Here is a 57,041-nt window from a genome sequence, read left to right as displayed (position 1 = left end):
GCTCACGGTGCGGGAGAACATCGCGTTCGGCCTGCGCGAGCGCGGAATTTCTCAGGCCGACCGCCGCAAAGTCGCGGATGGATTCATCCAGCGCGTCGGGTTATCGGGCTTTGAAAATCATTGGCCGAAGCAGCTCTCCGGCGGGATGCAACAGCGCACAGCGATTGCACGTGCGCTTGCCAACGATCCGAAGATCCTGTTGCTGGATGAGCCATTCGGCGCGCTTGATAACCAGACCCGCGCACTGATGCAGGAGATGCTGCTTGGGATTTGGGAACGCGATCAGAAGACCGTGCTGTTTGTCACCCACGATATCGAAGAGGCGATCTTTCTCGGCAGCCGCGTCATCGTGATGAGCGCCCGCCCCGGCCGCATCAAGGCCGAGATTGCGATCGATCTGCCCCATCCGCGTTCCTACAAGATCAAGACCACGCCCGAATTCATCAGACTGAAGGAACGGCTCGTGGAAGAGATCCGCACCGAGGCTCTGAAGGTCGCTGCTGACGCCTGACGGACGTTCGGCGCAGCGGTCGGACGAGCACGCTCAACGTCCAGGTTGCTGAATGATACCGGATGGCCCGGCAGTGACGCCGGGCCACCTAACTCCTTTGGCACTGAACTATTCGACTTAGAAGTCCATGCCGCCCATGCCGCCGCCCGGAGGCATGCCGGCAGCCGGAGCTTGCTTCTTCGGCAGCTCGGCGACCATGGCTTCGGTGGTGATCAGGAGAGCCGCCACCGACGCCGCATTCTGGATCGCGGTACGCACGACCTTGGTCGGGTCGATGATGCCCTTGGTGACCAGGTTGCCGTATTCGCCGGTCTGGCCGTCGAAGCCGAACGAGTACTGATCCTTCTCAAGGATCTTGCCGACGATCACCGAGCCGTCCTCGCCCGCATTGATCGCGATCTGGCGGGCGGGAGCCGACAGCGCCTTGCGCACGATCTCGACGCCGGTCTTCTGGTCGTCGTTCTTGGTGCGCAGGCCCTTGAGCTGCTCGGAGGCACGGAGCAGGGCAACACCGCCACCCGGCAGGATGCCCTCCTCGACCGCCGCGCGGGTCGCGTGCATCGCGTCGTCAACGCGATCCTTGCGCTCCTTGACCTCGACCTCGGTCGCGCCGCCGACGCGGATCACCGCGACGCCGCCAGCGAGCTTGGCCAGACGCTCCTGCAGCTTCTCACGATCGTAGTCCGAGGTGGTCTCCTCGATCTGCGCCTTGATCTGCGCCACCCGCGCCTCGATGTCAGCCTTTTTGCCGGCGCTACTCACGATCGTGGTGTTCTCCTTGTCGATCATGATCCTCTTGGCGCGACCGAGCATCTGCAGCGTGACGTTCTCGAGCTTGATGCCGAGGTCTTCCGAGATCGCCTGGCCGCCGGTCAGGATCGCGATGTCCTGCAGCATGGCCTTGCGGCGATCGCCGAAGCCCGGCGCCTTGACGGCCGCGACCTTCAGGCCGCCACGCAGACGGTTGACGACCAGCGTTGCCAGCGCCTCGCCTTCGACGTCCTCGGCGACGATCAGCAGCGGCTTGCCGGTCTGCACCACGGCTTCGAGCAGCGGCAGCAGCTCGTTCAGCGAGGAGAGCTTCTTCTCGTTGATCAGGATATAGGCGTCATCCATCTCGACGCGCATCTTGTCGGCGTTGGTGACGAAGTAGGGCGAGATGTAGCCGCGGTCGAACTGCATGCCCTCGACGACGTCGAGCTCGGTCTCCAGCGACTTGGCTTCCTCGACCGTGATCACGCCCTCGTTGCCGACCTTCTTCATGGCGTCGGCAAGGAACTTGCCGATCTCGGCGTCGCCGTTGGCGGAGATGGTGCCAACCTGGGCGATTTCCTCGTTCGAGGTAACCTTCTTGGAGTTCTTCTGCAGGTCCGCGACCACGGCATCCACCGCCATGTCGATGCCGCGCTTGAGGTCCATCGGGTTCATGCCGGCGGCCACCGACTTGGCGCCTTCCTTGACGATTGCGGCCGCCAGCACGGTGGCGGTCGTGGTGCCGTCGCCGGCCGCGTCAGCGGACTTGGAGGCGACTTCGCGCACCATCTGCGCGCCCATATTCTCGAACTTGTCCTCGAGCTCGATCTCCTTGGCAACGGCGACGCCATCCTTGGTGATGCGGGGAGCGCCGAACGACTTGTCGAGCACGACATTGCGCCCCTTCGGGCCGAGCGTCACCTTGACTGCGTTGTTCAGAATGTCGACACCTCGCAGCATACGGTCGCGGGCATCGACGCCGAATTTGAGTTCCTTGGCTGACATGTCTGTCTCCCTGATCTGTTCTCTGCTCCTCGTCCCGAGCACGTGGCCTTGAAGCGGCGCCTCGAAGAACGTGATAAATTGGGTCGTGCCCCCATCTTAGAGACGCCAGCCGCGCCGGCTCTTCAGGATGAGGGAACGTACGACCTAAGCAGCTTTCTTGACAGACGTGTCGATGAGAACGCCCATGATGTCGCTCTCCTTCATGATCGGCAACGGATGGAATTTCATGCGATCCTCCTTGGCGTTTGTGAATATTTCTGGGCTGGCAGTCGCAATGAGGGAGTGCCAGCCATCCTTCACTTATGCCTGTGACACCAGGGCGCAAGAGTTCCGACCCATGATGTTTGCCGCAACCTGGGTGTTTGAACGAGGACCGCTCGCGGCGATCGCTGCCGGTCGAAGCAACATGCTGCCGGCGGGGACCACCGGCAACCGATGAGCGCGCCGTCAAGCGCTCGTATCCTCGCCTATTCGCTTGGCAGTCGAAATCGAGCGATGCTGAAAGACCGCCCGATTTCTCAGGACTGCCTCATCCCACGCCCAGGACCTTCGTCTGCGTTTCCATGTCGTCGCGCAACGCGCGGCTGTCGCCGGCATAGGCCATCTGTCCATTGACCATGATGTAGGCGCGGTCAGCCAAATCGAGAACAAGGTCGACCTTATGCTCGACCAGCAGGATGCTGGCCTTGTGGGAAAGGCATGGACTCGACGCCCGTTTCGCTCGGCTATGACGGCGTGCGCTTCCTCAAGCCGGTGTTCTTCGGCGACACCATCACGGTGAGCTACGTGATCAGCGAGATCGACGAGCCGCGGCGGCGAACTGGTCGCCGTCGCCAAGCACATCACGAAGTGGACCGAGAACGTGACCGCTCGCCCGGCGGCTTAGATTTCCGGCGGAGCCAGTCGAATCTGGCACGAAGATCGCATCAGCCTCATTGCAGCTTCGAGATATCCTCTTTCTTGGCATCAGAGATGATACTGGCGCGATCGTAGGCGTTAACGTCCTCGATGAACTTGCCCGTGATGACCCGATCGACGGGAACGGCGGCAGGCAGCACCTTCTGATCGACAAAAAATTGAATCAGGCGATTCCAGTCGGCATCGATCAATAGTCCATGCTTGTCGCCGATCTTCGGCGTGTTCCAGATGCCGAGCCGGGCCTGATTGACGACCACGCCTTCCTTGAGCGCGGCAGTTGCGTCGGGGTTCTTCGATTTGGCTTCAGGATAGGCCTTCCAGGTGATCAATACCGCGGCTTCGGGATTGGCCATCGAATAATCATATCCCTTGGCGACCGCCCGCGCGATACCCGTGAGCATTTTTGGATTCTTGCCGATCGTATCGTTGCGGGCAAGCAATGCAACGTCCGGCAGCGAGCGCAGATTCTCTGGCACCGGAACCTGGCGAAGATCGAGCCCGGAGAACTTGAATTTCGCCAGCGCCGCATCCCAGTAGATCACACCATCCACCAGCTTCTGGCGAACCGACGTCACCGCCTGCGCCCCGACACCGATCGGCAGGAAGGAGATATCCTTCTCGGGATCCAGGCCCGCGGCTTGCGCGAACGCACGTCCAAACGTCGTGCCGGCGCTGCCCATCGACTGGACACCAAGCCTCTTGCCCTTCAGCTCAGCAAGCGTCTTGATCGGGCTGTCCGGCAGCACGGCGATCGACCAGATGTTGGAATAATAGAGACCGTAGAAATAGCGGATGTCGAGCTTTCCGGACTGAATGCCAACCAGTGCTTCGCCTGGCGATGCGGCACCGACTTCAGCATTGCCGGCCGAGACCTGGATCGCCGATTCGTTCGAGCCGCCGACTGCGATCAACGTGACATCGTAGCCCTCGGCCGCGAAATACCCCTTCTCCCTGGCAACGACGAATGGCGAAAACGCCTCGTCGATATTGCGAACCGGAATCAGCAGTCTCACCTTCTCAAGCGCATTCGCGCTCTCCGCACAGCCGACAGCCGCTATCACCACCGCGGCAGCCAACAACAGCCGGCGTCCCCAAGCTACGCTAGACATTCTCATCTCCGACAGGTTCAATGCATCATTGGCGCATCGCTGCGCCGGATCCAGAAAATGGAGCGACGCGCCGCGTACCGCATCAGGCCGTGCATCGCCAGGCCAATGGCCGACAGTACGATCAGGACCGCGAACACGCCTGCGACATCCATTCCGAAATTAAGGGTCACCACGAGATAGCCGAGACCGACCTGAGCGCCGACGAATTCACCGACGATTGCACCAATGACCGCGAGCACGGCGGCAATCTCGAGCCCCGCGAAAATCAGGACCAGCGCGGACGGAATGCGCAGGCGCATCAAGGTCTGCCATTTGGTGGCGCCAAACGCCCTCATCATATCGAGCTGATCCTTGTCCGTTGAGTGGAAGCCGGCGATCACGCTCACCAGTACCGGAAAGAAGCAGACCAGCGCCGTGATCACGATCTTGGAGGTCAGACCGTAACCGAACCAGATGATGAAGAGCGGCGCGATGGCGACCTTCGGCAAGGTCTGCAATGCCACGAGATACGGATACACCAGCCGTTCGAACACCGGGACCAGCGAGATGGTTGCCCCGATGACCAGGCCGGCGATTCCGCCGAGCACGAAGCCGCTCAACACCTCGGCCAGCGTCGCCCACAGATGCGGCCAGATCACCCCGCTCGACACCAGGGCGTAAAGCCGAACCACGATCGAGCTCGGGGTCGGCAGCACGATCGACGATACGTCGAACCCTCTGCAGGTGCCCTCCCACACCGCAATCATGACCGCGGCCACCGCGATCGACTGCAGCAAATGCGATCCCGCCGGCTTTGAAACGTCACTCATAGCGATGTCGCCGTGACCGATTGCGCGCCGAAGATGGTGCGGATGTGGTCGCAGAGTTCGCCGAACCGCGGCGTCGCCATGGTCTGCAGCGAACGCGGACGGCCGACATCGACATCGATGATTTCGGAGATGCGACCCGGCCGCGGCGACATGACCACCACGCGATCTCCCAGCAGGACGGCTTCCGGAATGCTGTGGGTAATGAAGATCACGGTCTTCCGCTCCTCGGACCACACCCGCATGAGCTCCATGTTCATGGCCTCGCGCGTCATCGCATCGAGCGCCCCGAACGGCTCATCCATCAACAGGATGCGCGGCTCGCGCATCAGTGCGCGGCAGATCGCAACGCGCTGCTGCATGCCGCCGGACAACTCGAACGGGTATTTCTGGGCGAAGTCCTTCAGCCCCATGAACGCAAGCAGTCCTTCGGCGCGCTTCACCGTCGCCTCGGACTTGTCATTCCTCAAATGGGCCGGCAGCAGCACATTGGCCAGCACCGTGTTCCACGGCAACAAGGTCGCCTGCTGAAAGACGACGCCCACATCCGGACGCGGACCAGTAATCTCAGCACCATCGCATTGGATGGCTCCCGACGACCTGCTTTCGAGACCGGCGAGGATTCGGAGCAGCGTTGTTTTGCCGCAGCCGCTCGGTCCCACAACCGAGATGAACTCGTTTTCGTGAATGTCGAGATTTACGTTCGTCAGCGCGTTGACGGTCTCGCCGGAGCGGGTCTTGAACCGCTTCTCCAGGCCTGCGATGCGAATCATCGCCGATTTCGTCGAGTCCGAAGCGGAAATCGGAGCGCCATAAGCGCCGCCCGCTGGCTGAACCTTCAAAGCGACCATTGTTCTCTCAATCAAGTGGCTGACAACGTCCCGCGAGAGCAAGAATTGCGCCACGGCGCCATATGCGCCGTCCTCCCTTGTTGACTATCTAGTTAACTGAGCTTCTTAGAGCTTGTCTAGCGACAATTTCATTGCCTTCCGCTGACGGCCCGACCGAGACGCGGAACAGTCTGCTTCGCTGCCTCGCTGCTACGCAATATTGAGGGCCTTTCCTGCGGCTCGGGAGAGGAAGCTTGCGTCCAAAGAGCGCCAACTGCGCATCGATCGAGACTCGGCGCTCGAATTGCCTACTTATTAGGACGATGGCGCCCTTTTGCACCGCAGCCGTCAAGCTGCGGGGACAAGCGCAAGATAACCACCACGTTGACTATTCGGTTAACTGATACTTAGTTTACTCGAAACGCGGGCCGAGGGGTCGACGATGCGCGAGATTGTCATCCGATCGAAGGACGATGGCGCGGATTTCGTCGGGAGTCAGCCGATGACCCGGTCCGGACTCGGCGTGGTTCTGATCGCGCTAGGCGGCGTGTTCGTCGACGCCTATGATTTTGCCAGCCTCGGGATCGGTGTTCCCGGGCTGCGTGCCGAATTCGATTTCGCACCATCCCAGCTTGGAACGCACCATTATCGGCTCGTTCTTCTTCCCACCGTTGCTCGCGAAAAACGGTCTGTCCAACCTGATGCTCGCGCTCGCGCTGGTGCCGATCGCCGGCCTGCTATCGCTGTGGATGGTCACATGGGAACCGGTCGGAAGCCGATCCGAAGACGACGTGATCGGGGAGCCCATGATCGCCCGAAACCAACCCGCGATTTAGAGTCCCGTTAGCTCAATTCGCGGCTGCCGCCAGGTTTTTCGCATTTGACTTCCGATCCAGCACCTTGGCGGGATCGGATACGCAATATTGCAGCACAAGGTCGGTGACATGCTGAAGCCACTGCTTGCGCGCGATCGCTGAACTCAGTTCCTTGTTGAGCGCGATCTCCAGCGTGTACTGGTTGGAGAGATAGTGATAGCACAGCGATGACAGCGTCAGATAAACGACCGCCGGATCAAGTCCGGCGCGGAAGACGCCGTCCCTGCGACCTCGCTCCAGGATAAAGCTGAGCGTCTCGACCAGCGGATTGTAGAGATCCCTGATCCGTTTCGATTTGCGAATGTACTTACCGCGGTGCTTGTTCTCTTCGTTCAACAGACGAATGGCGTTCGGATTGTTCTCCAGCGCCGTGAACGTGTGCGCGATGAGTTGTTGCAGGGCCAGGATCGGATCGCTTGCGCGCACCGACAAATCACGTTGCTGTTCTCGGAAAATCTCATACATCCGCTCGAGCGCGGCGACGAACAGTCCTTCCTTGGACTTGAAGTAGTAATACAGCATATTCTTGCTGAGATGGCAGCGCTCGGCGATGCGATCAACGCGCGCGCCCTCGAAGCCAATGCGGCCAAATTCTTCCATGGCCAGCTTAAGTATCTTCTCGCGAACGCGAGCCGGATCGCTGCTACGACGCGCCAAGACGCGCTCCCTTCATCAACAGAGCGAGAGCGAAGCCCCAAACCGGATCTGCGAGTGCCGTTCGGCGAACACGCCGTCTGGTCACCCACGCAGACCTGCAGCTCCCCTCGCTTCAGTCCGAGAAGAAGCCCAACCGCTCCGGAAAATCAAACTGAAAATGGTCAAGTGCGACGGAATCGGTTGAGTCATCATCGAGCCTTTCAGTTCTTGGGCATGATCTTCTCGGAAAGCTCTCCAGTCCTTGCGTTAACGCAAATTGCCGGCCGGCTCACGCGTTAGTCTGCGGAACGAGCAGTCTCCGCCTGTTCAACCAGTTGCCAGAGCCGTGGCGGCGAAAGCGGCAGCTCCATTGGCTGGACGTTGAGATGCGACAAGGCATCGGCCACGGCATTGGCCATGACGCCTCCGACCGGAATGAGGCCGCCCTCCCCTGCTCCCTTCGCGCCAAGCGGGTTGTTCGGACAGGGTTTCAGTTCAACGGTGATGGAACGGATATTGGGAAAATCCGACGCCGTCGGCATCAGGTAGTCGGCAAACGAGCCCGTCAGCAACTGGCCTTCATCGTCATAGACCAGATGTTCCAGGAATGCGCCGCCGAGACCCTGCACGATCGAGCCGATCGCCTGACCATGCAATGTCAACGGATTGATCATGCGGCCGACGTCCTCGACCGAGATGAAATCAATGACCTTGACGTGGCCCGTGCCGGGATCGACAGCCACATGCGCAGCCTGTGTCCCGTAGGCCCAGGTGTATTTCTTGTTGAAGAATTCCGCTTCGACCTCGAGCGGCACGCCTGACAGCCCGGCAAACGCAAGATGCTCGCCGCCAAAGCTGGCCTGTTCGCCGTCGATCACGACCTGCTCCGCCTTGCAGCCGAGGCGCGCTCCAGCCGTCTTACGGATCAGATCCTTCAACTTGTCGGCGGCCAGCAGGATCGCCGAGCCGCCCATCACCGTCGATCGCGAGTGATAGGCGCCATAGCCGTCCTTGACATAGCTGGTAGACCCGTGACGGATCGTGATCTTGTCGTAAGACATCTCCATGGCATCGGCGGCGATCTGCGCCATGATCGTCTCCAGTCCCTGCCCGACCGATGACGATCCGATGTAGACCGAGAGCGCCCCATCGGTCTCCAGGACCAGGCGCGCCTCCTCCTTGGGACCCGCCGCGCCGCCTTCGATGAAACTGCCGATCGCGAGGCCGTGATAGTAGCCGTCGATCAATTGGCCGCGAAGCCTGGTTCTTTCGTCCCAGCCGAACTCCTTCAGGCAGCGATCGAAGACCGCGTGATAATCGCCGCTGTCGAGTTCCGTCGAACTGTCATAGGGCGTGATCGAGGCGAGCGGATACGGCATCTGCGCATCGGCCACGAGATTGCGACGCCGCAGTTCGACCCGGTCGATCTTCAAATCCTGCGCGGCGAGATCGATCATGCGCTCGCGGATGAAGTCGGTCTCGTAGCGGCCCGGCCCGCGATAGGTCCCGCAAGGCGTCTTGTTGGTGGTCAGCATCGAGCTCTTGAGGTCGATGTGCTCGATGCAATACGGCCCCGACATGAACTGCGCGACGTTGCGGGGGCCGACGGAGCCGTTGGTGCGGATATATGCGCCAATATCGGCCCATATCTGACCGCGAAGCCCGATGAAGCGGCCATCGCGTGAAACCGCGAATTCGACATCGCATTCGACATCGCGCGCGTGATTGGCGCTCATGATGTGTTCGCGACGATCCTCGGTCCATTTCACCGGCCTGCCGACAATCCTTGCCGCGGCAGGGATCAGATAGTCTTCCGGATAGAATTCGCCGCGCGAGCCGAAGCCGCCGCCGACATCGACCTCGATCAGATCGACCGCTTCGAGCGCAAGTCCGAGCTGCGCGGCGAGGGTGCGGCGATTGTGCCAGGCGGTCTTGGCGGCTCCCCACACCGTCAGTTTGCCGGCCGCCTCGTCCCATTCGGCGACAAAGCCTCGAGGTTCCATGAACATTGCGGCGTGCCGCTGCACCTTGAACGTTTCGCGACGAACGTAGTCCGCCGTCTTGAACGCTTCGTCCGCATTGCCGCGGAACGCACTCCACGTGATGGCGACATTGGACCCGTGCTCCTCGAACAGCACCGCCCGCTTTGCTTCGGCCTGCGAGCGATTGGCGACCGCCGGCAATGGTTCGATATCGAGCACGATACGCTCGAGGGCATCCTCGGCGATCGCCGCGCTGTCCGCGATGACGAGCGCAACGGGTTCGCCGACATAGCGCACCTTCTCATCGGCCAGGACCGGTTGATGGAACGGCTCGAGCTGCGGCAACGGCTGCAGGCGCAACGGAATGACAGGGACCTTGCTTCCGAGATCCTTGGCGGTCAGGACGCGACGTACGCCCGGCAGCGCCAGCGCTTCGCTACTGTCGATCGACCTGATGATCCCGTGCGCGACCGAGCTGCGCAGGATCACGGCGTAAAGCTGGTTCGGCCGATTGACATCGGCGACGTAAGTCCCCCTTCCCCGCACCATGCGCAGGTCTTCGACCCGCTCCATAGGGCGCCCAATATAGGAATTGAAGCTCTTCATCACTTGCTCCCCGAGCCCCGGTATGACTCCCGCGCTTCAAGCACGGCTTCGACGATCGGAACGTATCCTGTGCAACGGCACAGATTACCGGAGAGAACATCGCGTATCCGCTCCTCGTCGGCCCCCGGCTCATGGCTGAGCAGCGCGTGCGCCGTGGTGATGAAGCCCGGAGTGCAGAAGCCGCATTGCAGGGCGTGATGCTTCCGGAACGCAGCCTGCAGCGGCGTCAGTTCGTCGCCGGAAAGGCCTTCGACCGTCACGACCTGATCACCCTGCACCTGAACGGCGAGCATGAGACAGGAACGGACCGCCTCGCCGTTGACCAACACCGTGCACGCACCGCAGACGCCGTGCTCGCAGGCCAGATGAGTTCCGGTCTGACCAAAATTGTTGCGGATGCAGTCCGCCAGCGTCGTACGCGGCTCAACATCGGCAGAGACCGATTGGCCGTTGAGATCGAACTTGATGTCCATGAAAACTCCTAGACGGCGGACTTCTTCAGCCCGCGCGCGAGCAGTGTTGCGACCAGTGCTGCACGATAAGCGCCGGGCGCGTGAATATCGGATGGAGGATCGACGGATTGCCGCGCCTTTGCCGAAGCGGCCGCAATCAGCCTGTCGTCCAGCCGGTTGCCATTCAGCATCGCCTCCACCGCCGCCAGCCGGATTGGCCGGTCCGCGACCCCGATCGCGCCCACATGCGCATCGACGATGCGGCCGGCACCATCCAGGTCGTAATGGAGGGCAATACCCGCCATCGCGAAGTCGCCCTTCCGGCGCGCAAACTCCAGGAAAGCCCACCGTCGTGCGGCCGGCCAGGGAGGCAGATGTACCTCGGTCAGGATTTCGTCCGGCTGCAAGCTGGTCTGCAACGGGCCGGTGAAGAAATCGGCGGCCGCCTCGATCCGCGCACCGGCGCTGCCGACGATCGTCATCCGCGCTCCGCAGGTCATCGCGATGCCCGGCATCTCGGCCGATGGATCCGCATGCGCCACGGAACCGCCCACCGTTCCACGGTTACGGATCTGGTAGTGCGCCACATGCTTGATCGCTTCAGCGAGCAGTGGGTGGCTGACGGCGAGCCGCGCATCACTTTCGATATCGCACCAGCGCACCTTGGCTCCGAGACGGACACCGTCCTCGCCGATGCTGATCGCATCGAGATTCTTCAGGTGCTTGAGATCGACCAGCAGCTCGGGCGTCGCCAGGCGGAACGCGAGCATGGGCATCAGGCTCTGACCGCCGGATATCACCTTTGCGTTTCCATCTTTCGAAGCCAGCAGGGCAACTGCCTCGGCAACCGTCGAGGGCGACGCATATTCAAAGATCGGCGGCTTCATCCTGCCTCCCACCAACGCGCGACGTATCGACTTACGGTCATCATCGCGCTACGAAACCGGACGCCGTGGTCAAGGCGATCGGAGCGCATGCGCAACCGGCCGCGACCAGCGACAGTATCGAACTATGTCCAATGTTGACTAGATAGTCAACAAGTGAGTAGGTTTGGATCGATACCGCTTGCCGCGCCGTACCGGCGGCGCCCTGCAGAGCCGACCGACAGATAAGAAAGACGAGGTCACTCATCATGTTCGACAATACGCGCGTCATCGCGATCGAGGAACATTATTGGGACCCCGAGATGGCGGGAGCTTTTCCGGCGGGCGAAAACAAATCTCCGATCTCCGACCTTCTGACCGAAATCGGAGACATCAGGCTTCGCGCGATGGACGAAGCGGGAATCGACGTTCAGGTGCTGTCTCATGGCGCGCCAGCAGCGCAGAAATTGTCGCCCGACATCGCGGTCGACCTGACGCAGCGGGTCAATGACCGTCTCGCCGAGGCCTGCGCGAGACATCCCGACCGATTTGCCGCATTCGCAGCGCTTCCGACGCCTGTCCCCGATCAGGCCGCGCGGGAACTTGAGCGATGCATCAAGGACCTGAAGTTCAAGGGCGCGATGATTCACGGCCTCACCAACGGCCTGTTTATCGATGACAAGCGCTTCTGGCCGATCTTCGAAGTGGCAGAGAAGCTCGACGTGCCGATCTATCTGCATCCGTCGGTGCCGCACGCGGAAGTCACCAGGCACTATTACGACGACTATGCCCGCGATTTCCCGACCGTGATCCGGCCAGCCTGGGGCTTCACGGTTGAGACGGCAACGGCCGCGATAAGGCTGATCCTAAGTCGCGCGCTGGAAAGATACCCGAGGCTCCAGATCATCCTCGGGCATCTCGGCGAGACCTTGCCGTTCCTGCTCTGGCGCATCGATCAGGCGCTGTCCCGTCCCGGCCAGCAGAGCCTGAGCTTCCGCAAGCAGTTCTGCGAACACTTCCACATCACAACCAGCGGCAATTTCTCGACGCCGGCGTTGATCTGCAGCATGCTGGAACTCGGCATCGATCGGATCATGTTCGCCGTCGACTATCCCTATGTGGTGAACCAGGACGGCACGGACTGGATCAAGCAACTTCAGCTCTCGCCCGACGACAAGCGCAAATTGGTAGGCGACAACGCCGCTCGATTGCTCAAGCTGTGAACGGCCTTTCTGCGCGGAGACGCATATGAACCAGTGCGAGACCGGTCCATGACAGAGCTTCCCGAGATTCCTGCGGATCTCCGAGCGCTGATGGCGGAGATCGGCCCGAGATGGGCCACGGACACCAAGGGCCATGTTCGGCTGATGATCGAGAAATTCAGCGAAGTGCTGAAGTTCTCGCCCAAAGACGGAATCCGCGTTGAAGCCGATATTCACTATGGACCGCACGAGCGGCAGGCCTTCGATATTTTCCATCCTGCCGCGGCAGATCCATCGCCGCGACCCGGGCTGATCTTCGTCCATGGCGGCGCCTTCACGGAGGGCAGCCGCCATCGCAGCGCAGAGATCTACGCCAACGTCCTGTATTATTTCGCAAGGCACGGTGTGGTCGGGATCAATGTCGGCTATCGCCTTGCGCCCGAGGCGCGCTATCCGGAAGCCACGCGCGATATTGCAGCGGTCGTGCAATGGATGCGCGACAACGCCGCCGGCCTGAATGTCGATCCCGATCGAATCTTTCTGATGGGACACTCCGCGGGCGGCGCGCATGTCGGCAGCTATGCCTACGACAAGCGGCACCAGCCGCCCGGCGGACACGGGCTTGCGGGAGCTCTGATCGTCAGCGGCCGGGTCCGCGCCGATGCCCGGGCGGACAACCCCAATGCCAAGCGGGTCGCCGAATATTATGGCGCTGATGTCTCGATCTACGACGACGTATCCCCCGTCTCCCACATCGACAAACAGAGCCCGCCGACATTTGTCGCCTGCTCCGAGTTCGAGAATCCGCTGATCGACGTCTATTGCTTCGAGCTCGCCCATCGTCTCGCCGCTGCGAAGGGCCGCGCGCCGCCCTTTGCCTGGCTGAAGGGCCACAACCACACTTCGATCGTCGCGCATTTCAACACGGCCGAGGACGTTCTCGGCCGTGCCTGCCTCGCGTTCATGGCCGAGACACGCCGCTCCTGAATCGGCTCTGACGGGCGCTCAGGGAAGGCGGATGCCGGTGAATTTCGGCTGGGTGTATTCCTCGAACGCGTAAGGGATCCCTTCGCGGCCAACGCCCGAGCGGCCGACGCCGCCGAAGGGATAATTGTCGAGCCGGAACCGGCTCGCCTCGTTGATCCAGAGCGAACCGGCGCGGATCTCTTCCGACATGCGCATCGCAGTCGCCAGGCTGGCGGTGAAGCAGGATCCCTGCAGGCCGAACTCGCAGTCGTTCGCGATACGTATCGCGTCATCGATGTCCTTGGCCCGCATCACCACCACGACGGGCCCGAAAACCTCCTCGCGGATCAGGCGCGTACCCGGCGGAGGGTCGATCACAATCGTCGGAGGAATGACGCAACCGTTCGTATCACCGCACGTCACCACCCGACAGCCCCGCGAGCCGGCGTCCTCGATCATCGCCCTGATCCGATCGGCGGCGCGGACGGAGACCACAGGACCAAGGTCCGTATCGGCCAATGCCGGGTCACCGACCTTGAGCCGCTTCGCTGCTTCGATGAAACGCGTCAGAAATTCGTCGAACACCGGCGCTTCGACGATGATCCGCTGCGTGGAGATGCATTGCTGGCCGCTGGCCTCGAACGAGGACGGGACGATGCGCTTCACCGCATCGTCTATATTGGCGTCGGCGGCGACGATATTCGGCGAATTTCCGCCTAGCTCTCCGATGAACCGCTTGGCACCCGCCGCGCGCGCCAGTGCGTCACCCGCGGCCGTCCCGCCGGTCAGCGTGACCACGTCGACATCCGGATGCGCGGCAAGGTCCAACGCCTCCTGACGGTCGCCGGTGACGACTTGAACGAGGCCCTCGGGCACGCCGCCTGCGCCGAAAGCCGCGGCGATCGACTGCGCGATCCGAGAGCCCTCCAGGCAGGGCTTGATGATGACCGCATTTCCCGTGATCAATGCCGGCGCGAGCTTCTGCACCAGCAGATTGGACGGCGCGTTGAACGGCGTCACCGCCGCAACGACACCATATGGCACACGGCGCGTGAAGCCGAATAAACCCGCGCCGGCCGGGACCATGTCGATCGGCACAACCTCTCCGCCAAGTCCGTGCAGGTGCATCGCGCAAGCCCTTATGAAGGCGATGCTGCGGCGGACCTCCATCTCGGCCGCCTTGCGCGGCTTGCCGATATGTTCAATCGTCATTTCGACGAGTTGCGGCGTCTCCTTTTCCATCGCGCTCGCGGCGCCGTTGAGCCAGGAAGCGCGCTGATGGGCCGGCGTCTTCACGAATTGCCGGAACGCCGCCTTGGCGGCCTGCACGTAGTGCTCGATCTGATCTGCGCCGGTCGAACGAACCACGAAGGCGATGCGGCCGGTCCAGGGGTTTCGAATGGAAAACTCCGTCTCCTTCGCACCCGCCGCCGTCGGCCCTTCGACGTCATTCGTTGTCATTTTCTCTCTGTCCTGTCTCACGAGCCATCACGCGCGATCAACACACTTGACATCATGTTGACTATACAGTCAACATGATGTGGTCGAATGTTGCCCGCAGTAACTTGGTAAGCTCTTGAGAATCGCAGTCATTGGTTATGGAGCGATTGGACGCTTCGTCATCGAGCATTTGCACGCTGATCCATCAATCGAGGTCTGCGCGGTCTTCTCGGTTCCGCAGCCGGCGAATTGCGCTGCTCCGCTCGTCGACAGCATCGAAGCGCTGCTCTCGAAGAAACCTGAGCTGGTGGTCGAATGTGCAGGGCACCAAGCGCTCAGGGATGCCGGCGAAGCGGTGATCCGCGGCGGGGCCGACCTCCTTGTCGCGTCGGTCGGAGCGCTCGCCGACCCTGCGCTCGAGCAGACACTGCGGCGCGCCGCGGCCAATGCAGGCGGCCGATTGCTGATCCCGGGCGGTGCGCTCGGCGGCATAGATGCGCTCAGCGCGGCGCGTGAGGCTGGACTCGATTCAGTGGAATATTCCGGCCGCAAGGCTCCGTCGGCCTGGAAAGGGACGCCCGCGGAGAACATGATTGCGCTCGCCTCGGTCACAACGGCTCAGACATTTCTCGAATGCGATGCGCGGATGGCTGCCCTGCGGTTTCCGCAAAATGCCAATGTGGTCGCCGCGCTGGCCCTGGCGGGGCTCGGCTTTGAGAAGACCAAGGTCCGCCTGATCGTCGATCCCACAGCCGACGGGAACACCCACTCGTTCATGGCGCGTGGAGCATTCGGCGAGATATCGACGACGATCCGGTCGATCACATTGCCGTCCAATCCGAAGACGTCGGTACTTGCGCCATTCAGCTTGATACACGCGATAAAAAAACGGGCCGGCTTGATCCTGGTGTGATCACCGGCCCGCTCCACCCCCGCCCTAAGGACATTGCCGAAGCTGAATTGCAGACGAAGCCTTCCCCCTGTGTGACCGAAGGCTTCGATTACCGAAAGCAAAGCGCGATTGCTCAGGCCTTCAAATGATTATCGCGGCGCTTGTAGAGTTCGTCGTCTGCATAGCCCATCGTCTCGGGCTTGCCGCGGCCGAGCATCACCTGGAAATAGACCGGCTCGAGGCTGTTGTTCTCATATCCGTGAATAACGCCAGCCGGGCAGGAAATGCATTCCCAGGGCCCCAATCGCTTCATGATCTTGCGGCCATCCTCGTCCTGCACGAAGACATCGAGATGGCCTCTCAGAACGAAGAAAACCTCCTCGACCTCGTGGGTGTGCGCGGCATTGCCCTGGCCGGGCGGCACGAACATGATCGAGAGAGTGAAATTTCCCGCGGGAATCGACGAGATATCGTTGTGTTTGCCGGAACCACCGGCCCCGATGAAGCGATGTTGCGCGCGCTTGAATCCCTCGATCTTGGCGTCCTCGAACGCCGCCCAATCGGCGCGCCTGTCCGCGAAACGCGCGACATAGCGATCCATGATCTGCTCTAGTGAAGCCGTTTCCAGCTCCTTTGGACGAGCGTGCCTTGCCGTACCCATGCAGTTCTCCTGTTGTCCTCGGTTGTGGTGAAGGCGAGGCCTGAGGGGCGCGAAATCTTCAACGTGCCCGAAACTCCGAAGCCCCCTCACCACAGATTGGCGCCGTGTCGCAGGCAAATGCCTATCGGCGCGCTGACTGAGAGCCTATTTCCAGTTAACTATCTAGTCAACACGAAAGGATGATGATCGATCGACCTGGTTCATTTGCCCAAAGCGCGACCGTCCTGCATCCTCGACGGTGAACGGCTGCTGTTTGCCGGCTAGACCGCATTGAAGTTCTACAGTCGAACCGCTGTGGACTGCGACCATAATGGCTGGCCCCCGACAGAGGGTGATCGCATCACAGATTCCATCGGATGCGCCGACATCATCTTTGTGAAGCATCCCGGCATCATGGCTCGGTGACGCGATCGCCGAAGCGTAGAGCACGATCACCGAAGCGACCATGTCGGCACTAACCGGCTGTCACTAGCCTCTTGGCCGCGCCGATTAGATCGGTCCATCTCGAGGAGATGAAACGCTTGCGGCTTTATCGAATGCAAAGCCTCCGGAACGGCAGTTCGGTCACTTGAACCGCGAGCAATCGAACGGCTGCTGGAGATGGTTGCAACAGGCTCCGGGAGCGATGCGGATCTGCAGACACATCAATTGCGATCTGATTGCGTTAGACCGCCTGCCAGTGCAGCAACGAGTATGGCGGATCGGAATCGGAATGGTGCTCGAACACGCCCTCGACCTCGGCTCCGATCGAGACCGTCTGCAGGGGATCACCGAGTAGGTGGCCGACCATGCGAACGCTGCCGGCCTAATCGCCGCTGTAGGAGGCGAAGCCGTCGATGTCGCGCGGATCGAGCCCGGCGTCATCGCAGGCCGCCAGGATCGCCTTCAGCGCGAGCTTGAATTCGGCATCCGGCGAAGCCCCGTGCCGATAATACGTTGTCTCGCCAATCCCGACGACGGCCACGCGACGTCTGAGCGTGCGATCGGTGCGCCCCCATTATGTCTGCTTCTTTTCCGCCGACTGCTGCCGGCGATGATCGCCCAGGGCTCCCGTTTCGGCAAGACGTGCGAAGCGGGCTTCGTCATAGCCAAGCACCTCGCGCAGCACCTCCTCGGTGTGCTGCCCCACGGCCGGTGCGGCAATAGGATCCGCGACCGGAGTGCGCGAATATCGGATTGGCAGCCTTACGTTCGGAACCCACCCAACCGTTGGATGCGGGATGCGCGTCACGATCGCACGTTCTCTCGCTTCCGGAGAGCGAATGGCTTCCCCGACGCTGCGCACCTGCCCGCAGGGCACGCCCGCTGCACGCATCCGCGATTGCCAATACGGCCAGGGCTGCTGGGCGAAGGCCTCGCCAAGGATCGCGAACAATTCATCGCGCCGGCGGATGCGATCGGGTCCGGTTGCATAGACCTCGGCCGAAGCCAGATCGGGGCGACCAATCACTTGCGACATCAATCGTTGAAAGATCTTGTCGTTACCGCAGTTGATATAGAAGGAGCGATCCTGCGCCTGAAACACGCCCGACGGGCAAGTGTCGGGAGACGTGTTGCCATGCCGCTGAGGATCCGCGCCGCTGAATAGGTGTTGCAGCGTCGCGTAGCCGGTCATCAACACCGCATTGTCGAACAGCGAAACCTCGATCGCCTGCCCGACGCCGCTCCGCGCGCATGCAACCATGGCGCCGAGTATCGCGTTGGACGCCATCATCGCGGTGCTGATATCCATGACCGGCGACAACGCACGCACGCCTTCGCGATCGGCATAGCCGTTCATGGAAACAAACCCGCTTTCGACCTGCACGATCGGATCGAAACCGAGCCTGTCAGCGGATGTACCGTCGCGGCCATAGGCCGATACCGAACAATAGATGATGTCCGGCTTGATCGTTCGGCAACTGTCGTAGTCGAGCCCCAATCGCTTCATGACCCCGGTCGAGAAATTCTCGACGACCACATCCGCCTTGGCGATCAATTCGCGTACGATGTTCAGGCCCCCTGCCGACTTCAGATCGATCGCAACGCTACGCTTGTTGCGGTTGGTCCAGAGAAACGGAGCGCCATGCCTGAGCTCGGGATGCACAGGCGGATAGCGGCGGAGATCGTCTCCCGTCTCGGGCGCCTCGATCTTGATGACCTCCGCGCCCATGTCGGCCAGGATCATCGTGGCGAGCGGTCCCGCAATAAAATGCGAGAAATCGACGACGCGGATTCCGTCCAGGGCTTTTGGTGCATCGGACGGACGCGGCGCATGTTCCGGAAATTCCGCTTCTAGCTGATCCAGCATCTTTCCTCCCCATCCGTTGTCGTTCGGATCCGTTCAGATGTCCAGGACGAGCGTCGGCGATTTCGAACCCGAGCAGCAGATCATCACTGTCTTGTTTGCTGCTCGTTCTTCCTTGCTGAGAAATTGATCGCGGTGATCCGGAACTCCTTCGATGACCCGGGTCTCGCAGGTGCCACAGACACCTTCAGCACAAGCGTAGTTCGCGGTTATTCCCGCATCCAACAGCGCGCTCAGGATCGTCTTGCCCGGTTCGACCGCTATCGTTCGAGCGCTACGCGCAAGCCTCACTTCAAACCCACCGTCGGTGGCCTGCTTTTCCTTTGCCTTGAAATATTCGACGTGTACCTGATCAGTGGGCCGCCCCGTCGTCGCCGCCTCGAATGCTTCGAGCATCGACACCGGACCGCAGCAATACAGATGCGCTTCCGCAGAGGCGCCCTCGACGATCGCCGCAAGGTCGAGCTTGCGGCCGAGCGGCGCGTGGTCAAAGGTCACATGCAGGTTTTGATGAACATCGCGCCGAAGCGCATGCAGCTCGTCGAGGAACGCCGCAGCGAAACGTGTCCTCGTCGCGTAAAAGAGCTCCCAGGAGCGACCGAGTCCCTCGAGGCGGCGAACCATCGCAAGCAGCGGCGTGATACCGATTCCGCCCGCGATCAGCACCGAATGCGCTGCATTCTCCTGAAGGACAAAGTTGTTCCTGGGATGCGAGATCGTCATGATGTCTCCGACCCGCACCGTGTCATGGATCAGCCTGGAACCGCCTCGACCTTCAGCGTCCCTGTTCACCGCAATGACATAGCGCTTCCGTTCGCTCTGGTCGTTCACGAGCGAGTAGCTGCGGATCATTCCATTCGGCAGATGCAGATCGATGTGACAGCCGGCCGTGAAAGGAGCGAGATCACCGCCTCCGGGAGCGACCAATTCGTATGAATTGATGCTTTCGGCCTCGTAGCTGATCCGTTTGACGCGGACCTGCGTGGTGCTCTCAGCCATGAGCGCCGTCTCCTCCGCATGCGCGATGATTGCGCTTGATGCGAGCGGACGAGTTCACAGCTTGTATCCGAAATCGGCGCCGAGCTGTGCGCGCATGAAAGGCGCGCCAACATCGACCCACGAGTCCTCCGGCGGCAGTTGCAGCGACACGGCGCGCACCATGAACACGTCCGGGTCGGTCACGCCCTTCGGCCGGTTGCCGTGATCGCGGTAGGCACCCAAGGCCTCGAGCAACAACCGGCGGGTCATCGCAATGCCGGTGTCGCTGGAGCAAAGATTCTCCTTGGTGCGATCGAAGATCGGCGAAACGCCGCTCTGGCATGCGCCATCCTGCACCCACAGGCCCGGCAGTCCCGAGAACCAGGTGGTCTGCTGCGTGCCGTAGTCGAATTGAAACCCGTTTTGCGGATTGAATTTCGTCCAGTACCCCGCGTAGGGAACGGTCACGGGGTGCTGGACCAGCGAATGGCGGCTGGCGTGCCCGCTCTCGCGGCCATTGTGCCCTTCCTCGAAGATCTGCCGGATCTTCGGCAACAGGGGCTGCGAGGGATGATACGAGAACATGATGCAGAGCGTGTTCTCGTCATCGATCGGCACCCAGGCGTGCCCGCTCAGATCCGGAAACGGCGACAGCGGCGGAACCAGCGTATAGAACGGCAGAATGAACTGATTGACGCGCCAATACAGCGTGTTCTCGTCATAGTTCCGCCGGGCGGCGATACTCATCCCGAAATCCTGCTTGATGCATTCGAACGTCGGACGAAGATCGCGCTTCTGAATCCACGCATTTGTGGTGCCCTGCGAATCGAGCCGACCATGAAGCAACGGCGCGTGAGCGGAATCGATCTCGCCTTCGACCGCCTGCAGCCAGTTGCATTCCTGAACCCGCACGGAGATGTGCACCTGCTCTGGCGGCACCAGGTTCCATTCCAGGTTCGGAAGCGGCGGCGGATTGGCGGCATCGGGACCCATGTAGGTCCAAAGCATCCCGTTGCGCTCCCGGCATGGATAGGCCTTGATCCGGACGCGCTCTTTCAGACGGCTGCGCGCCGGCTCCGCCGGCATATCCGTCGCCGCGCCTGTCACGTCGAACTTCCAGCCGTGATAGACGCATCGCAATCCGCAATCTTCGTTGCGGCCGAAGATCAGCGGCGCACCGCGATGCGGGCATGCATGATCGACCAATCCGACGCGACCCTCGCTATCGCGAAAGGCCACCAGATCTTCTCCCAATAGCCGGATGCGCTTGGGCTGGCCATCATTGACGAGATCGGCTGACGGCAGAAAGGGAATCCAGTACAGCCGGAACAGCTCGCCAAGGGGCGTGCCCATACCCACCCTCACCAGCCTTTCATTGTCTTCGTGCGAGAGCATGAGCTTTCTCCGTTCAATTCAACAGTTCGTTCCGAGCGCTATCTGGCTGCGCGCTCGAGGAGAGCAGCGATGCGGGGTGACAGGCCCAGATCACGGGCGGTCCAAAGTGGATCGGATGCGGCAAGGGGCTTGCGCGGGACGGGAGGCTCCTTGCCCGCCTCGACCAGACCCACGATCTGTTCGATCCGCCGTCGTTCGAGCTCCTTCAGGGTGTCCTCGACGACAAACCCTTCCGCGACGCAGCCGGGAAGCTCCGGATAAGCGAGCCGGAGGAGCCACTTGCCCGGCTCGGTTTCGACGGCCTCAGCTTCCAGAAGATAAGGGACCGACAAAAACTCGCGCAGATCCAAATCATCCTCCCTGCACGAACCTTGATCCGTTCGCGTCAATATTTGTTACGTATACGTACTATATCGATTCTCATCTTGCAAGGGCCGATGCGGCCTTCGCGCGTGTCGGATTCGATCGGCACCCAGCCAAAAGGGTTGAGGACGGAACACCAAGCTGCTAACGGCTATGCGATTTCGCCAGATGGAACTACAGCTCAGGTCGACAACGGCATGCCAGCCGACAAGGCGATGAAGACGGATTCGGCCGCGCAGCTCGCGCGCAACTGGCAGCTCGAAGGCGGCATTGGTTTTCTCCTTCGGCTGCTCGAGGCCCGCTACGACGTCCTCTATCAGAAGGTGACGCTCCAAAGCGACATCACGCCCCGGCAGTTCGGCGTGCTCATGGCGCTGTATCAACGCGGTCCCCTCACGCCATCGGTCCTCGCGGAACACATCAGTTGCGATCGGAACACGCTCAGCGAAATGCTCAAGAGAATGACGGCGCGAAAGCTGATCTCGAGAAAGAACAATGCGGAAGATCGGCGGTCCGTCCAGGTTCAGATCACGGCCAAGGGAGAGGCCGCCCTTTTGAGCGTGGTTCCGGCCGCCGCTGAACTGCAGGATCTGATGCTGGCGCCCCTGCGCAAGGAAGATCGCGCGCATTTCCTCAAATGCATGCTCGCGATCGCGAAGGCCGCGCCGACGGACTCTTCCGCGTCATCGGAGGATCAATCCTCCTGACGCAGACCCAACTACTTTCCGAACACTCCCGCTCGCGCAAGGCTGGCGATTTCTCCGGAAGACAGGCCGAGCGCCCGCGACAGCACCTCGTCGCGGTGCGCGCCGATCGCCGGCACTTCGCGCCGCATCGACGATTCTGCGCCTGACATTCTCCAGGGCGGATTGACGCCAAAGAACTCGCCTGCGCCATCCGCAATCGTCGCAAAGGCGCCACGCTGCAAAAGATGGGGGTCAGTCAGCCCCGCACGAGGATCGCGATATTCGGCGCAGGGAACGCCAGCACGATCGAGCGCTGCGATGCATTCGCGCACGGTGTGGCGCTCCGTCCAGTTCTCGATGCGCTGCATCATTGCGCCCCAGTTTGCGCCACGCGCCGGCACCGTGTTGAAGCGGGCATCCTCGGCCAAACCGCGGTCTCCGGTCACTTCGCAGAGGGCGGTGAAGTTGCGCGACGTCACCGGCGCGATCAGGATATCGCCGTCGCTGGCCCGCACCGGACCATAGGTCGGGCGCGGCGCGTGGACCGGAAATTGCGCCTCCTGCAGTTCGTAGACGAGCAGGTTCAGCATGCAATCCATCAGCGCGACATCGATACGCTGCCCCTCCCCGGTGCGCGAGCGTTGCACAAGCGCGGTCTGGATCGCCGAATAGCCGAAGATGCCTCCGAGCAAGTCGGCAACGAAGACGGCACCCGCGGCGGGACGGTCGCGATCGCCGGCGTAGCGCATCAGTGCACGGTCGAAGCCGCTTTCGGCGTGAACGATCATGGCATAGGCCGCACGGTCCGCCGCCGGACCGGATTGGCCATAGCCGGAGATCGAGCAATAGATCAGGCGCGGATTGATTTGCCGCAGCGCCTCATAGCCGAGCCCCAGTCGATCCATGACACCGGGACGAAAGTTCTCCACGACAATGTCGCTCTGCTCGACCAGCCTGTGGACGAGGCCGATCGCCTCGCTGTTCTTCAGGTCAAGCGCGAGACTTCGCTTTCCGGCATTGAGCTGGCCGAAATAGGCGCTGTGGCCGTCGCGCAGCGGCGCACGCAGCCGCATGTCGTCTCCCTCCGGCGGCTCGACCTTGATCACCTCGGCACCGACATCGGCGAGCAGCCGCGCGCAATAGGGCCCGGCCAGCATGATCGAGAAATCGAGCACCCTGACGCCATCGAGGGGAGCGGTCTTGAGCTGCTGCATGCGGTTACTCCTATCTGGGCAATCCAAGCGCGCGCTGCGCAATCAGGTTGCGCTGGATTTCATTGGTTCCGATGCTGATCACCCACATCAACGAATGGCGCAGGTTCTGTTCAAACCGTCCGTTGTCGATTGCATCAGGCATTTGCTCGGAAAGCGCGGCGCGTGTACCCAGAATGTCGAGCGCAGCTTCGCCGAAGCGCTCCATCAGCTCACTGGAGAACACCTTGCTGATCGCGCCATATTCCGGCGGAGTGACAGCATCAGCCGCCAGTTCCGCGCAATGCATCATCAACTGACGGCCGACCTCGATCTCGGAGGCGAGCACGGCCATTCTGTCGCGGACGATCGGGTCATTGGCGAGCGCCGGCCTATCGCTCTCCGTCGCCATGATGTGGCGGCGCAATTGCTCGAAGGCGTGGGCGACCTTCAGGACGATGCCGCCGCCGACGAGCCCGCGCTCGAAGGCGAGCGCGCCGGTCAGCACCTTCCAGCCGCCATTGACCTCACCGACGAGATTGTCGTGGGGAATGCGGACGTTGTCGTAGAAGATATTGGCAAAGGAGCCGTCATACATGGTCGTTGCCGGGTGGATGGAGATGCCCGGCGCGCTCATCGGCACGATGAACATGCTGATGCCGGCATGCGGCGGTTTGGCGTCCTTGTCCGTACGCGCGGCCAGGAACATGTATTTGCCCCACCACGTCGTGGTCCAGATCTTCTGGCCGTTGATGACCCAATGATCGTCGTCGCGCTTGGCGCTGGTGCGAAGTGCGGCGAGATCGGAGCCCGCCTGAGGTTCGCTGTAGCCCATGCCATGCATGGCTTCGCCGCGGAGAATTTCCGGCAGATATTTTTTCTGCTGCTCCGGCGTGCCGAACATCATCAGGGCGTTGGCTTGGATCGCCGCTCCAATCCGCGGCGCTTCGCTCCGTTCCATGGTTTCGATGAAGGCGATCTGCTCCAGCGGCGAGCGCGCCTGCCCACCGAACTGCTTCGGCCACCCCAATCCAATCCAGCCTGTCCTGCCGATATCAAGCGCGAAGTCGGCATCGAATTCGCGCTTGGCGAACGGCCGCGCATCGAAAACGGCCTTGCGCTCGCCCGACCAGTTTTCCTCCAGCCATTGCCTGACCTGCTCGCGCAGCGCATTGCCGGCCGGACCGAGATCGTATTGCGGCAGTTCCGCACCGCCATCATCCAGCAGGAACGAGGCTATGCCGAGCCTCGCATACGCCGAACCGCCTAGCGCGATCGTATCCAGATGCACGCGTTTGAAGTGCAGCGGCGCCTCGTGCTCTTCGGCATAGCCGATTGCGCCGAATGTATGCTGGGTCTCGAGCGAAACGCGCCGCAGGGCTTCTCCCGAGAACGACGCGGCGCAGTCGGCAAAGTATCGCCAATTGAGATCGTTGCGATCGTGCAGCTCGGCCGCATGGTCGACGATCAGGCGCACGCCTTCAAGCAGGATGAAACAATTTGCAAGCTTGTGCTGGATCGCCTGGAACTTTCCGATCGGCTGTCCGAATTGGCGGCGCTCCTTTGCATAGTCGACCGCCAGCTCGAACGCGCGCCGCGCGGCGCCGTAGGCGCGCGCCATCAGTGCCAGCTTGCCTGTGCGCAGCAGGTCATCGACGGCACGGACTTCGATTTCGATGACGTCGACCGGCGCAGCGTTCAGCCGAACCTCGTAAAATCCCCACGCGCCCATCGCGCGCGTTGGTTCACAACGAACGCCCGATGCATCCATCGCAACGAGCGCAAACGTCGATGGGCTTAGCGGCACAAGCAAATGTGAGCAGCTTCCGGCCGCCTCGACGAACCGAAGCAACCCACTCGCCCTGCCGTTCGTGACCTCGATGGCACCCGTCGCGCGGCCCGGATCGAACGCGCCAGGCGAAAACGCGATGCGTGCGGCGCCTGCATGCAGGCGGCTTAGGAGATCAACCGAAGCCTCGGCCTGCGACCCCGCGAGCGCGAGGTTGGCGAGAGCGGCCGACCACATCGGCGCCGGACACGCGGCACGGCCCAACTCCGCCATCGTCACTAGAATCTCGCGCAGCCCTCCCATGCCCGGATCGCTGCCGAGCGACGCAACCCCCTGACCTACGAGCTTGTCCCAGATGGCAGCGATCTCATCCGGACAGGGGCCACGGTTCATCGTGTCCGTGCGCCATTGCTGGCCGAGAAACCCGCGCAGGGAATCCCGGAGCATCTCCCTCGTGTCTTCAGTCGGGAGCTCGGTCGCACTCATGGCCGCGCTAAGCCTGGCCGAATTTCGGCTTGCGCTTTTCCTTGAACGACGTGGTCGCTTCCTTGTGATCGGCCGTTTCGAACGTCACTTGCTCCAACGCCATTGAGGCTTCGAGCAGCATGTTGACGCGATCCTTGACGATCTGGTTGATCGACAGCTTGGTCCAGCGAATGGCCCAGGTGGGTCCGTTCGCAAGCTCCACCGCGATCTCACGAGCCTTGGCCAGCACCTCCGCACGCGGCACTACGTGGTTGACCAATCCAATCCGCTCGGCCTCCCTACCCTTCAACAGCGTCCCACGGATCAGGAACTCCTTGGCCTTGTTGATCCCGACCAGAAGCGGCCAGATCACCGTGCCGCCGTCACCCGCAACGAGGCCGACTCGCGACACATGGGTGTCGCCAATCCGGGCATCTTCGGCCATGACCGTTATGTCACACAGCAGAGCGTGGGTCGCCGCGAGGCCAATCGCGTCTCCATTGATGGCCGCGATGATCGGCTTGTCGAGCTCGAGCTGGCGAGTGACGCCGCGCCGACTGATCATGGGATCATGGACCTCGCCCTCTTCGAGGACGTCGCCGCCCGGCCGCTCCGACATTGCCTTGACGTCGCCGCCGACGCTGAAGAAATCTCCGGCGCCGGTCAGCACCACGACATTGACGGCGTGATCGTCGGCAAGATCGTCCCAGATCGTCCGCAGCTCCCGGATCAGCTTTTGATTGATCGCATTGCGCGCCTGCGGGCGGTTCAAGGTCACGGTCGCCACCTTGTCCGCAACCTCGACTTTCAAGCATTCATATTTGGCGTAGCTCGACACGTTTTCCTCCGTTTATGTTCTTGTTCAGGCGAGACCGGCTTTGTCGTCACATCCTCCCGCTCAACGGCGGATGCCGGGCTGGATGTCGGCCAGGGCGACATGAAGCGACATGGCGCCGGGATCCTGCTCGAGCATCCGCTGCACGGATTCCAGATGCGTCCGCATCAGGCGAGTGGCGGATGAGACGTTTCGCTCGCGCAACGCGGACAGGAATTGCCGGCGCTTCTCCGCGAGCCGGGCCATCGCGACGCCGCTAGAGGCCACCTTGGCGTAGACGAAGCGCATGTGGATCTCCGTCACCGAATCCATGATCATGGCAATCACCTTGTTTCCGGTCGCCGCGGCAAGCAGCTTGTAGAACTCGCGCGAGCACTCGACCCGGTCGAGCAGCCGGCCTTCGCGTGTGGCAAGGTCGGTGCGCTCGACATTCGCCTCCAGCGCATCGAGATCGGCCTGCCGCGCATTGGCGCACGCCAGCCGCACGACAAGATCAAGCACGTGCACGCGCGCTTCGGACAATTCCCGCACCGAAATCGTGCCGAGGCTCAGCATGTCCCGCATGACGTCATTCATGCGGCTGGTATCGCCCTCGCGGATGAAGGCCCCGCCCTTGACGCCCTTCTGCAGCCGCAGCACGCCGGCCATCTCAAGGCTGCGCAGCGCTTCGCGCAGGACATTGCGGCTCACGCCGAGTTGCTGGGCCAAGTCGCGCTCCGCGGGAAGCTTGTCCCCGGGCTTCAGCACGCCGAGCGCTAATTGCTCGCGAATGCGCTCGCAGATTTCCTCGAACGCGCGGCGGGTGTGGATCGGCCGGAATTGCGGGACAGCCGGCGCACCGGCTGCACGGTCGGAGGCCCGCTCCCGCCGGTTGAGCGAGCTCAATCGCGGTCGGGTGGGAGTTCGAGGGCTTGACTTGGTGCTCATCGGGTGAATTATTAAATGGATCACCCATTCAACGGAAGCTCTTTTCTGGGCTTCCCCACAAAAAACAGGCGGGAAACCCCATGAGCTTCACCGAGGAACAGGCCGCGTTCCGCGACAACATCCGGAAAATGGTCGCCAGGCACGTGGCGCCGATCGCCGCCGAGATCGACGAGACCGACCGCTTCCCGCTGGAGCTCGTGAAGCTGTTCGGCGAGATGGGGCTGATGCAGCTCTGGGTGCCGGAACAATACGGCGGGCCGAACGGCAACCTGACGATGGCCTGCATCGCGCGTGAAGAGATCTCGAAGGTCTCCCCTGCCTGCGCCTCGATCGCGGCCCTCAACACCATGTTCATCATGCCGTTGCTTCACTTCGGCTCCGAGGAGCAGCGCAGGAAATACCTGCCGATCATCGCCAAAGGCGGCGTCGTGACCGCAATCGCGATCTCCGAACCGCAGGCCGGCTCCGACGTCTCCGCGCTCAACACCCGCGCCAGCAAGGATGGCGACTGCTACGTGCTCAACGGCCGAAAGCAGTGGTGCAGCTACGGCGTAGTCGCCGACTACATCGTGGTGATGGCGAGGACGAGCGACAGCTCCGGTGCTGATGGCATCAGCGCCTTCATCGTCGAACCGAAGCAGATGCCAGGCATCACGTTCGGACGACACGAGCGAAAGCTGGGCTTTCACGGCGCTCCGAACACGCCGATTTTCTTCGACAATGTGCGGGTTCCGGCCGAGAATCTCGTCGGGGAAGAAGGCAAAGGGTTCCGCGCGTCGATGCGCGCGCTCGATCTCAACCGTCCGACCATCGGCGCCCAATCGGTTGGATTGGCGCAGGGCGCCCTCGACGCCTGCATCGCCTATGCCAAGGAACGCAAACAATTCAAGCGATCGATCTCGGAATTCCAGGGCGTGCAGTTCATGCTCGCGGACATGGCCATGCAGATCGAGGCAGCCCGCGCGCTGGTCTACGAATGCGCGCGCGCCGGCGATGATGGCGACTGGAAGAGGCTGAACCTGCTTGCCAGCATGGCGAAGTGCATCGGCAGCGACACGGCCATGAAGGTCACGACCGACGCCGTCCAGATTTTCGGCGGCTACGGCTACACCATGGATTACCCGGTTGAACGCATGATGCGCGACGCCAAGCTGACCCAGATCTTCGAAGGCACCAACCAGATCCAGCGCGTGGTGATCGCCCGCGAGCTGCTGCGATAACGAAAATGAATAATCAAATACAACATGGAGGAAACGATCTTGGCCTGCACCATCCACCGGATCTGGCGAGCTGCCGCCATATCCGCACTTCTTGCCGCGACACCTGCTTATGCACAAAAGGCTTATAGCCCGGGAGCCAGCGATACCGAGATCAAGCTTGGCCAATCCACACCGCTCAGCGGTCCCGCCTCCGCCTTCGGTGCCGGTGCTGGACGGGCGGTCGTCGGCTATTTTGAGATGCTGAACGCGCTAGGCGGGATCAACGGACGCAAGATCAGCTTCACGCAACTGGACAATGCCTACAGCGCGCCCAAGGCTGTGGAGCAGTCGCGCAAGCTCATAGAAGACGTCGGCGTGCTCGCCGAGGTCGGCACCATCGGAACGGCGCCGAATGTCGCGATCCAGAAATATCTGAACTCCAAGCAGGTGCCGCAGCTCTTCATCACCGCCGGCGGGCGACGCTTCAACGATCCCAGGACTTTCCCGTGGACCGTGCCGCTCTACCCTGATTTCGAGACGGAAGGCCGCGTCGTCGCCAAATACATTGTGCAGGCAAAACCTGACGCCAAGATCGGCGTCCTGTATCAGAATGACGACTACGGAAAGGATTACCTCAAGGGATTGCGGGCCGGGTTGGGCCCAAGGGCGTCGCAGATCGTTACGGCAGTTTCCTACGAACTCACCGAGCCTACGATCGATTCGCAAATCGTTCAGCTCAAAGCTGCCGGCATCGACACGCTGATCGAACAATCGTCCTCGAAGGCAGCCGCACAATCGATCCGGAAGGTCTACGAACTCAAGTGGAACCCGCTGCACGTGATCGGCGGCTCGACGGCCTCGGTGGAGACCATCCTGAAACCGGCCGGTCTGGAAGCGTCAAAGGGACTGGTCACGACGCAGTTTCTCAAGCAGCCGGGCGATCCCGCATGGGCCGATGATGAGGAGGTGAAGGCCTATAAGAACTTCCTGAAGAAATACGCGCCGTCGACCAATCCGGACGACTACTCCGTCCTGGTTGCCTACATGAACGTCCACGCCGTGACGCTTGCCCTGAAAAAATGTGGCGATCAGCTCACGCGGGACAATCTCATTCGTCAGGCGACATCGCTCCATGGCGAACGGCTGCCGATGATGCTTCCGGGCGTCTCGATCAGCATGCATCCCGACGATTACACACCGTTCAAGACGCTTCGAATCGCGATTTTCGACGGAGAGAGCTGGACGCTGGCGGGCGATCCGCTGTCGGCTGAGTGATCCATCCGGGCGTTTGCAGCGCTGCTCGCAGATCTGTTTCTTCATAGGCGAGAGCGGCATTGCTGCTCTCGCCTTGCCGCGTTCAGGACGCTATTGCACCCAGATTGATCATGTCGCCGACGGGAATCCAGTTCGCACCATCGAAACGGGAAATCTGGAGGTTGTGGATGGCGCGATAGTCGGTCGGAGAATTTTCCACCTTGATGCCATCGAGGAACAGCGGCGGCTGTTCGCCCTTGAGCGACGTCGCCTGCTTCAAGAGATTTTCCCGCGTCAGATCGTTGCCGCAACGCTTCAGCACCTGCTCGATCATGTAGGCGTTGTTGTAGCCCGGCGTCGCGGTATTGTCATCGATACCGATCGAGGGCATGTATTTCTTCATGAAGTCGACATAGGCCTTCACCCTTGGCTTGTCCTGATGTCTTGGGTCGGTCACCACGATCTCCCACCATGCCGAGATCAAGCCCTTGGCGTTATCCAGGCCAGCCGGGGCAAGCGTGCCCCCGATCGAACTGCAGTTCGAATTGACGACGTGCAGCGGCTTCCAGCCCATCGCCGCAACCTTGCGGATGCCTTGCGCCGCGAATTTGGAATAGGTCAGCTGAACGAACACGTCAGCGCCGACAGCCTTGCAATCGGCGACCTGATTGTCGATGGTCGGCTCGGTGATTTCATGACTCACCTCCTTGACAATGGCGCTCGCCTTGCCGCCGAGCCCCTTCTTGAGTCCGCGAAGGAAATCCTTGCCAAGATCGTCGTTGACATATTGGACCGCGATCTTGGCATCCGGCTTTTCGTTCAGGATGAACGTCGCCAGAGCGGCGCCCTGCGCGACATAGATCGGGTAGAACGGAATGATCCAGGGAAACTCCTTTGGATCATTGAAGCGCTCGGCGCCTGACGTCAGAAATAGGCTCGGTATTTTCTTCGCATTCAGATATTTTTGTACGGCGGCGTTGGTTGCTGTCCCCAGGAATCCGGCGATCGCAAAGACCTCCTCCGACTCCACAAGCTTGCGCGTCTGTTCGACGGCCTTCGGCGGCGAAAACGCATTATCCAGGGAGATCAGGTTGATTTTCCTGCCGTTGATGCCGCCATTATCGTTGACCATCTGAAAATAGGCCGTCTGCGCCTGTCCGTAGACGCCGTAGCCGGACGCTGGCCCACTATAGGGCGCAGTGGTCCCGAGCTTGATTTCGGTGTCCGTTACCCCTGGTCCGTAGTTGCTTGCAGCGCGTGCGCCGGACGCTCGACCGAACGTGAGTGCCGTTGCGCCGAGGCCGGCGATGGTTGTTCGCCGCGAGATCAAAGTCATTTCGGCTCCTCCCTTTCATTTTGACTATGCTTGAACGCAACGGGCCTGCTGCTCTGCGGCAGCCTGAGACCCGGTGAGCTAGACGAACGAAACGCTTACCGGCGCGAATCCCGAAATCCTGGCTTCGTAGAATTCACCAGCCGAGACCGGTGACACAGGTCCGAGCGCGCCGGTCAGAACGACATCGCCAGAGCGCAGCGGCTGGCCGGCTTTTGCCATCGTGCGGGCAAGCCAGAGCGCCGCGCGCAACGGATGACCGAGACAGGTTGCGCCACAGCCGGTCGAGACGATCGCGCCGTTGCACGTCATCGTCATGCCGCAGGCTTCCAGATCGACGTCGGTCAGGCGGCGCGGAGCGGCGCCGAGCACATAGCGTGCGCTCGAGCCGTTATCCGCCACCGTATCGAGGATCGTGATCTTCCAATCGCGGATCCGGCTGTCGACCACTTCGAGCGCCGGTACGACATAGGCCGTCGATCGCATCAGTTCGCCGAGGGTGATGTCATCGTTGGCCAGATCTCGTTCCAGCACGAGCGCCACCTCCGCTTCGACGCGCGGCTGGATCAGTCGCGCGACCTCGATCCGCTCGCCCGTCGGGATTTCCATGTCGGCAAACAGCGCGCCGTAGTCGGGCTGATCGACCCCAAGCTGCTGCTGGACCGCTTTCGACGTCAGCCCAATCTTTCGGCCCACCAGCCGGCGGCCGCCGGCAATGCCGCGCCTGATAACCTCGGCCTGAATGGCATAGGCTACCTCCACGCGCCCCTCGCCGATATCGCCCGCGATAGGCGCGATCGGGCGACACGTCGCCTCCGCTTCCTGCAAGCGTGTCGCGATGCTCTCAACGATATTGCTCATGGCCGATCCAGGAAGTCGGCGACCAGCGCATTGAATTCGTCGGCCTTCTCCCACTGTGCCCAATGCCCGCATTTGGGAAAGACGTGAAGCTGTGCGTTCGGCATGGTCTTCAGCAGGATGAAGCTCGAGTCGAGCGGCACGACCCGATCTTCGCGCCCCCAGATCAGCAACGTGCGATGTTTCAAGCCACCGAGATTTTCACGCCAGATGTCGAGCGGCGGCCGCTTGAAGATATCGATGACATCAGGGCGCGTCGCAGCTTTGAGCCGCTCGGCCATCAGTTCCTCGGTGATCGAGGACTGGTCGAACACCAGGAGATCGATCACGCCCTTCAGCTTCTGCAAGGTCGGCCCGTCGCCGGCATGGAACATCGCCATCCGCCGCAGGCCCTCGGTCGGCATCGGCGAGAAGATCGCCTGGCTGCCGCCGGTCCCCATCAGCACCAACCGATTGACCCGTTCAGGCGCGCGCAAGGCTACCATCAACGACGTGGCACCGCCGAGCGAGTTGCCGACGAAGCTCGCCTTCTTAACATCGATCGTATCCATGAACGCGCGCGTGAAATCTCCCATCGCTTCGAAGATCGGGCCATCCTTCAACTTTCCCTCGGTCTCGCCGAATCCGGGAAGGTCGAACACGATCACGCGACGGCGCGCCGCGAGAGCCTCGACATTCTTGCGATAATTGCTGAGGCCGGAGGCGCCCGGACCGCCTCCATGGATGAGGATGGTGGGCTCCCCTTGCCCGACATCGTAATAGTGCGTGCGTGTTCCTGCGACGTCGACGTGCTTACCCTTCAGTTCCACTGCTAATCTCCGACTTCGATCATGATTCCGTCAGCCTCGTGCGGTCGCCTGCAGATAGGCGTCGCGCAGTTTCCGCTTGAAGATTTTTCCGCTCGCCTCGCGCGGCAGCGCGTCATGAAACACGAACCGCTTCGGGATCTTGAATCGGGCGATATGGCGTTCCAGAAATGTTGCGATGGCTTCGGCCCCAAGCCGAATCCCGCCCTCGGCTTCAATGGCGGCGACCAGGCTTTCGCCGAACTCCTCGTCGGGCGCGCCAAACACCGCGCAATCCCGTACGCCCGGACAGTTCACCAGGACATTCTCGATCTCCGCGGGATAGATGTTGACCCCGCCGGAGATCACCATGTCGCGCTTGCGATCGCAGATGTAGAGATAGCCGTCGGCATCCACGTAGCCGACGTCGCCACAGGTCACGAGCCCACCCCGATCGATCTCATCGCGCTGCTCCGGCCTGCCGTGATAGGTGAAATCGGCATAGGCTTCCGTGCGCAGGTAGATCTCCCCGGTCTGTCCTGTGCCGAGCTCGCGGCCTTCATCATCGTAGATGCGTAGCGTCGTGCCCGGCATCGCCCTGCCGACCGTGCCTGGATGGGCAAGCCATTCGTGGGAGTTGCAGCCGACCGCCGGCCCGGTTTCGGTTGCGCCGTAGGTTTCGTGGATCACTGGACCCCACCAGTCGATCATGCGCCGCTTGACGTCAGGCGGGCATGCAGCACCGGTGTGGGTCGCCCAGCGAATGGAAGAGACGTCATAACGCGATCGGACCTCATCGCTGAGCCGAAGCAGGCGCACGAACATGGTCGGCACCATCGTGAGGTGGGTGACGCGATGCGCCTCGATTGTCTTCAGCAATTCCTCGGGATCGAAATTGTGCTGCAGGACCACGAGGTCGGCATGCTGGAAGGCCTGCCTGGCAAATGCCCCTGGAGAGGCATGATAGAGCGGGCCGCACACGAACGCGCGCATGCCTTCCTCTATGCCGTAAATCTGCCGCAGCAAGGCGGCGTTCTTCCTGACCTGCTCTGCATTCATCGGCGCGCGGCGCACGCCTTTCGGCCGGCCCGTGGTGCCGGAGGTATAGATCATGGTCCCGCGCGGCGCGCGCGCCGGCTCCGACCATTCGGCAAAGCTGTCTCGATAAGGAGCCCAGGCCTGCCCGAACGAAGGAGCGCCCGATGAAGTCGCGACGCCAACGCCGGCGGGATCCGGCGCCACAAAATATGTTGGGAGGCCCGCTGGAACTGGCGCCTCGACACCCTGCAACAGGCCGGCGTCGACAATCAGCGCACTCGGCGTGCAATCCGAGAGGATGTAGCGGATTTCGTCCGCGCTGCTATGCCAATTGAGCGGCACGACATACGCCCCGAGCAGGGACGCGGCCTGCATCACTTCGAAATAGATTGGATCATTCCGGATCAGTAGCGCGATCGCATCGCCTTCGTCGACGTCCGCTGCCGCGAGCGCCGAGGCCGCGCGCTTGCCCTGCGCGAGCAGCGCGTCGCACGCAACACTGCGCGCTCCGATGACGATCGATCTATTTCCTTTGCTCACTCCAGGCATATCATCGCCTCGGCGCGGACGGATGGCAGATAGACGTGGTCGAGCGCTTCGAAATCCGCTTCCGACAAGTCGACCGATGTCGACAATGTCAGCGGGTCCATGTGGCCGTTGAGCACATCGGGATAACGCCAATGCGCCCTCGCCACCGTGCGGTCGCCGGCCTTCAGCTCCACAATGAGCGGCGCGGCCGCGCTCGAGCCGTGTCCGCTCTGATAGCCATCGCCGATACAGTAGATCTCCAGCCTGAATTCGTCCCTCGCCCGGCGCTGAACGGCGATCTCCACGTCGAGCAGGCCGAACGCCACGTCATCGGGATCGTCCTCGCTGTAGAAATACACGTAGGAAATGCGCGCGTAACGGCTGGCGCCGAGCGCAGCGTCGGACGGGACCTGCGCATCGCTGCGGCCAGGTGTCCGCGGCGGAACGGGACCGAGCAGGCACATCTGCGGAAGCGACCTGCAGCCGACCATGATGCTAGGCCTGCTGTGGCGCGACGGAGTGACGATCGCTATTTGCTGCATGCTGGATTTCCACATCGAAGACAGGGCCCAGGAAGGCGAAAGCGTTGTCGGCGAGAATGCCCGGGCAATCCGGGAGCGCGGCGCGGGTGAATGTGCCGGGATCCTTCTGGCGAATGGCAAAGGGATAGTCGGAGCCGACCACGATGCGGTTGGATCCCACGGCCGACGACATGAATTGAAGCGCAGGACCATCGTAGACAATCGAATCGTAGAAGAAGCCGCGCGCGATTTCCCTTGGAGGCCGCGTCATCCGCTTTTGCATCTCGCCGCCGAGCGACCAGCCGTAATCGAGCCGCGGCAGGATCCAGGGCAGCGCTCCACCGCCATGACTCAGCAGGATGCGCAGCTTCGGAAACTTCTCGAGAACGCCACCTGCGAGCAGCGACACCGCGGCCAGCGCGGTCTCGAGCGGAAATGCCGTCGTCGCCGCGAATTCGGGGCCGGCCCCGATCCGCTCGAGCCCGGCCGGATGCAGCGGATGGACGAAGATGCAGAGATCGAGCGCCTCTGCGACTTCATAGAGCGGATGGAGCACTTCGCTGCCGAGGGCGATGCCATCGACATGGCTTCCGATCTCGATGCCGGCCAGACCAAGTGCCTTGATGCGCTGCAATTGCGCCAGCGCGCGTGGCACATCCTGAACGCAGGCCATGCCTATTCCGGCGAAACGGCGCGGCGCTTCGCCAACCATTCCCGCGATGCACTCGTTGATAGTTTCGGCAAGGTATTCGGCGTCGTTCGGCGGCAGCCAATGCGACAGCAGCTCCGGCATCGGAGACAGCACCTGCATTGCAGTGCCATCCTCGTCTATGTCCGCCAGTCTGCGCCTGACGTCCCAGGAGCGCGAGTCGATCCTGCGGAACACTTTTCCGTCAATCATCACCGCGGCCTTGTCGCCGGAAAGCTCCACGCTCGGCCATCGCGGATCGCGCGCTGTGTCAGCGGACAGCCGTGCAGGCACGACATGCGTATGGGCATCCACCACTGGCAATGGCGCCCTCCTTTCCTTCCCTGATCCCTGCACTGCATTTCGAACTGCGCAGGATAATTCACTTTACAAACAGGAATGATTGTTTTTATCTTGTTTGTCAAGCGCTCGGAGAGGGGCGCCGCAAGCGGCAAAGAACCGCTCGAGGGGAGTGAACGCATTGGATCCATCCCGGACACGCATCGTCATCGTGGGCGCAGGCCAGGCCGGCGCGCGCGCAGCCGAGGCATTGCGGGCTGCCGGGCATCGCGGGTCGATCTCCTTGCTCGGCGAAGAACAACATCCGCCCTACGAGCGTCCGCAGCTTTCGAAAGCCATGCTGACCAATGCGAGCGAAGAGCCGCGCTTCATCCGGAATTCGCAGGATTGGGCGGCAATCGACATCAAGCTGAGCACCTCCACGCCGACTGTTGCAGTTGATGTGAACCGTCGTGCGATCGGGCTGTCGGACGGTCGCGAGATTTCATTCGATCGCCTGCTGCTTGCGACAGGCACGCGACCGCGTCGGCTGCGCGATCTCGAGAATTGCGGGCTGCGCGTCTGCTACCTGCGTTGCATCGACGATGCGCTCGAACTTAGGCGCAATCTCGCGCCTGGCACCAAAGTGGTACTGGTCGGCGGCGGCGTGATCGGCCTTGAGGTCGCTTCTGCAGCCATCGCGCGCGGCTGCGACGTCACCGTGCTGGAGAAGGCCGATCGGTTGCTGCCGCAGGTCGGGTCGCCGGCGCTGAGCGGATATCTGAGAAGGCTGCACAGTGATCGCGGCGTCGCCATCTGCTGCAATGCGACCATCATGGGAGTCACGGCCAAAGGAATCGAATTGGCCGATGGAAAGACTGTTCCGACCGACCTTGTCGTCGTCGGTGTCGGCGTCGAGCCAGCCGCGGATCTTGCCCGCCAGGCTGGGCTCGCGGTCGATCAGGGTATTCGTGTCGGCCCCTCCGGCATGACCGATATCGACGGCATCTACGCTGCCGGCGACGTCGCCGAGCAATGGAGCGGCTGGCACGGACGCTGGATGCGCGTGGAGAACTGGGCCAATGCGCAGAACCAGGCGATCGCGACGGCGAGAAACATGGTCGGCCAGGATGTCAGCTACGAGGTACCGCCCTGGTTCTGGTCGGATCAGTTCGACGCGAACATTCAGGTGATCGGCCATCCCGGTGGCGCCGATGAGATCGTGCGCGGAGACGTCGAGCGCGGACGTTTCACCACCATCAGCCTGCGCGACGGCGAAGTGGTCGGCGCCGTCACCGTGAACTCGCAGAAGGACATGGCGCTCCTGCGCAGGCTCGCCGCTTCCCGGAAGCGGGTCAATCCATCCGACATCGCCAATCCCGCTTTCGACTTGAAACAAGCTCTCACTTCATGAAGAGCGCAGACGGAGGAAACGACATGCAAACCGACAACCGTCAGCCGGCGCTTCTGGTTGATCCTGCCCAACAGATTTTCAAGGTCGCTCGCCGCAATTTCACCGACCCCGAGATCTTCAAGGCAGAGAAGGAACTCATATTCGAGCGCTCGTGGCTCTATCTCGGCCATGCATCCGAACTCCCAAAGCCCGGCGACTTCGTGAGCCGTACCGTGGCCGGCCGCAGCATCCTGTTTACCCGCGACAGCAAGGGAACGCTTCGTGCGCTGCTCAACACCTGTCCCCACCGCGGCGCACAGGTTTGCCGCGAGCGGAAAGGCAATGCGAAATCGTTTCAGTGCTTCTACCATGGCTGGGTGTTCGGAGCCGACGGCAAGCTGCGCAGCCAGCCCGGCGAGGAAGCCTATGCCGAAGGATTCAAGAATCGCGAATCCTCCAACATGCAGGCGGTTCCGCGCTTTGAGACCTACCGCGACTTCTGCTTCATCTCCTTCGACAAGAGCATCATGCCTCTCGTCGACTATCTCGCCGGCGCCAAGGAGTATCTCGATCTCATTTGCGATCAGACCGAGGCCGGTCTGTCGATCATCTCCGGAACGCAGGAATACTCGATCCGGGCCAACTGGAAGCTCCTCACCGAGAACAGCATCGATGGCTATCATGCGACCACCACGCATGCGAGCTACTTCGACTATCTGATGAACACGACTGACGGACTCGTCGGCGGCATGGGCGGGGGTGGATATGGCTATGATCTCGGCAACGGCCACGCCGTTCTGGAGTATGGCGCGCCATGGGGCCGGCCGGTCGCGCAATGGATTCCGGCCTGGGGCGACGACGGAAAGCGGGAAATCAGCCGCCTTTACGACAACCTGGTGCAGCGCTTCGGCAAGGAACGCGCCGACCGCATCGCCTGCAAGAACCGCAATCTCTTCATCTTCCCGAACCTCGTCGTCAACGACATCATGGCGCTCACCGTCCGCACCTACTTCCCCATGGCCGCGGATTACATGATCATCAGCGCCTGGGCGTTGGGCCCGAACGACGAGACCTCCTGGGCCCGCAAATATCGCCTGAACAACTTTCTCGAATTTCTCGGGCCCGGCGGCTTTGCGACGCCCGACGACGCCGAGGCGCTCGAACATTGCCAGCGCGGTTTCAATAACGCCAAGGAAGCGCAGTGGAACGATATCTCCAAGGGAATGGGCAAGGAGCGTCCCGCCTACAATGATGAGCTGCAGATGCGTGCGTTCTGGACGCAGTGGAACGCCATGATGTTCCCGGCTCCGGTCTCCAGCATCAAGAACGTCGCAGCCTGAAGGAGATCGTCATGCGCGCAATCGAACGATCGGACGTGGAAGACTTCCTGTTTCACGAAGCGGACCTGCTCGATCAATGGCGACTTCCCGAATGGCTGGAGCTCTTTACCGACGATGCGACCTACGAGGTCCCCTGCACCGATCTCCCGTCCGACGCCTCGGCGGACAATAATCTCTTCTATATCGCCGACGACCGGTTCCGGCTGGGTGAGAGAGTCAAGCGCCTGATGAAACGGACCGCACACGCCGAATTCCCGCACTCCAAGACCAGCCGCATCGTCGGCAACGTGCGTATCCGCGGGCGCGGTGACGACACCGTCGACGTCAGCGCCGTGTTCCAGACCTTCCGCACCAAGGACGGCACGACGGATCTCTATTTCGGCACGAGCAACTATCGCCTGAAGGTCGACGACGGCAGGATAAGGATCAGCGAAAAACGCTGCCTGCTTGGCGGCGAAGGCCTGCGCCCCCACGGCCGGATTTCGATTGTGCTGTGAGAAAGCTCCGATGGAAAAACCATTTGCCGAACAGGTTGTCGTGATCACCGGCGCCGCTAACGGCATTGGAGCGGTGATCGCCCGGCATTTTGCCCGACAGGGTGCCAGGCTGGTCCTTTCGGACCTCGACGAGAAGGGGTTGACGGCTACCGCCGATGGTCTCTCCGGCGAAAAGCCGCTGGTCCGAAGTGGCGATCTTTCGCGCGAGGATGTCGCCGGCCGATTAATCGGCGATACCGTCAAGGCGTTCGGCACCATTGACGTCCTCGTGAACAATGCCGGCGGAGGCATCATCAAGCCGTTCCTTGAGCATACTCCCGAGACGCTGCGGACGACCATCGACCGCAATCTCTGGACAATGCTGTGGTGCACGTGGCACGCCGTGCCGGTGATGAAGGCGAAACGTTACGGCCGGATCGTCAACATCGGCGCCGACTCGGTGCGCAACGGGCTTTATGATCATGCAGCCTACAACGCGGCCAAGGGCGGCGTTCACGCCATCGCGACCGGGCTGGCGCGCGAATTCGCGACCGACGGGATCACCGTCAATGTCGTTGCGCCCTGCATTGTGAATACGCCCCAGGTGCAACGTGCAGCAGCCAAGGCACCACAATCGATCAAGAAGTTCGTTGATGTCGTGCCGATGGGACGACCCGGCGAGATGGACGAAATAGCGTCCATGGTCTGCTATCTCGCCTCGAAGGAAGCTTCGTTTGTCACGGGCCAGGTCATCAGCGTGAACGGTGGAAGCACGATGCTATGAGTACGACGATGACCAGGGACGTGTTGATCGGAAGGCTGAACGAGTTTCCGCCGGGAGAGGTCCGCCAGGCGACGCTGCCGGATGGCACCAATATCGCCGTGTACAACGTCGATGGAGCCATCTATGCGACGGCCGATCTGTGCACTCATGGCGAGGCCTCGCTGTCGGAAGAAGGCATTCTGACGGGGAAAATCGTCGAATGCCCGTGGCACTTCGGCACGTTCGACGTCACTAATGGGCAGCCGACCGGCATGCCCTGCACGGTCGCGCTGAAGACCTTCCGGGTCAAACTGAGCGAAGAGGACGTTTATGTCGAATGCTGACAAGACGAAATCAGAAGCACGCGGAGGCCACGCGTCACTGCCCCGCACGGCGACGCGGCAACGGCTGCAATCGCGCCGGAATAGTTCAAGCGAACCGAAATACGCCCCCAAGCGGACCCAGGCGGAGCGGAGCGAGGCGACGCAGACCCAACTGATCGAGGCTGCGGTCAAGCTGGTACGCGCCAACGGACTGCGCGGGCTGCGCACGGTTGAGGTGGCAGAACTCGCCGGCGTCTCGCGCGGCGCCCTGCTGCACCATTTCAAGAGCAAGCACGACCTTCTCGTCGCCGTCATCAGACACGTCAACGAGGTCTCGCTGCTGGAGAGCGCGCGCCGGGCGCACCTCGCTCAGAACAGCGGAAACGACCCGATCGAAGGCATCATCAAGGACGCACAGGATTTCTATTTCGGCGACTACTTCTTCATCGAGCTCGCGATCGCAATGAGCGCGGACAGCGACTCGCGCATTCTCAAGCGGGAAACGTACAAGAACTCCCGCACCAGCCGGTTTTCAGTCGAGGCCGCCTGGCTCGAAGCGCTGATGTCCTCAGGCGTTCCCAAGCAGCTCGCCAGCGACATCCTGTCGCTCACGCTGAGCGTGGTGCGCGGCTATTCCGTTCGAACCCTGATCGAAAAGGATCCCGAGCAGTTCAGTCGCCTTCTGAAGGTGTGGCGCGACATCATTCGCCAACACCTCCAGACGGCGATGATCAACGACCAGAAGAACCGCGGTTGAAAATGGACGCCAAGCAGTTCGCCCCGATTCCCTTGATCCAGCTCTGCTATGTAAGGCTTGCGGTGCAACACGGCGCGGCCGCCGCCGCGTTCGTGACCGACGTCCTGGGGCTTCAGCGTGTCGCTGATGACAAGGAGCAATTTCTGTTCCGGTCCGACGAGCGCTTCCACACGCTTTGCCTGGCGGAAGATGCGCAGCGGTCGAGCATCGGAGTGGAGCTCGCGTCAAGCGAAGATCTTGATCGCGCGACCGATGCACTGAAGCGAGAAGGATTCGAAGTCCGCGAGGCTTCGGCGGAGGAATGCAGCCGACGTTTTGTCCGGCGCGCGCTGATCGTGCGCGATGCGAGCGGCAATGAGATCGACCTCGTCTCGCGCCCGGCGGTAAGCGGCCGGCGCTACTTTCCCAGCCGCGATGCGGGCATCACGGGTTTGCAGTGCGTCGGGCTGCGCAGCCGCGCGATCAAGGATGACCTCAGGCTGTGGACCACGATCCTGGGAGCGGCGGTCAGCGATTGGGTCGGCGATATCGCCTATCTCAGCATCGACCGGAAGCACCACCGGATTGCGCTCTATCCTTCCGACCGCGCGGGACTGCTTTATGTCTGTTACGGGGTCGAAAGTCTCGATTCGATCATGCAGAACCACTATTTCGCGCAGGAGCGACAGATCAAGATCCTGCACGGTCCGGGCCGTGAAACGGCATCCGGCCAGATCTTCCTGCGATTTTCCGGACCGGAAGGACACGTCTTTTCGTATGGATATGGGCTCGCCGACCTCGATGCCCAGCGCCGTCCGCGGCAATTTGCGCCGGCAGCTTCGTCCCTTTGCGAATGGGGAAGCGAATGCTCCGAAATTCCAGAGCTGCGGCAAGCCATCACCTGATCTCTGCAAAAGGAGCGCAACAATGATCCAGCTCAAGGATGTCACCTATGCGCGGCTGGGGGCCTCGAGCCTCGAGGAAGCGGAATCATTTGCGACCAAATGCCTTGGCCTTCAGGTGAGCGAGAGATCGCGAAACGCACTCTATCTGCGTTCGGACGAGCGCGCGCATACGCTGTGCTACTTTGAAGGCGACCCGGCCGACCAAACCATAGGATTCGAAGTGGAGAACGAGAGTGAATTGAATGAGGCCGCCGCGACCCTGGACTCGCTTGGTCGTTCGGTGCGTGTCGGCACGACCAACGAATGCTCGGCGCGCAAGGTTCGCGCCTTCATCGGATTTGAGGATCCGAGCGGCAACCAGATCGAGCTGGTGGTCCGTCCGGAGCAGCATGGCCGCCGCTATTTTGCTTCACGGGACGCCGGAATCACCGGCTTCAGCCATGTCGGCTTGAATTCGACTGACCCGGTCCGCGACGAAAAGTTCTGGACGGAGGTCTGCAACGCGCGCGTCAGCGATCGCATCGGGGACATCGCGCTGATGCGCGTGAATGCGATCCACCATACGATCGCGCTCGCGCCTGCCCGGGGTCCCGGGATCCAACACATCAATCATCAGGTGCAGAGCAACGACGACGTGCTGCGATCCTACTATCATTTGTCCGAGCAACGGGTGCCGATCGTCTTCGGCCCTGGCCGCCACCCGACGTCGGGCGCGCGGTTCCTTTACTTCCAGGGCCCCGATGGCATGGTGTTCGAATATTCGGTCGGGGTGGACGAGATCGAAGACGAGGCAACCCATCGGCCACGTCAGTTCGGGTTCGAGCCTTCAAGCCTTTGCATGTGGGGATCGAAGTCGAAACGGGCTCGGTAGCACCACCGAAGTTATGTGCAATCCGGCAGAGCCATCCGCACGGAGCCGCCGTCGCTCGCTCGCCCGAAGCGCCGCACTTGCGAGCGACGGCGGCGTAGAGGTGGCATGCATCTGCTTGTTGGACCTGAACGCCGTCAAGCCGCTTGCCGGAGCGATGGAATGATAGGAGAAGCCCGGCGGCAGTTCCTGCCAATTCCTCACAACCCGGGATGCACGCCCTCAAGGGGTCGGGATCATTTAGCCTCGAGCTTCAATTGCGGACCGGCGCGAATACCCGGGCCATGTACGCGGAAACGTCGTCCGAGATTACCGCGCGCGAGGCGGCGGTGACGCCGGCTAGCGTCTTCGCCAACTTCTTCTTGAACTCGATCTGCATGGAGCGGGCGATCTGGATCCGCTGCGCTTGGGGAGATCCCGCCCCGTGCATGGATTCGGTCAGGTACCCTACGGCATTCCGGCCGAGCGTCATGTTTTCCACCAGCCGCAGGATCCGGATCCTGTGCTCGGTCGAGACCTCGGGACGTCCCTTCAGATATTTTTCGATCAAAGGGCCGATCGTCTCATGCCGCAGTTCACGCTCTGAGGGCAGGGTGACCATCAACCCGCCCGCGAGATCCTGCGCCAAGCGGCCGATCTCATAGGGAAAGCGCGTGACATGGTGCTTGCAGACATTCGCCAGCATCTCGTCCGGCAAGTAGGCTCCGGACTTCATCTCGATCCCCTGATGGCTGGCGGCGACGCCGGTGCCGTAGATCGTCTCGTTGAGGTGGGTCATCTCGACAAGCTTGTCGCGAACGTGCGAGGCGCGCTCGACGCCGTTGTAGTCCGCGATGGTCGCCGCAGCTCCGATCAGGACGTCCCCGACGCCGGTCTTGCAGACGTAGCTGCGGCGATGATAGCAGGTGAAGCGTTCGACCAGCGTGGAGGCGAATTCGAATTCTCCGTCGAGGAAGACGAGTTCCCGGGGAATGAAGACGTCCTCGAACACGATCATCGCTTCCTGACCCGAGAAATGCGCGTTGCCCGCGTCGATATCGCCCCCTTCGGCGCTGCGGGTGTCGCAGGATTGCCGGCCGTAGATGTAGGTGATGCCATCGGCGTCGACGGGTATTGCGCCGACGATGGCGTAGTCCTTGTCGGCGGCCTCCAGCCTCATCGTCGGCATAACGATCAGCCAGTGCGAATTCAGGCAGCCCGTCTGGTGCGCCTTCGCGCCCGTGACGTAGACCCCTTCGGGAGTACGGCGCGTGACATGAACGAAGAGATCGGGATCCGCCTGCTGCGACGGCGATCTGCCGCGGTCGCCCTTGACGTCGGTCATCGCGCCGCCGATCACCAGGTTCGCGCCCTGCATACGCGTAAGGAACCGGTTGAACCGAACGTGGTAGTCGGTGCCGTACTTCTCGTCCAGATCGTATGTCACCGAATGCAGTGAATTGAGTGCATCCATGCCGACGCAGCGCTGGAAACACGTGCCGGTCAATTGTCCGAGACGGCGCTGCATCTTGTTCTGCATGACGAGATCGCCGGCGCTCGCTGAGACATGCAGGAAGCGGTTCACGCGACCGCCGGTGAGCGGCGAGATGGCGGAAGCCAGTCCGGGATCCTCGTTGGCGAGATCATAGGTCCTAGCGACCGCGTTGATCGAAGGTCTGATGATGGGATGGTCGACTGGTTCTTCGACCGGCTCGCCCATCAGATAGACCTTCAGCTTCCGCCCCCTCAGGCTCTCGATGTACTCGGCGCCGGTCCCGATCGGATTCTGCGGTCGGGCCGGACTGGCGGCGACTTCCTGATCCATCACGATGCCTCCATCAGAGCGGGCCTACGATGGGATCGCATCGGGGCCCGCATTCTCGACCTGCTTCAGCCCTTCTTCGCCAAGGGGCAGACGCTGTCCTTGAGCGGCCGGAACGCCTGATCGCCCGGGATCACCTCGCGCAGCTTGTAGAAGTCCCAGTCGCCTTTTGATTCCGACGGCTTTTTCACCTCGTACACGTACATGTCGTGGACCATCCGTCCATCCTCGCGGATTCGGCCGTTCTTGGCGAAGAAGTCGTTAATCGGCATCTCGCGCATCTTTGCCATCACCGCGAGCGCTTCATCCGTGCCAGCCGCCTCGATTGCCTTCAAGTAATGGATGGTCGACGAATAGTCGCCAGCGTCCCCCATGTGTGGCATTCGCTTGATGCGTTCGTAGAAGCGTTTGGACCATGCGCGCGTCTGGTCATCGCGGTCCCAATAGAAGGCGTCCGTCAGGATAAGACCCTGGGCCGTCGAAAGTCCGAGGCTCTTGACGTCGGTAATCCAAACCAGCAATCCGGCGAGCGTCTGACCACCCTTCTGGATACCGAACTCCTGAGCCGACTTGATTGCGTTCACCAGGACGTTGCCCGATCCAGCCAGTGCAACGACTTTGGCTTTCGATGCCTGTGCTTGCAACAGGAAGGAAGATTGATCGAAAGTTTCGACCGGATACCTGGTCGATCCGACAATTTCGCCCCCCAAACCTTTGACGACCGCAGCAGTATCCGCCTCCAATGCGTGTCCAAATGCGTAATCTGCCGTGAGAAAATACCAGCTCTTCTCACCAGCGTGCATCAGAGCGCTGCCTGTGCCGCGAGCCAGTGCATAGGTATCGTAAGCATAATGTATGCTGTTCGGTGTGCAGGAGTCGTTGGTGAGACGCGACGCGCCCGAACCGTTGATGATCGCGATCCGGTTCTTCTCCTTCGCGAGTTGCGAAACGCTGAGCGCGATCGAGGAGTTGATGAGGTTCGCGACCATGTCGACGCGATCGACGTCGAACCATTTGCGCGCCAGAGCGGAAGCGGTGTCCGGCTTGTTTTGGTGATCGGCGACCACCACCTCGATCGGCTTTCCGAGTACCTTGCCGCCGAAGTCCTCGACGGCCATCTTCACCGCGGTAACGGCACCTTCGCCGGATTCATGCGAAAACTGTCCGGACATGTCCGTCAGGACGCCGATCTTCACGACGTCGCCCGAGATCGCCGCGGTCTGGGCGCCGGCGCCGCCGCTAACCATCAAGATCGCCGCCGACGCGACCAGGACGCTTCCGATTCTCAACTTCATGACGTTCCTCCCCAGGATACGTATGCTTGTAGATTTGTGATTTTATTACTAGCATAACTAGACTTATGTAACATGCATAACTAGACTGATATTTCCGGCGAGTCAACCGCGCGGTTGTGGTACAGGTGCGCAACTTTCGATGGCCGCCGTCGCGGCGGCCGCGTGAATGGACAGTCCGGAATGCCCGTCGCCGCCAAGATCCAGACAACAAAGGCCTCGACAAAACCAAGGTCGCCGGCGCCCGCGGGCCGGACGAACATCGGAAGGACCGAACGCAACTGTTCGGTCGCGCGCACGCTGGACATCGTGTCCGACGCGTGGGCGTTTCTGATCATCCGCGAAGCCTTCTTCGGAACACAGACGTTCGAAGGCTTCCGCTCGGCGCTGGGCATCCCGCGGGCCACGCTCACCGATCGGCTGCGGAAGCTGACCCAGCTCGCCATCTTCCGCCAGGTCGCGCCCGGATCCTCTCAGCGCAAGGAGTACCGTCTGACGAAGATGGGGTTCGATCTCTATCCGAGCTTTATCGCTCTCATGCAGTTCGGCGACCGTTGGCTGTCCAAGGGCAAACCTCCTCCGCTGACACTGATCCACACCAACTGCGGTTGCGACAGCCACCCCATCGTCACATGTTCCCATTGCGGCGAAGGCGTCGGCGCCCGCGACGTGAGGTACCGTGACGGACCCGGTGCCGGACGCTGTCCCGCCAAGCCCGGACGCAACACCAGGCGGGCTTCCGACGGAAACCGGTTCGTCCTCGGCCGCCCGAGCTCGGTTTCACGCGCCCTGGAGATCATCGGCGACAAGTGGAGCTTCATGGTCGTCCGCGAGGGGTTCTTTGGCAACCGGCGCTACGACAAGATCCTGACGGAGCTCGCGATCGCGCCGAACATCCTGACCGATCGGCTCAACCGCCTGGTCGCCAGCGGCGTCTTCTATCGCAGGCAGTACCAGAGCTCTCCCGACCGGTACGAATATCTTCTCACCGATATGGGACTGGACCTCTACGGTCCCTTCATCGCGATGCTGCGATGGGGCGACCGTTGGCTCTCCAAGGGTAAACCGCCGCTGATACTCACCCATCTCAAGTGCGGACACGATTTCCAGCCTTCGGTGGACTGCGATCGTTGCAGACAGCCGATCGTCGCCGCCGACATGCGATATCGGCTCACCTACGATCCCAAATCGTTTGGTGCCTTGGGCCCGCGATCCGTCGACTGATCATCTTTCTCCGATCACGATCGGCTCAACGCTTCGACCAGCTTGAAGCGCATGATCTTCCCGGAACCGGTCCTTGGAATTTCGCCGACAAGGTGGACTGCTTCGGGAATCTTGTAGGCCGACAGATGCGCCCTGCAGTGATCCATCAAGGCAGGAACATCGAGTTCGTTTTCCTTTGCGACGACGAACAGGCAAGGCACCTCTCCCAGGGTTGCGTGCTTCACGCCGACGACGGCACAATCCTTGACCTGGGGATGCCGGACGACGACTTCCTCGATCTCAGCGGGCGCGATGTTCTGGCCGCCGCGGATGATCAGTTCCTTGATCCGGCCCGTGATCGTCAGGTAGCCGGCCGGGTCCGACTTCGCGAGATCGCCGGTGTAGTACCAGCCCTTGCGGAGTGCCGACGCGGTCTCCGCCGGCTTGTTGTGATAACCCCGCATCAGGTTCGGCCCGCGGACGATCAACTCGCCCTCCTCGCCGATCGGGACGTCCTCGGTAGACGACGGATCGACGATGCGCACGGCGAGACCCGGCACGGGCAGCCCGCACGATCCCATCGGCCGGGCGCCGTGCAGCCAGTTCATCGTCACCATCGTGGAAGTCTCGGTGATGCCGTATCCGTCCAAGAGCCGCGTCTTGAAACGTTCCTCGAACACTGTATTCAGGGTCGCCGGCATGATGGCGCCAGCGGAGATGCAGAGGCGAACCCCGCGGAGGCGCTCGACGCCGCTCTCCTGGGCGCGATGCAGGAGATAGTGAAACATCGTCGGTACGCCGGGAAGGACCGAATACTTCCCCGTCTGCAGGAGATCGAGCGCCTGCTGGGGCGAGAACTTCTCCATGATGTGCTCGCTCGCGCCGACGGCAAGCACGCCGAGCACCGATAGATTGAGGCCGTAGGAGTGGAACAGTGGTAACGGCGAAAGGACGACGTCCTTCTCCGTCAGTTCGGCGATCGGCGCCCAGCAAGACGCGGCGATCCAGAGCATGCCGCGCAACGACAGCAGCACGCCTTTTGCCCGACCGGTCGTCCCGGACGTGTAGATGATGAAGGACGAACGATCGATGTCGTCAGGATCGGACGGCGATGTGGGGCCGCTGGCCGCGAGAGCCGCCAGCGCGACGCCCACTCTTTCCGCGTCCGGACCCGCGAAGATCGAAATCGGTCCGATGGAGGCATCGCGGCAGATCTTGTCCACCAGGTCCTTCCTGGCGGCCGTCGTGACGACGAATCCGCAGTCGGCATCCGCCAGGCGATAGCTGATCTCACCTTCCGCCGCATCGTAGCTAATGGGGACCACGACGGCGCCGGCGCGCAGCGCGGCGAGGCATGCCTCGATCCAATCGACACCGTTCGGCAGGTAGATTGCGATCTTGTCGCCGTCGCGCAAACCGGCCTTCGTCAGGTTGGCTGCGATCGAAGCGGTGCGCCCGGCAAGGTCCGCGTAAGTGACGGACCGCGACGAATCCCAATACGCCACCTGGTTCGGTCGTTGTTGCGCATGACGCTCGAGAAGCGTCGCGACAGGCGCGATCAGATCGACGTGAAGCATGCCCCCTCCCCTAGACCATACTGTATCCGCCGTTGACGCTGATCACCTGGCCGGTGATCCAGCTTCCGGCATCCGACGCGAGCAGAGTGACCAGGGGCGCGACGTCGGAGGGCAATCCAAGCCGGCGGATGGCGTAGGCCTTGACGAGTTTCTCGCGGTTCGCGTCGACCCAGGTCTTGTCATGTGCGGTCTCGATCAGGCCGAGCGAGATCGAGTTGGCGGTCACCCCCGAACGACCCCATTCGCGCGCCAGCGACTTCATCAGCGCGATTGTGCCTGCGCGCGCCGCGGCCGCGAGCGCCAGACCGGACTCGCCGACCCTGGAGGAGTCGCCCATGATCGAGATGATCCGTCCGCGGCCCGATGCCTCGAGCAGCGGGCCGGCGCTATGGCAGCAATTCAGCGCGCCGTAGAGACACGTGTCGATCTGCTTCTTCCAATCCTCGGGCGTGCTCTCGCTGAATCGCTTGCGGAAGACGAGGCCTGCGTTGTTGACCAGGATGTCGAGGCCGCCGAAATCGCTCTTGACGTCCGCAATCATCTTCTTGACGACGCCAGCGTCCGCGATGTCGGCTTGATAGGCCTTCGCCTTGCCACCGGCCTTCTTGATCTCGGCGACCACCGCTTCCGCCTCGGCCCTCGAACTGTGATAGTTGACAGCAACGCTCGCCCCGTGTTCCACCAGCATTTTGGAGATGGCGGCCCCCACGTCCCGTCCGCCTCCCGTCACGAGGGCGACGCGTCCTTTCAAGTCATTCATCTTCTCTTCCTTTTGCTTGTTCCATCAATTTGAAGATGCGTTCCGGCGTCATCGGAAGGATCGAGACGCCGATGCCTAAGGGCGACAGAGCATCGGCGATCGCGTTTGCGATGGCGGCCGGCGCGCCGATCGTGCCGCCCTCGCCCATGCCCCGAAAGCCGCCTGCAACAGCCGACTCGCTCTCGATATGGACAACGTCCATGAGCGGCACCTCGGGTGCGGAAGGAATCATGTAGTCGACGAGGCTCGCGGTCAGGAGCTGGCCATCCTCGTCGTAGATGAGCTCTTCCAGCAGGGCGGCACCGATGCCCTGCGCCACGCCTCCGTGGACTTGGCCGTCGACGATCATCGGGTTGATGATCCGGCCGCAGTCTTCCGCGACGACGAATTTCAGGATCCGCACGAAGCAGGTCGCCGGGTCGACCTCCACCGCGGCGATGTGGGTGGCGGCCGCGGTTGTTCCGTTGATCGGATCGTAGGTGTAGGTGGCAGTCAATTCCTCGCGCGCCTCGACCGGCAGCGTCTTCATGTCGGAGTAGACGGCCTTGGCGATCTGCTTGAAGGTCACCGCGCGATCGGTGCCGAGCACGATAGCCCTGCCCTCGGTTACTTCGATGTCGTCCGCATTGGCTTCGAGGAGATGCGAGGCGACCCGCTTGATTTTCTCCTGGAGGATCTTCGAGGCGTGCTTCGCCGCGCCGCCGCCGAGTACCGCGCTGCGGCTTGCATAGGTCCCGGTCGACATCGGCACTTCGTCGCTGTCTCCCTGGATGACGCGGACGTCCTCGAACCGGGCGCCGAGATCGTCGGCGACGATCTGGGCCAACGTCGTCTCGAGACCTTGGCCGTGGGAAGCGACGCCGAACGCCGCCGTGATCGCTCCCGTCGAGTCGATGGTGATCTTCGCCGTTTCGGAGCCGGTATTGATCGGCATTCCCGGCGCCACCGCGATCCTCGAACCGATACCGGTCAGTTCAGCATAGGACGCGATGCCGATGCCGAACAGTCGCCCCTGTTTGCGCGCTTCGGCCTGCAGTTTCCGAAGTTGACCGTAGCCGACCGCTTCGGCGGCGGCGTCCAGGCATTCGGTAAATCCGGTCTTATCCCAAATGATCCCCGAAGCAATCCGATACGGAAACTCCTCAGCTCTAACCAGATTCCGGCGCCTGATCTCGAGAGGATCGACACCGAGCGCCGCAGCTCCGAGGTCCATCAGACGCTCGGTGACGAAAGTCGAGATCGGTCGGCCGACGCCGCGGTAGGGACCGGTCGGCGGCTTGCAGGTTGCGACGCCGCGCACGACACCCCGGTAGGACCCGATCTTGTAAGGCCCCGGAAGAAAGCTGACGACCTGGACCGGTTCCAGACCGCAGGTCCAGGGATAGATCGAGAATGCACCCACGTCGCCGATCACGTCCGCTTGGAGCGACGTCGCGATGCCGTTCGCATCGAATCCCATCTCCGCATTGACGATCTCGGCAAAGGCCTGGCTGCTGCTGCTCACGTCCTCGAGCCGGTCCGCCGTCCACTTGACCGACCGGCGAAGTTTCCGCGCGGCGATGCAGATCAGAAGCTCCTCCGGATAGAGCGAGCCCTTCGAGCCGAAGCTTCCGCCCACGTCAGGCGCGACCACGCGCAGGCGGTGCCCCGGGAGGCCGAGCGATTCTGAGACAGCGTCGCGGACGATGCCGGGAATGTTCGACGATGTGTAAAGCGTGATGGCGTCGCGACGTTTTTCGTATTCTGCAGCGTAGCTGCGCGGCTCCATCGCGAGCGGCGCCTTGCGCGTCATTTCGAAACGCCCGCCCACCCTGACCGCCGCGGCTTTCAGGTCGGCACCGACGTCGCCCTTCTTGAATTCTCGCGCGAGCAGGACGTTGGTGCCGGCCTCTTCGTGCAGAAGCGGAGCGCCGTCGGCGATGGCCAATTCCGCGCGCGAAATCGCGCCGAGAGGTTCGTAGTCGACCTCGATCAACTCGAGCGCATCCTCGGCGAGATACCGCGAGGTGGCGACGATGGCGACGACCGGCTCGCCGACGTAGCGGACCTTCCTGGAGGCGAGAGGCACGATCGGCGTCGCATGGTAGTTTGGCATCCGCGAGAACGGGATTACCGGCTTGAAGTCGTCGGCGATATCGTCCGCGGTTAGCACGGCAATCACACCCGGCGCCCCCAGTGCCGCGGAGGTATCGATCCGTTCGATGCGCGCGTGGGGCTGGCCGCTGCGAAGGAACGCAAGATGAAGCGGCCGGTCGGGTTTGCGGTCGGCCGTGTATTCGCCGTTGCCGGTCAGAAGGCGCGGGTCCTCGGTGCGCTTGATGGGCGCGCCGACGTTCCGCGGCCGCAGCACGTCGGAAGGATTTGCGCGTCGATCGCTACTCATAACCCTCGGATCCCTTGCGCAGGCTTTGCCATTGCCGATCGTCGTGGCCACAGATGATGGTGGCGCCTCCTTTCTCGATCCGACGGATCTCCTCGAAGGTCTTCAACTGCTGATCGACGTTCCAGGTATTGCGAGGCGCTGCGTCGGTATCGAGGTTCTGCCGCAGGCTGACCGAGTCTGACGCGAGCAGAAACTGGCCGTCGCGATCGAGACTGACGAGTGCGCCGAGCGTCCCCGGCGTGTGGCCCGGCAGCGGTACTAGCACCACGCTGGAATCCCCGAACAGATCCTTCTCTTCGCTCACCGCCTCGATCGGCTGCCCGTAGTCCCAATCGGCCCTGAGATAGCCGGCCGCCTCGGCGCCCGGCGCCTTCGCGGCTTCGATCTCCTTCGCATGGGCCAGGATCGTCGCCTTCCTGAAGAACTGGTTGCAGCCGCAATGATCGGGATGGAAGTGCGAATTCACGACGACGTCGATGTCGTCCGGCCCGAGCCCCGTGCACGCAAGGCTCGGCAACAAGGTCTCGTCAGCACTCATGAGCGGCTTCATGACCTTGGCGAGGGGACCCCAGCGGTCTTCGGCCTTGTCGACCACGGACGGATGACAGCCGGTATCGAACAGGACGTTACCCTGCTTGTGCCGGATCAGCGCGCTGCTGACGGGAAGGTCGATCGTTTCGCTGCGGTCGGCACCGGGCACGTAGATGCTCTTCTTCATGCGGAGGCGGCCGGCGGCGAGGAAGTTGAGTTTCATGACGCTTTCTCAGTGCGTTTGACGGCAGCGCTTCTGATCGCCGCGACGATGTTCTGGTATCCGGTGCAGCGACAGAGATTGCCGGAGAGCCCCTCCCGGATGTCTTCATCGGTCGCGAGCGGATATTTCCGGAGCAGATCTTCGCCCGTCATAAGCATGCCGGGCGTACAGAAGCCGCACTGCAGCCCGTGATGCTCACGGAACTCAGTCTGCAGCACGTTGAGCTCCTCCGGCGATCCGAGCCCTTCGACGGTGATGATCTCGGCTCCGTTAGCCTGAACGGCGAGCATCAGGCAGGAGCGTACGCTATCGCCATTCACCAGGACGGTGCAGGCGCCGCAGACGCCGTGCTCGCATCCGACATGCGTCCCCGTCAATCCGAGCAGGTCGCGCAGAAAGTCGGACAGAAGCAGACGCGGCTCGACGTCCGGTACGTGGTAGGTCTCACCGTTCACGGTCACGGATACTTCCGTTGTCATCGGATCAGCCCTTCATCGCCAACGCGGTCCGCAATGCGCGCTTGGCCAACTGCCCCAGCAGATGCCTGCGGTACCCGGCCGAAGCATGAAGGTCGTCGTTCGGAGAGACTTGGGACAGGACAATTTCCGAGAAGCGATCGGGAGTCTGGTCGTCGAGTTCCATCGCGAGAAGCTCCTCCTCCGCCTTCCTGAGCCGCAGTGGCGTGTCGGCCACGCCCATCACTGCGATGCGCGCAGCCTCCAGTCCGGACAGCCCACGACGGATGGAGACCGCGATGCTTGCGAGTGCGAAGTCACCGAAGCGGCGCGCGACTTCCTCGAACGCCCAACCGTCGTGCTTCAGGATCGGAAACTCGACCTCCACCACGATCTCTTCGGGCTGCAGACAATTCGTCAGCGCGTCGACGAAGAATTCCTCCGAGGCTATCGTCCGACGGCCCGCCGGACCTTGGACGGAGATTCCAGCCTCATAGAAGGTCGCGAGCATCGGGAGTTCGGCCGCGGGATCCGCATGGGAGAGACTGCCCCCGATGGTGCCGCGATTGCGGATCGCCAGGTGAGCCACGTGGCGCATCGCTGCCGACATCACGGGCAGCCTCGAGGCGATCAACGGCGAGCGCTCGAGCTCGCGATGGCGCGTCAGCGCGCCAACGGCGATGCGATCGCCCCGATCCTCGATGTACGATAATCCCTTGATCCCGTTGAGATCGATGAGCACGGCCGGCCGAGCCATTCGGAAGTTCAGGAGCGGCAATAGGCTTTGACCGCCGGCCAGCACCTTCCCCTCGCCCTTCGCTGCGATGAGCGCTTCGACGGCGGCGTCCACCGTCGACGGCGAAACGTAGTCGAATTTGGCTGGCTTCATCGATCGCCCTCCAAAGCTGGTCCCTTCCCTGTCTCGGCCTATTCGCCGCGAAACTGCGGCGACCGTTTCTCTGCGAAGGCTCGTCGGCCTTCCTTGAAGTCCTCGCTGTCGGAGGCCTCATCGACGAGCCGCTGCGCAGCCGCCAGATCAAGCGCTCCAGCGCCCATCGAAAGGCCGTTCAGCATGTACTTGGCGCCAGCGACCGACAGCGGCGCGTTGGCCGCTAACCGCTGCAGGAACGTCACGGCCGCGAGGCCTACGTCTTCGTGCAACTCGTCGATCAGCCCCATCGACATGGCCTGCTCGGCTTGATAGCGCTCTGCCGAGTAGAGAATCCGCTTCGCGTTCGATAGCCCCGTGAGCGCCAGCAGGCGCTGCACGCTGCGAACGCCATACACGATCGAGAGTTTCGCCGACGGAATGCCGATCATCGCAGTGCGATCACCGAAGCGGAAATCGCATGCCAGAGCGAGATGGCAGCCGCCTCCGAGACAATAGCCGGAGATCGCTGCCACGACTGGCTTCCCGAGCCCGGCGATCGCCGCCGAACACGCGTCGACCGCCACCTCGTAGACGGCGCTCTGGTGCCTGTCGTCTCTGATCTTCTCGAACTCAGAAATATCGGCGCCGACGGTAAAGTCCTTGCCCGCGCCCGTGAGGACGACGCCGCGCACATCGCGATCGGCAGCGAAGCGCGAGAAGATTTCGGCCATTTCGCGCCACATCGCGAGCGTCACGGCATTCTTCACGGAGGGCCGGTTCAGAATGACATGGGCGATGCCGTCGCGTCGCTCGATGCGAATTTCCTCCAACGTAACCTCTCTGGCGCCGAGCCGACGAATCCCGGGACTTCCCGGTAGACAACCCGGTACCCAGTTGTTACTTGCATAAGTAGACTAATTTGTGCCGCCGCGTCAAGTTGCTATTCGGCGGCCTGCGAGAGCAGCAGTTGCTCAAATCGCAGCATGATCTACCAGCGTGACGTCGAACGGCTTGCGCTTCGGCTGCATGGCCGAGGAGTTGAAGAACCCGCGGCTGATTGAGACCTGCGTGCGCAACGACAACAGCGAACGAGATCGGCTTGCAGGGAACGCGGACGCAGTCCGGACTCTCGGTGGACCGTGGCAAGGCTTCCGACTGGCGGGGGACGAGCCACGCAAGGGCTTCTTCGCCGGCTATCTCGACGATGAAGCGGCGGCTGAACAAGTTGGCGTGGTGGCTGGTGGCACTCCGGCGACATCGTCCGCCAGGGCGAGGACAGAACGATCTATTTCCTCGATAGAAGAAAAAAACATGATCCGGAGGTCGGGCGAAAATATCGCCGCCACGGAAGGTGGAGACGGTTCTCTGTTCACACCCGGCAATTCATCAGATCGCCATCCTGGCCGTGCCCGACGAGAAGACCGGCGAAGAAATCTTCGCATGCGACAGCGTGGCACGACGAACGCATTCGGTGTTTATTTTCTTTGAATCTCATCTCTCCACGTTACCATCCATAAGTTGTGCAGTCCGATTGTCCGCGCGGCTACTCGAAAGGGTAGTGGCATTAACTTTGTGATGATCTAAAGTTGCCACGCTGAATAGCGCCAACCGAAGCACTCAAGAGCAAAGACCTAAAGTTTGCCTGCCACCGGCGACGCAAGTCGCCGAACAGAAGGATTGTGCCAATGGCCTTCCGGTTTCTCGCGGGAGCTCAGCCATCGACCCGCAGCGCAGGCATGGCGGCGCGGGATCTGGAGCTACGGCGTCACTGACAGTCTCGACGACGGTGTTTTCCTAACTGCAACAGATGCGTCGCGTCAGCGTCCAAGGCTGCATGCGACTGGAGTACTGCGATGCGGAATGCGAATAGAATCGGCACAATAGTGGATCGCCTCTTTTCACCGCTCGTCGCACCTTTTGGGATACCCGAGCCGAAGAAGTCCGTCGGAATCCTGGTCGGCGCGACGGTTGCCGGCCAGCGATATTATTTCCGGTTTGGGCAGGTCGACTTGCATGAGGGCGGCACCAGTTCGATTGAGGACACCGTGGTCTTCATCGGCTCGAACACCAAGGTGTTCACGGCAACGCTTCTGGCGCTCGCGGCATCGCAGACCTCCACGACGCAGGGCACCCGCGTCACCGATCTGTTACCGTCCGACGTCATCCTGAAACAACCCCACGGCGACATCCTGCTCTGGCACCTCGCCACGCACAGCGCTGGATTCCCGACGGAGGTGTGCGGACCGCGGCCAGCGTTCGGCGATTATCCATTCTCGTCGCTGGGCGCGTTCCTGAACGACTTCACGCCGCCCTATGCGCCCGGCAGGCACTGGGTCTACAGCAATCCGGGCTTTGCGCTTCTCGGCGTTCTGCTGTCGCATGCCTACGCCGGCGGTAACAGCACGTTCAACTGGGACGCGACGTACCAGAACTGGCCAGCGCTTGTGGTCGACCGCGTGACGGCGCCGCTCGGCATGACGTCGACGCAAGTCGATTACAGCGCCGTGAGGGCGAAGGTCGCGCAAGGCTACAATTACGTCCCGCCCACGAGCCTACCGCCGGCCTACAAGGCGGTCGATCCGCCGGACTGGGTGCTGACCTCGGCAGGGCTTGGCGCCGGCGCGCTGTCATCGACGCTCGCCGACATGCTGGCGTTCCTGGAGGCCGAAATCAGTCCGCCCGAGGGACATCTTGGCCTCGCGATGAGGCAGACCCAGAAGGTCCACCCGCCGTCCAACGTACTGTCCATGGGACTCGGCTGGCAACTGTCCAACGACTACTTCGACAAGAACGGCGGCTTCGACGGCTACGAGACCTACATGGCCTTCGACGCCACGCACAAGGTGGGCGTGTTCGTGTTCGGCAACACCAGCGGCGGCGCTGGCGACGCAATCACGACCAACGGGCGCATCCTGCTCGGAGAACTGCGCGGCATCCAGGCGATGCGGTCGACGTTTCCGACGCCGGCCGAGATCCCACAATGCCCGTGACGCTGGAGATTGCACCCGCGCGATCGCCATACAATTCTTCATCGAAATGGAGCCTGAGACCATGACGGATCATCGAGACCTATCGATTCTTCAAGATAGCGCGTTGCCGAAGCACCTGCTGCAGGCCCGCGAAGCTGCGGCCGATCCCGACCAGGTGCTGCGCGCCACGCTGCGGCTCGTGCCGCGCTGCGGTGACGCGGCCCTGCTGGCGCGGGCGAGCGCGCTCGGGCGACAGCCGATCGCGGG

The 57,041-nt window shown here is 62.0% G+C and carries 57 protein-coding genes (2 of these 57 cut by a window edge); 21 read left to right on the top strand and 36 right to left on the bottom strand.

Going from position 1 to position 57,041, the window contains the following annotated elements; genetic code table 11:
• Positions 1-511: the 3' portion of an ABC transporter ATP-binding protein gene (locus tag I6F35_RS13890; protein ID WP_225118231.1), read on the top strand. The gene continues 275 nt to the left of window position 1, outside the view; 511 of the gene's 786 nt are visible here — the last part of the coding sequence; the start codon falls outside the window, past its left edge; its stop codon occupies positions 509-511.
• Between the two features lie 117 nt (positions 512-628).
• On the opposite strand, the gene groL is transcribed toward I6F35_RS13890, so the two are convergent.
• Positions 629-2,269 carry a chaperonin GroEL gene (groL, locus tag I6F35_RS13885; RefSeq protein ID WP_225118230.1) on the bottom strand — a complete coding sequence of 547 codons (1,641 nt, stop codon included), beginning with the start codon at positions 2,267-2,269 and terminating at the stop codon, positions 629-631.
• A gap of 184 nt (positions 2,270-2,453) precedes the next feature.
• Between groL and I6F35_RS13880 the strand changes: the two genes are divergently transcribed.
• Positions 2,454-2,708: a hypothetical protein gene (locus I6F35_RS13880; protein ID WP_225118229.1), complete on the top strand. Its 255-nt coding sequence runs from the start codon at positions 2,454-2,456 to the stop codon at positions 2,706-2,708.
• A 493-nt stretch (positions 2,709-3,201) separates the two neighbouring features.
• Here I6F35_RS13880 and I6F35_RS13875 read toward each other — a convergent pair whose 3' ends face one another.
• The 3 genes from I6F35_RS13875 to I6F35_RS13865 are packed head-to-tail and all read right to left on the bottom strand — an operon-like array spanning position 3,202 to position 5,875.
• Entirely contained in the window at positions 3,202-4,296 is a 1,095-nt protein-coding gene (locus tag I6F35_RS13875; protein ID WP_225118228.1) for an ABC transporter substrate-binding protein, read from the bottom strand.
• 17 nt (positions 4,297-4,313) lie between these two features.
• On the bottom strand, positions 4,314-5,105 hold the full coding sequence (locus tag I6F35_RS13870) for an ABC transporter permease (protein WP_225118227.1): 792 nt from the start codon (positions 5,103-5,105) through the stop codon (positions 4,314-4,316).
• On the bottom strand, positions 5,102-5,875 hold the full coding sequence (locus I6F35_RS13865) for an ABC transporter ATP-binding protein (RefSeq protein WP_225118226.1): 774 nt from the start codon (positions 5,873-5,875) through the stop codon (positions 5,102-5,104). The genes I6F35_RS13870 and I6F35_RS13865 overlap by 4 nt, the downstream gene beginning before the upstream one ends.
• Before the next feature lie 689 nt (positions 5,876-6,564).
• On the opposite strand from I6F35_RS13865, the gene I6F35_RS13860 reads away from it, so the two are divergent.
• The gene (locus tag I6F35_RS13860; RefSeq protein ID WP_225118225.1) at positions 6,565-6,768 is read left to right on the top strand and encodes a hypothetical protein; all 204 of its coding nucleotides are present in this window, start codon (positions 6,565-6,567) and stop codon (positions 6,766-6,768) included.
• Between the two features lie 12 nt (positions 6,769-6,780).
• On the opposite strand, the gene I6F35_RS13855 is transcribed toward I6F35_RS13860, so the two are convergent.
• The 4 genes from I6F35_RS13855 to I6F35_RS13840 all read right to left on the bottom strand — a co-directional run bounded on the left by I6F35_RS13855 (position 6,781) and on the right by I6F35_RS13840 (position 11,370).
• The gene (locus I6F35_RS13855) at positions 6,781-7,464 is read right to left on the bottom strand and encodes a TetR family transcriptional regulator (protein WP_225118224.1); all 684 of its coding nucleotides are present in this window, start codon (positions 7,462-7,464) and stop codon (positions 6,781-6,783) included.
• A gap of 275 nt (positions 7,465-7,739) precedes the next feature.
• Positions 7,740-10,031 (bottom strand): xanthine dehydrogenase family protein molybdopterin-binding subunit, encoded by a 2,292-nt coding sequence (locus I6F35_RS13850; protein ID WP_225118223.1) that lies wholly within the window; start codon positions 10,029-10,031, stop codon positions 7,740-7,742.
• Positions 10,031-10,504 carry a (2Fe-2S)-binding protein gene (locus I6F35_RS13845; RefSeq protein ID WP_225118222.1) on the bottom strand — a complete coding sequence of 158 codons (474 nt, stop codon included), beginning with the start codon at positions 10,502-10,504 and terminating at the stop codon, positions 10,031-10,033. The genes I6F35_RS13850 and I6F35_RS13845 overlap by 1 nt, the downstream gene beginning before the upstream one ends.
• A gap of 8 nt (positions 10,505-10,512) precedes the next feature.
• On the bottom strand, positions 10,513-11,370 hold the full coding sequence (locus I6F35_RS13840; RefSeq protein WP_225118221.1) for a xanthine dehydrogenase family protein subunit M: 858 nt from the start codon (positions 11,368-11,370) through the stop codon (positions 10,513-10,515).
• A 245-nt stretch (positions 11,371-11,615) separates the two neighbouring features.
• Here I6F35_RS13840 and I6F35_RS13835 point away from each other — a divergent pair, with 245 nt between their 5' ends.
• Together I6F35_RS13835 and I6F35_RS13830 are read left to right on the top strand one after the other, a co-directional pair.
• Positions 11,616-12,569, top strand: a complete 954-nt coding sequence (locus tag I6F35_RS13835; RefSeq protein ID WP_225118220.1) for an amidohydrolase family protein — start codon at positions 11,616-11,618, stop codon at positions 12,567-12,569.
• A gap of 48 nt (positions 12,570-12,617) precedes the next feature.
• The gene (locus I6F35_RS13830) at positions 12,618-13,535 is read left to right on the top strand and encodes an alpha/beta hydrolase (protein WP_225118219.1); all 918 of its coding nucleotides are present in this window, start codon (positions 12,618-12,620) and stop codon (positions 13,533-13,535) included.
• Between the two features lie 18 nt (positions 13,536-13,553).
• On the opposite strand, the gene I6F35_RS13825 is transcribed toward I6F35_RS13830, so the two are convergent.
• On the bottom strand, positions 13,554-14,975 hold the full coding sequence (locus I6F35_RS13825) for an aldehyde dehydrogenase family protein (RefSeq protein ID WP_225118218.1): 1,422 nt from the start codon (positions 14,973-14,975) through the stop codon (positions 13,554-13,556).
• Between the two features lie 115 nt (positions 14,976-15,090).
• Here I6F35_RS13825 and I6F35_RS13820 point away from each other — a divergent pair, with 115 nt between their 5' ends.
• A complete protein-coding gene (locus I6F35_RS13820; protein ID WP_225118217.1) occupies positions 15,091-15,867 on the top strand; it encodes an aspartate dehydrogenase in 777 nt (258 codons plus the stop codon).
• A 112-nt stretch (positions 15,868-15,979) separates the two neighbouring features.
• On the opposite strand, the gene I6F35_RS13815 is transcribed toward I6F35_RS13820, so the two are convergent.
• The 8 genes from I6F35_RS13815 to I6F35_RS13785 all read right to left on the bottom strand — a co-directional run bounded on the left by I6F35_RS13815 (position 15,980) and on the right by I6F35_RS13785 (position 21,517).
• On the bottom strand, positions 15,980-16,507 hold the full coding sequence (locus I6F35_RS13815; RefSeq protein WP_225118216.1) for a cupin domain-containing protein: 528 nt from the start codon (positions 16,505-16,507) through the stop codon (positions 15,980-15,982).
• 162 nt (positions 16,508-16,669) lie between these two features.
• Positions 16,670-16,954: a hypothetical protein gene (locus tag I6F35_RS13810; protein ID WP_225118215.1), complete on the bottom strand. Its 285-nt coding sequence runs from the start codon at positions 16,952-16,954 to the stop codon at positions 16,670-16,672.
• Positions 16,955-17,171: 217 nt separating this feature from the next.
• Positions 17,172-17,297 (bottom strand): hypothetical protein, encoded by a 126-nt coding sequence (locus I6F35_RS40175; RefSeq protein WP_275945456.1) that lies wholly within the window; start codon positions 17,295-17,297, stop codon positions 17,172-17,174.
• A 15-nt stretch (positions 17,298-17,312) separates the two neighbouring features.
• Entirely contained in the window at positions 17,313-17,471 is a 159-nt protein-coding gene (locus I6F35_RS13805) for a hypothetical protein (RefSeq protein WP_225118214.1), read from the bottom strand.
• 33 nt (positions 17,472-17,504) lie between these two features.
• Entirely contained in the window at positions 17,505-18,797 is a 1,293-nt protein-coding gene (locus I6F35_RS13800) for a CoA transferase (protein WP_225118213.1), read from the bottom strand.
• Between the two features lie 33 nt (positions 18,798-18,830).
• On the bottom strand, positions 18,831-19,625 hold the full coding sequence (locus I6F35_RS13795; RefSeq protein ID WP_225118212.1) for a PDR/VanB family oxidoreductase: 795 nt from the start codon (positions 19,623-19,625) through the stop codon (positions 18,831-18,833).
• A gap of 222 nt (positions 19,626-19,847) precedes the next feature.
• A complete protein-coding gene (locus tag I6F35_RS13790; RefSeq protein WP_225118211.1) occupies positions 19,848-21,167 on the bottom strand; it encodes a Rieske 2Fe-2S domain-containing protein in 1,320 nt (439 codons plus the stop codon).
• A 38-nt stretch (positions 21,168-21,205) separates the two neighbouring features.
• Positions 21,206-21,517: a hypothetical protein gene (locus I6F35_RS13785; RefSeq protein WP_225118210.1), complete on the bottom strand. Its 312-nt coding sequence runs from the start codon at positions 21,515-21,517 to the stop codon at positions 21,206-21,208.
• Positions 21,518-21,538: 21 nt separating this feature from the next.
• On the opposite strand from I6F35_RS13785, the gene I6F35_RS13780 reads away from it, so the two are divergent.
• Entirely contained in the window at positions 21,539-22,237 is a 699-nt protein-coding gene (locus tag I6F35_RS13780; RefSeq protein ID WP_225118209.1) for a MarR family winged helix-turn-helix transcriptional regulator, read from the top strand.
• Between the two features lie 11 nt (positions 22,238-22,248).
• On the opposite strand, the gene I6F35_RS13775 is transcribed toward I6F35_RS13780, so the two are convergent.
• The 4 genes from I6F35_RS13775 to I6F35_RS13760 are packed head-to-tail and all read right to left on the bottom strand — an operon-like array spanning position 22,249 to position 27,380.
• On the bottom strand, positions 22,249-23,430 hold the full coding sequence (locus I6F35_RS13775; protein ID WP_225118208.1) for a CaiB/BaiF CoA-transferase family protein: 1,182 nt from the start codon (positions 23,428-23,430) through the stop codon (positions 22,249-22,251).
• 10 nt (positions 23,431-23,440) lie between these two features.
• A complete protein-coding gene (locus I6F35_RS13770) occupies positions 23,441-25,642 on the bottom strand; it encodes an acyl-CoA dehydrogenase (protein WP_225118207.1) in 2,202 nt (733 codons plus the stop codon).
• Positions 25,643-25,688: 46 nt separating this feature from the next.
• Positions 25,689-26,498: an enoyl-CoA hydratase-related protein gene (locus tag I6F35_RS13765; protein WP_225118206.1), complete on the bottom strand. Its 810-nt coding sequence runs from the start codon at positions 26,496-26,498 to the stop codon at positions 25,689-25,691.
• Positions 26,499-26,558: 60 nt separating this feature from the next.
• Complete coding sequence (locus tag I6F35_RS13760) at positions 26,559-27,380, bottom strand: FCD domain-containing protein (RefSeq protein ID WP_225118205.1); 822 nt, start codon at positions 27,378-27,380, stop codon at positions 26,559-26,561.
• Between the two features lie 122 nt (positions 27,381-27,502).
• On the opposite strand from I6F35_RS13760, the gene I6F35_RS13755 reads away from it, so the two are divergent.
• A complete protein-coding gene (locus I6F35_RS13755; protein WP_225118204.1) occupies positions 27,503-28,642 on the top strand; it encodes an acyl-CoA dehydrogenase family protein in 1,140 nt (379 codons plus the stop codon).
• A 39-nt stretch (positions 28,643-28,681) separates the two neighbouring features.
• A complete protein-coding gene (locus tag I6F35_RS13750; protein ID WP_225118203.1) occupies positions 28,682-29,896 on the top strand; it encodes an ABC transporter substrate-binding protein in 1,215 nt (404 codons plus the stop codon).
• A gap of 82 nt (positions 29,897-29,978) precedes the next feature.
• Here I6F35_RS13750 and I6F35_RS13745 read toward each other — a convergent pair whose 3' ends face one another.
• The 6 genes from I6F35_RS13745 to I6F35_RS13720 form a co-directional block, all read right to left on the bottom strand.
• Positions 29,979-31,211, bottom strand: coding sequence for an ABC transporter substrate-binding protein (locus tag I6F35_RS13745; RefSeq protein ID WP_225118202.1), 1,233 nt, complete (start codon positions 31,209-31,211; stop codon positions 29,979-29,981).
• Positions 31,212-31,289: 78 nt separating this feature from the next.
• Positions 31,290-32,069: a fumarylacetoacetate hydrolase family protein gene (locus I6F35_RS13740; protein WP_225118201.1), complete on the bottom strand. Its 780-nt coding sequence runs from the start codon at positions 32,067-32,069 to the stop codon at positions 31,290-31,292.
• The gene (locus I6F35_RS13735; protein WP_225118200.1) at positions 32,066-32,875 is read right to left on the bottom strand and encodes an alpha/beta fold hydrolase; all 810 of its coding nucleotides are present in this window, start codon (positions 32,873-32,875) and stop codon (positions 32,066-32,068) included. The genes I6F35_RS13740 and I6F35_RS13735 overlap by 4 nt, the downstream gene beginning before the upstream one ends.
• 30 nt (positions 32,876-32,905) lie before the next feature.
• Complete coding sequence (locus tag I6F35_RS13730; protein ID WP_225118199.1) at positions 32,906-34,429, bottom strand: AMP-binding protein; 1,524 nt, start codon at positions 34,427-34,429, stop codon at positions 32,906-32,908.
• Positions 34,426-34,908, bottom strand: a complete 483-nt coding sequence (locus I6F35_RS13725) for a hypothetical protein (protein ID WP_225118198.1) — start codon at positions 34,906-34,908, stop codon at positions 34,426-34,428. The genes I6F35_RS13730 and I6F35_RS13725 overlap by 4 nt, the downstream gene beginning before the upstream one ends.
• A gap of 4 nt (positions 34,909-34,912) precedes the next feature.
• Positions 34,913-35,944, bottom strand: coding sequence for an amidohydrolase family protein (locus tag I6F35_RS13720; protein WP_225118267.1), 1,032 nt, complete (start codon positions 35,942-35,944; stop codon positions 34,913-34,915).
• Between the two features lie 163 nt (positions 35,945-36,107).
• Here I6F35_RS13720 and I6F35_RS13715 point away from each other — a divergent pair, with 163 nt between their 5' ends.
• Genes I6F35_RS13715 through I6F35_RS13680 form a run of 8 tightly spaced genes read left to right on the top strand, consistent with a single transcriptional unit; the run spans position 36,108 to position 42,712 of the window.
• Positions 36,108-37,319 carry an FAD-dependent oxidoreductase gene (locus tag I6F35_RS13715; RefSeq protein WP_225118197.1) on the top strand — a complete coding sequence of 404 codons (1,212 nt, stop codon included), beginning with the start codon at positions 36,108-36,110 and terminating at the stop codon, positions 37,317-37,319.
• Positions 37,320-37,342: 23 nt separating this feature from the next.
• Positions 37,343-38,638: an aromatic ring-hydroxylating dioxygenase subunit alpha gene (locus tag I6F35_RS13710; protein WP_225118196.1), complete on the top strand. Its 1,296-nt coding sequence runs from the start codon at positions 37,343-37,345 to the stop codon at positions 38,636-38,638.
• A gap of 35 nt (positions 38,639-38,673) precedes the next feature.
• Complete coding sequence (locus I6F35_RS13705) at positions 38,674-39,135, top strand: aromatic-ring-hydroxylating dioxygenase subunit beta (protein WP_346283161.1); 462 nt, start codon at positions 38,674-38,676, stop codon at positions 39,133-39,135.
• A gap of 10 nt (positions 39,136-39,145) precedes the next feature.
• Complete coding sequence (locus I6F35_RS13700) at positions 39,146-39,898, top strand: SDR family oxidoreductase (protein ID WP_225118194.1); 753 nt, start codon at positions 39,146-39,148, stop codon at positions 39,896-39,898.
• Positions 39,895-40,221 carry a non-heme iron oxygenase ferredoxin subunit gene (locus tag I6F35_RS13695; protein WP_225118193.1) on the top strand — a complete coding sequence of 109 codons (327 nt, stop codon included), beginning with the start codon at positions 39,895-39,897 and terminating at the stop codon, positions 40,219-40,221. The genes I6F35_RS13700 and I6F35_RS13695 overlap by 4 nt, the downstream gene beginning before the upstream one ends.
• Positions 40,208-40,957 (top strand): TetR/AcrR family transcriptional regulator, encoded by a 750-nt coding sequence (locus I6F35_RS13690; protein WP_225118192.1) that lies wholly within the window; start codon positions 40,208-40,210, stop codon positions 40,955-40,957. Before I6F35_RS13695 ends, I6F35_RS13690 begins: the two co-directional genes overlap by 14 nt.
• A gap of 2 nt (positions 40,958-40,959) precedes the next feature.
• Positions 40,960-41,841: a VOC family protein gene (locus I6F35_RS13685; RefSeq protein ID WP_225118191.1), complete on the top strand. Its 882-nt coding sequence runs from the start codon at positions 40,960-40,962 to the stop codon at positions 41,839-41,841.
• Between the two features lie 22 nt (positions 41,842-41,863).
• A complete protein-coding gene (locus tag I6F35_RS13680; protein ID WP_225118190.1) occupies positions 41,864-42,712 on the top strand; it encodes a VOC family protein in 849 nt (282 codons plus the stop codon).
• A 250-nt stretch (positions 42,713-42,962) separates the two neighbouring features.
• Here the strand turns inward: I6F35_RS13680 and I6F35_RS13675 are convergent, their stop codons facing one another.
• Positions 42,963-44,513, bottom strand: coding sequence for a 4-hydroxyphenylacetate 3-hydroxylase N-terminal domain-containing protein (locus I6F35_RS13675; RefSeq protein ID WP_225118189.1), 1,551 nt, complete (start codon positions 44,511-44,513; stop codon positions 42,963-42,965).
• Positions 44,514-44,578: 65 nt separating this feature from the next.
• On the bottom strand, positions 44,579-45,757 hold the full coding sequence (locus tag I6F35_RS13670; RefSeq protein ID WP_225118266.1) for an ABC transporter substrate-binding protein: 1,179 nt from the start codon (positions 45,755-45,757) through the stop codon (positions 44,579-44,581).
• A 228-nt stretch (positions 45,758-45,985) separates the two neighbouring features.
• Here I6F35_RS13670 and I6F35_RS13665 point away from each other — a divergent pair, with 228 nt between their 5' ends.
• A complete protein-coding gene (locus I6F35_RS13665; protein ID WP_225118188.1) occupies positions 45,986-47,026 on the top strand; it encodes a helix-turn-helix domain-containing protein in 1,041 nt (346 codons plus the stop codon).
• A 14-nt stretch (positions 47,027-47,040) separates the two neighbouring features.
• Here I6F35_RS13665 and I6F35_RS13660 read toward each other — a convergent pair whose 3' ends face one another.
• From I6F35_RS13660 to I6F35_RS13630, 7 genes are read right to left on the bottom strand one after another with little or no spacing between them, the layout of a single operon-like run.
• Positions 47,041-48,582 carry a class I adenylate-forming enzyme family protein gene (locus I6F35_RS13660; protein ID WP_225118187.1) on the bottom strand — a complete coding sequence of 514 codons (1,542 nt, stop codon included), beginning with the start codon at positions 48,580-48,582 and terminating at the stop codon, positions 47,041-47,043.
• A 10-nt stretch (positions 48,583-48,592) separates the two neighbouring features.
• Positions 48,593-49,342: an SDR family oxidoreductase gene (locus I6F35_RS13655; RefSeq protein WP_225118186.1), complete on the bottom strand. Its 750-nt coding sequence runs from the start codon at positions 49,340-49,342 to the stop codon at positions 48,593-48,595.
• The gene (locus I6F35_RS13650) at positions 49,335-51,725 is read right to left on the bottom strand and encodes a xanthine dehydrogenase family protein molybdopterin-binding subunit (RefSeq protein ID WP_225118185.1); all 2,391 of its coding nucleotides are present in this window, start codon (positions 51,723-51,725) and stop codon (positions 49,335-49,337) included. The genes I6F35_RS13655 and I6F35_RS13650 overlap by 8 nt, the downstream gene beginning before the upstream one ends.
• Positions 51,718-52,479, bottom strand: coding sequence for an N-acyl homoserine lactonase family protein (locus I6F35_RS13645; protein WP_225118184.1), 762 nt, complete (start codon positions 52,477-52,479; stop codon positions 51,718-51,720). The genes I6F35_RS13650 and I6F35_RS13645 overlap by 8 nt, the downstream gene beginning before the upstream one ends.
• Positions 52,476-52,958 (bottom strand): (2Fe-2S)-binding protein, encoded by a 483-nt coding sequence (locus I6F35_RS13640; protein ID WP_225118183.1) that lies wholly within the window; start codon positions 52,956-52,958, stop codon positions 52,476-52,478. The genes I6F35_RS13645 and I6F35_RS13640 overlap by 4 nt, the downstream gene beginning before the upstream one ends.
• Before the next feature lie 4 nt (positions 52,959-52,962).
• Complete coding sequence (locus I6F35_RS13635; protein WP_225118182.1) at positions 52,963-53,823, bottom strand: xanthine dehydrogenase family protein subunit M; 861 nt, start codon at positions 53,821-53,823, stop codon at positions 52,963-52,965.
• Between the two features lie 38 nt (positions 53,824-53,861).
• Positions 53,862-54,635: an enoyl-CoA hydratase-related protein gene (locus I6F35_RS13630; RefSeq protein ID WP_225118181.1), complete on the bottom strand. Its 774-nt coding sequence runs from the start codon at positions 54,633-54,635 to the stop codon at positions 53,862-53,864.
• Positions 54,636-54,801: 166 nt separating this feature from the next.
• Here I6F35_RS13630 and I6F35_RS39925 point away from each other — a divergent pair, with 166 nt between their 5' ends.
• The 3 genes from I6F35_RS39925 to I6F35_RS13615 all read left to right on the top strand — a co-directional run.
• Positions 54,802-55,293, top strand: a complete 492-nt coding sequence (locus I6F35_RS39925) for a hypothetical protein (RefSeq protein WP_249792514.1) — start codon at positions 54,802-54,804, stop codon at positions 55,291-55,293.
• A 395-nt stretch (positions 55,294-55,688) separates the two neighbouring features.
• Complete coding sequence (locus I6F35_RS13620; protein WP_225118179.1) at positions 55,689-56,795, top strand: serine hydrolase domain-containing protein; 1,107 nt, start codon at positions 55,689-55,691, stop codon at positions 56,793-56,795.
• A gap of 61 nt (positions 56,796-56,856) precedes the next feature.
• On the top strand, positions 56,857-57,041 hold the beginning of the coding sequence (locus I6F35_RS13615) for a S53 family peptidase (protein ID WP_225118178.1). The gene runs 1,507 nt beyond the window's last position; 185 of the gene's 1,692 nt are visible here — the first part of the coding sequence; the start codon lies at positions 56,857-56,859; its stop codon lies off the right edge, out of view.

It is taken from the genome of Bradyrhizobium sp. BRP22, assembly GCF_020194175.1.
Lineage (GTDB): Bacteria > Pseudomonadota > Alphaproteobacteria > Rhizobiales > Xanthobacteraceae > Bradyrhizobium.
Note: the sequence above shows the minus strand (reverse complement) of the source record. Positions and strands in the feature narration are given on the sequence as shown.

Excerpts from the sequence above, each read along its gene's own strand:
- I6F35_RS13845 (WP_225118222.1), bottom strand. The coding sequence starts at position 10,504 with ATGGACATCAAGTTCGATCTCAACGGCCAATCGGTCTCTGCCGATGTT.
- I6F35_RS40175 (WP_275945456.1), bottom strand. The coding sequence starts at position 17,297 with ATGGTCGGCCACCTACTCGGTGATCCCCTGCAGACGGTCTCGATCGGA.
- I6F35_RS13840 (WP_225118221.1), bottom strand. The coding sequence starts at position 11,370 with ATGAAGCCGCCGATCTTTGAATATGCGTCGCCCTCGACGGTTGCCGAG.
- I6F35_RS13815 (WP_225118216.1), bottom strand. The coding sequence starts at position 16,507 with ATGGGTACGGCAAGGCACGCTCGTCCAAAGGAGCTGGAAACGGCTTCA.
- I6F35_RS13775 (WP_225118208.1), bottom strand. The coding sequence starts at position 23,430 with ATGCAGCAGCTCAAGACCGCTCCCCTCGATGGCGTCAGGGTGCTCGAT.
- I6F35_RS13675 (WP_225118189.1), bottom strand. The coding sequence starts at position 44,513 with ATGGATCAGGAAGTCGCCGCCAGTCCGGCCCGACCGCAGAATCCGATC.
- I6F35_RS13850 (WP_225118223.1), bottom strand. The coding sequence starts at position 10,031 with ATGAAGAGCTTCAATTCCTATATTGGGCGCCCTATGGAGCGGGTCGAA.
- I6F35_RS13825 (WP_225118218.1), bottom strand. The coding sequence starts at position 14,975 with ATGACAACGAATGACGTCGAAGGGCCGACGGCGGCGGGTGCGAAGGAG.
- I6F35_RS13745 (WP_225118202.1), bottom strand. The coding sequence starts at position 31,211 with ATGACTTTGATCTCGCGGCGAACAACCATCGCCGGCCTCGGCGCAACG.
- I6F35_RS13725 (WP_225118198.1), bottom strand. The coding sequence starts at position 34,908 with ATGGTCGGCTGCAGGTCGCTTCCGCAGATGTGCCTGCTCGGTCCCGTT.
- I6F35_RS13810 (WP_225118215.1), bottom strand. The coding sequence starts at position 16,954 with ATGGTCGCTTCGGTGATCGTGCTCTACGCTTCGGCGATCGCGTCACCG.
- I6F35_RS13670 (WP_225118266.1), bottom strand. The coding sequence starts at position 45,757 with ATGGTTAGCGGCGGCGCCGGCGCCCAGACCGCGGCGATCTCGGGCGAC.
- I6F35_RS13830 (WP_225118219.1), top strand. The coding sequence starts at position 12,618 with ATGACAGAGCTTCCCGAGATTCCTGCGGATCTCCGAGCGCTGATGGCG.
- I6F35_RS13790 (WP_225118211.1), bottom strand. The coding sequence starts at position 21,167 with ATGCTCTCGCACGAAGACAATGAAAGGCTGGTGAGGGTGGGTATGGGC.
- I6F35_RS13865 (WP_225118226.1), bottom strand. The coding sequence starts at position 5,875 with ATGATTCGCATCGCAGGCCTGGAGAAGCGGTTCAAGACCCGCTCCGGC.
- I6F35_RS13755 (WP_225118204.1), top strand. The coding sequence starts at position 27,503 with ATGAGCTTCACCGAGGAACAGGCCGCGTTCCGCGACAACATCCGGAAA.
- I6F35_RS13685 (WP_225118191.1), top strand. The coding sequence starts at position 40,960 with ATGGACGCCAAGCAGTTCGCCCCGATTCCCTTGATCCAGCTCTGCTAT.
- I6F35_RS13635 (WP_225118182.1), bottom strand. The coding sequence starts at position 53,823 with ATGAAGCCAGCCAAATTCGACTACGTTTCGCCGTCGACGGTGGACGCC.
- I6F35_RS13835 (WP_225118220.1), top strand. The coding sequence starts at position 11,616 with ATGTTCGACAATACGCGCGTCATCGCGATCGAGGAACATTATTGGGAC.
- I6F35_RS13740 (WP_225118201.1), bottom strand. The coding sequence starts at position 32,069 with ATGAGCAATATCGTTGAGAGCATCGCGACACGCTTGCAGGAAGCGGAG.
- I6F35_RS13800 (WP_225118213.1), bottom strand. The coding sequence starts at position 18,797 with ATGCTGGATCAGCTAGAAGCGGAATTTCCGGAACATGCGCCGCGTCCG.
- I6F35_RS13665 (WP_225118188.1), top strand. The coding sequence starts at position 45,986 with ATGCCCGTCGCCGCCAAGATCCAGACAACAAAGGCCTCGACAAAACCA.
- I6F35_RS13880 (WP_225118229.1), top strand. The coding sequence starts at position 2,454 with ATGATGTCGCTCTCCTTCATGATCGGCAACGGATGGAATTTCATGCGA.
- I6F35_RS13875 (WP_225118228.1), bottom strand. The coding sequence starts at position 4,296 with ATGTCTAGCGTAGCTTGGGGACGCCGGCTGTTGTTGGCTGCCGCGGTG.
- I6F35_RS13660 (WP_225118187.1), bottom strand. The coding sequence starts at position 48,582 with ATGCTTCACGTCGATCTGATCGCGCCTGTCGCGACGCTTCTCGAGCGT.
- I6F35_RS13770 (WP_225118207.1), bottom strand. The coding sequence starts at position 25,642 with ATGCTCCGGGATTCCCTGCGCGGGTTTCTCGGCCAGCAATGGCGCACG.
- I6F35_RS13690 (WP_225118192.1), top strand. The coding sequence starts at position 40,208 with ATGTCGAATGCTGACAAGACGAAATCAGAAGCACGCGGAGGCCACGCG.
- I6F35_RS13640 (WP_225118183.1), bottom strand. The coding sequence starts at position 52,958 with ATGACAACGGAAGTATCCGTGACCGTGAACGGTGAGACCTACCACGTA.
- I6F35_RS13710 (WP_225118196.1), top strand. The coding sequence starts at position 37,343 with ATGCAAACCGACAACCGTCAGCCGGCGCTTCTGGTTGATCCTGCCCAA.
- I6F35_RS13870 (WP_225118227.1), bottom strand. The coding sequence starts at position 5,105 with ATGAGTGACGTTTCAAAGCCGGCGGGATCGCATTTGCTGCAGTCGATC.
- I6F35_RS13700 (WP_225118194.1), top strand. The coding sequence starts at position 39,146 with ATGGAAAAACCATTTGCCGAACAGGTTGTCGTGATCACCGGCGCCGCT.
- I6F35_RS13680 (WP_225118190.1), top strand. The coding sequence starts at position 41,864 with ATGATCCAGCTCAAGGATGTCACCTATGCGCGGCTGGGGGCCTCGAGC.
- I6F35_RS13645 (WP_225118184.1), bottom strand. The coding sequence starts at position 52,479 with ATGAAACTCAACTTCCTCGCCGCCGGCCGCCTCCGCATGAAGAAGAGC.
- I6F35_RS13695 (WP_225118193.1), top strand. The coding sequence starts at position 39,895 with ATGAGTACGACGATGACCAGGGACGTGTTGATCGGAAGGCTGAACGAG.
- groL (WP_225118230.1), bottom strand. The coding sequence starts at position 2,269 with ATGTCAGCCAAGGAACTCAAATTCGGCGTCGATGCCCGCGACCGTATG.
- I6F35_RS13650 (WP_225118185.1), bottom strand. The coding sequence starts at position 51,725 with ATGAGTAGCGATCGACGCGCAAATCCTTCCGACGTGCTGCGGCCGCGG.
- I6F35_RS13655 (WP_225118186.1), bottom strand. The coding sequence starts at position 49,342 with ATGAATGACTTGAAAGGACGCGTCGCCCTCGTGACGGGAGGCGGACGG.